General features: G+C 72.0%; 52 protein-coding genes and 1 pseudogene (1 of these 53 only partly in view). 36 read left to right on the forward strand and 17 right to left on the reverse strand.

Going from position 1 to position 56,279, the window contains the following annotated elements; all coding sequences use genetic code 11:
• Window positions 1–600 precede the first annotated feature (600 nt).
• The 3 genes from hemW to ACYVOO_RS11945 all read right to left on the reverse strand — a co-directional run bounded on the left by hemW (window position 601) and on the right by ACYVOO_RS11945 (window position 3,712).
• Window positions 601–1,839, reverse strand: coding sequence for a radical SAM family heme chaperone HemW (gene hemW / locus ACYVOO_RS11935; protein WP_461015621.1), 1,239 nt, complete (start codon window positions 1,837–1,839; stop codon window positions 601–603).
• 111 nt (window positions 1,840–1,950) lie between these two features.
• Window positions 1,951–2,853, reverse strand: a complete 903-nt coding sequence (locus tag ACYVOO_RS11940) for a DUF3097 domain-containing protein (protein WP_461015622.1) — start codon at window positions 2,851–2,853, stop codon at window positions 1,951–1,953.
• Window positions 2,854–2,902: 49 nt separating this feature from the next.
• Window positions 2,903–3,712: an MBL fold metallo-hydrolase gene (locus ACYVOO_RS11945; protein WP_461015623.1), complete on the reverse strand. Its 810-nt coding sequence runs from the start codon at window positions 3,710–3,712 to the stop codon at window positions 2,903–2,905.
• A 224-nt stretch (window positions 3,713–3,936) separates the two neighbouring features.
• Here ACYVOO_RS11945 and hrcA point away from each other — a divergent pair, with 224 nt between their 5' ends.
• The 4 genes from hrcA to ACYVOO_RS11965 all read left to right on the forward strand — a co-directional run bounded on the left by hrcA (window position 3,937) and on the right by ACYVOO_RS11965 (window position 8,164).
• Entirely contained in the window at window positions 3,937–4,953 is a 1,017-nt protein-coding gene (gene hrcA, locus ACYVOO_RS11950) for a heat-inducible transcriptional repressor HrcA (RefSeq protein WP_453348688.1), read from the forward strand.
• Window positions 4,954–6,087 carry a molecular chaperone DnaJ gene (gene dnaJ / locus ACYVOO_RS11955; RefSeq protein ID WP_461015624.1) on the forward strand — a complete coding sequence of 378 codons (1,134 nt, stop codon included), beginning with the start codon at window positions 4,954–4,956 and terminating at the stop codon, window positions 6,085–6,087.
• A gap of 224 nt (window positions 6,088–6,311) precedes the next feature.
• Window positions 6,312–7,412, forward strand: a complete 1,101-nt coding sequence (locus ACYVOO_RS11960) for a nitronate monooxygenase (protein WP_461015625.1) — start codon at window positions 6,312–6,314, stop codon at window positions 7,410–7,412.
• Entirely contained in the window at window positions 7,409–8,164 is a 756-nt protein-coding gene (locus ACYVOO_RS11965) for a 16S rRNA (uracil(1498)-N(3))-methyltransferase (protein ID WP_461015626.1), read from the forward strand. Before ACYVOO_RS11960 ends, ACYVOO_RS11965 begins: the two co-directional genes overlap by 4 nt.
• 57 nt (window positions 8,165–8,221) lie before the next feature.
• Here ACYVOO_RS11965 and ACYVOO_RS11970 read toward each other — a convergent pair whose 3' ends face one another.
• Window positions 8,222–10,120: a phospholipid carrier-dependent glycosyltransferase gene (locus ACYVOO_RS11970; RefSeq protein WP_461015627.1), complete on the reverse strand. Its 1,899-nt coding sequence runs from the start codon at window positions 10,118–10,120 to the stop codon at window positions 8,222–8,224.
• A gap of 318 nt (window positions 10,121–10,438) precedes the next feature.
• Here ACYVOO_RS11970 and ACYVOO_RS11975 point away from each other — a divergent pair, with 318 nt between their 5' ends.
• From ACYVOO_RS11975 to ACYVOO_RS12015, 9 genes are all read left to right on the forward strand, one after another.
• Complete coding sequence (locus tag ACYVOO_RS11975) at window positions 10,439–11,125, forward strand: hypothetical protein (protein ID WP_461015628.1); 687 nt, start codon at window positions 10,439–10,441, stop codon at window positions 11,123–11,125.
• Between the two features lie 96 nt (window positions 11,126–11,221).
• Entirely contained in the window at window positions 11,222–11,599 is a 378-nt protein-coding gene (locus tag ACYVOO_RS11980) for a histidine triad nucleotide-binding protein (RefSeq protein ID WP_461015629.1), read from the forward strand.
• A 16-nt stretch (window positions 11,600–11,615) separates the two neighbouring features.
• Entirely contained in the window at window positions 11,616–12,599 is a 984-nt protein-coding gene (locus tag ACYVOO_RS11985; protein WP_461015630.1) for a ribonuclease Z, read from the forward strand.
• 277 nt (window positions 12,600–12,876) lie between these two features.
• On the forward strand, window positions 12,877–13,170 hold the full coding sequence (locus ACYVOO_RS11990; RefSeq protein WP_461015631.1) for an IS110 family transposase: 294 nt from the start codon (window positions 12,877–12,879) through the stop codon (window positions 13,168–13,170).
• Window positions 13,171–13,380: 210 nt separating this feature from the next.
• Window positions 13,381–14,658 (forward strand): RNA-guided endonuclease InsQ/TnpB family protein, encoded by a 1,278-nt coding sequence (locus tag ACYVOO_RS11995; protein WP_461015632.1) that lies wholly within the window; start codon window positions 13,381–13,383, stop codon window positions 14,656–14,658.
• Between the two features lie 12 nt (window positions 14,659–14,670).
• Window positions 14,671–15,372, forward strand: coding sequence for a TetR/AcrR family transcriptional regulator (locus ACYVOO_RS12000; RefSeq protein WP_461015633.1), 702 nt, complete (start codon window positions 14,671–14,673; stop codon window positions 15,370–15,372).
• A gap of 216 nt (window positions 15,373–15,588) precedes the next feature.
• The gene (locus ACYVOO_RS12005; RefSeq protein ID WP_461015634.1) at window positions 15,589–16,821 is read left to right on the forward strand and encodes a cytochrome P450; all 1,233 of its coding nucleotides are present in this window, start codon (window positions 15,589–15,591) and stop codon (window positions 16,819–16,821) included.
• A 44-nt stretch (window positions 16,822–16,865) separates the two neighbouring features.
• Entirely contained in the window at window positions 16,866–17,060 is a 195-nt protein-coding gene (locus tag ACYVOO_RS12010) for a ferredoxin (protein ID WP_453348702.1), read from the forward strand.
• Window positions 17,057–18,352, forward strand: coding sequence for an NAD(P)/FAD-dependent oxidoreductase (locus ACYVOO_RS12015; RefSeq protein ID WP_461015635.1), 1,296 nt, complete (start codon window positions 17,057–17,059; stop codon window positions 18,350–18,352). Before ACYVOO_RS12010 ends, ACYVOO_RS12015 begins: the two co-directional genes overlap by 4 nt.
• 74 nt (window positions 18,353–18,426) lie before the next feature.
• On the opposite strand, the gene ACYVOO_RS12020 is transcribed toward ACYVOO_RS12015, so the two are convergent.
• Both ACYVOO_RS12020 and ACYVOO_RS12025 read right to left on the reverse strand, forming a co-directional pair.
• A complete protein-coding gene (locus ACYVOO_RS12020) occupies window positions 18,427–19,446 on the reverse strand; it encodes a pyridoxal-phosphate dependent enzyme (RefSeq protein WP_461015636.1) in 1,020 nt (339 codons plus the stop codon).
• A gap of 102 nt (window positions 19,447–19,548) precedes the next feature.
• Window positions 19,549–20,793 (reverse strand): RNA-guided endonuclease InsQ/TnpB family protein, encoded by a 1,245-nt coding sequence (locus tag ACYVOO_RS12025; RefSeq protein WP_461015637.1) that lies wholly within the window; start codon window positions 20,791–20,793, stop codon window positions 19,549–19,551.
• 75 nt (window positions 20,794–20,868) lie between these two features.
• Here ACYVOO_RS12025 and ACYVOO_RS12030 point away from each other — a divergent pair.
• A pseudogene (locus ACYVOO_RS12030) lies at window positions 20,869–20,946 on the forward strand (IS200/IS605 family transposase); the annotation flags it as partial.
• A gap of 159 nt (window positions 20,947–21,105) precedes the next feature.
• Here the strand turns inward: ACYVOO_RS12030 and ACYVOO_RS12035 are convergent.
• Window positions 21,106–21,900, reverse strand: a complete 795-nt coding sequence (locus tag ACYVOO_RS12035; RefSeq protein ID WP_453348707.1) for an IclR family transcriptional regulator — start codon at window positions 21,898–21,900, stop codon at window positions 21,106–21,108.
• Window positions 21,901–22,046: 146 nt separating this feature from the next.
• Between ACYVOO_RS12035 and ACYVOO_RS12040 the strand changes: the two genes are divergently transcribed.
• The 11 genes from ACYVOO_RS12040 to era all read left to right on the forward strand — a co-directional run bounded on the left by ACYVOO_RS12040 (window position 22,047) and on the right by era (window position 35,402).
• Complete coding sequence (locus tag ACYVOO_RS12040) at window positions 22,047–23,024, forward strand: 5-dehydro-4-deoxyglucarate dehydratase (RefSeq protein ID WP_461015638.1); 978 nt, start codon at window positions 22,047–22,049, stop codon at window positions 23,022–23,024.
• The gene (locus ACYVOO_RS12045) at window positions 23,021–24,343 is read left to right on the forward strand and encodes a glucarate dehydratase family protein (RefSeq protein ID WP_461015639.1); all 1,323 of its coding nucleotides are present in this window, start codon (window positions 23,021–23,023) and stop codon (window positions 24,341–24,343) included. Before ACYVOO_RS12040 ends, ACYVOO_RS12045 begins: the two co-directional genes overlap by 4 nt.
• A 248-nt stretch (window positions 24,344–24,591) precedes the next feature.
• Entirely contained in the window at window positions 24,592–25,824 is a 1,233-nt protein-coding gene (locus tag ACYVOO_RS12050) for an MFS transporter (protein WP_461015692.1), read from the forward strand.
• A 1,178-nt stretch (window positions 25,825–27,002) separates the two neighbouring features.
• Entirely contained in the window at window positions 27,003–28,214 is a 1,212-nt protein-coding gene (locus tag ACYVOO_RS12055; protein WP_461015640.1) for a carbohydrate kinase family protein, read from the forward strand.
• A 115-nt stretch (window positions 28,215–28,329) separates the two neighbouring features.
• The gene (locus ACYVOO_RS12060) at window positions 28,330–30,513 is read left to right on the forward strand and encodes a PhoH family protein (RefSeq protein ID WP_461015641.1); all 2,184 of its coding nucleotides are present in this window, start codon (window positions 28,330–28,332) and stop codon (window positions 30,511–30,513) included.
• Window positions 30,514–30,525: 12 nt separating this feature from the next.
• A complete protein-coding gene (ybeY, locus tag ACYVOO_RS12065) occupies window positions 30,526–31,026 on the forward strand; it encodes an rRNA maturation RNase YbeY (protein WP_461015642.1) in 501 nt (166 codons plus the stop codon).
• Window positions 31,023–32,405 (forward strand): hemolysin family protein, encoded by a 1,383-nt coding sequence (locus ACYVOO_RS12070; protein WP_461015643.1) that lies wholly within the window; start codon window positions 31,023–31,025, stop codon window positions 32,403–32,405. The genes ybeY and ACYVOO_RS12070 overlap by 4 nt, the downstream gene beginning before the upstream one ends.
• A 2-nt stretch (window positions 32,406–32,407) precedes the next feature.
• Window positions 32,408–32,770 carry an MmcQ/YjbR family DNA-binding protein gene (locus tag ACYVOO_RS12075; RefSeq protein ID WP_453348553.1) on the forward strand — a complete coding sequence of 121 codons (363 nt, stop codon included), beginning with the start codon at window positions 32,408–32,410 and terminating at the stop codon, window positions 32,768–32,770.
• 280 nt (window positions 32,771–33,050) lie between these two features.
• On the forward strand, window positions 33,051–33,893 hold the full coding sequence (locus ACYVOO_RS12080) for a DUF3152 domain-containing protein (protein ID WP_461015644.1): 843 nt from the start codon (window positions 33,051–33,053) through the stop codon (window positions 33,891–33,893).
• A gap of 49 nt (window positions 33,894–33,942) precedes the next feature.
• Window positions 33,943–34,311 (forward strand): cytidine deaminase, encoded by a 369-nt coding sequence (locus ACYVOO_RS12085; protein ID WP_461015645.1) that lies wholly within the window; start codon window positions 33,943–33,945, stop codon window positions 34,309–34,311.
• Window positions 34,312–34,439: 128 nt separating this feature from the next.
• Entirely contained in the window at window positions 34,440–35,402 is a 963-nt protein-coding gene (era, locus tag ACYVOO_RS12090; protein ID WP_461015646.1) for a GTPase Era, read from the forward strand.
• A 54-nt stretch (window positions 35,403–35,456) separates the two neighbouring features.
• Here the strand turns inward: era and ACYVOO_RS12095 are convergent, their stop codons facing one another.
• Complete coding sequence (locus tag ACYVOO_RS12095) at window positions 35,457–35,729, reverse strand: protealysin inhibitor emfourin (protein WP_461015647.1); 273 nt, start codon at window positions 35,727–35,729, stop codon at window positions 35,457–35,459.
• Between the two features lie 58 nt (window positions 35,730–35,787).
• Window positions 35,788–36,873, reverse strand: coding sequence for a M4 family metallopeptidase (locus tag ACYVOO_RS12100; RefSeq protein ID WP_461015648.1), 1,086 nt, complete (start codon window positions 36,871–36,873; stop codon window positions 35,788–35,790).
• A 413-nt stretch (window positions 36,874–37,286) separates the two neighbouring features.
• Between ACYVOO_RS12100 and leuA the strand changes: the two genes are divergently transcribed.
• From leuA to ACYVOO_RS12120, 4 genes are all read left to right on the forward strand, one after another.
• The gene (gene leuA / locus ACYVOO_RS12105; RefSeq protein ID WP_461015649.1) at window positions 37,287–39,056 is read left to right on the forward strand and encodes a 2-isopropylmalate synthase; all 1,770 of its coding nucleotides are present in this window, start codon (window positions 37,287–37,289) and stop codon (window positions 39,054–39,056) included.
• 338 nt (window positions 39,057–39,394) lie between these two features.
• Window positions 39,395–40,090 carry a TerB family tellurite resistance protein gene (locus ACYVOO_RS12110; protein ID WP_461015650.1) on the forward strand — a complete coding sequence of 232 codons (696 nt, stop codon included), beginning with the start codon at window positions 39,395–39,397 and terminating at the stop codon, window positions 40,088–40,090.
• A 78-nt stretch (window positions 40,091–40,168) separates the two neighbouring features.
• Entirely contained in the window at window positions 40,169–41,557 is a 1,389-nt protein-coding gene (locus ACYVOO_RS12115) for a GH1 family beta-glucosidase (protein WP_461015651.1), read from the forward strand.
• A gap of 77 nt (window positions 41,558–41,634) precedes the next feature.
• The gene (locus ACYVOO_RS12120) at window positions 41,635–42,867 is read left to right on the forward strand and encodes an MFS transporter (RefSeq protein ID WP_461015652.1); all 1,233 of its coding nucleotides are present in this window, start codon (window positions 41,635–41,637) and stop codon (window positions 42,865–42,867) included.
• A 48-nt stretch (window positions 42,868–42,915) separates the two neighbouring features.
• Here ACYVOO_RS12120 and ACYVOO_RS12125 read toward each other — a convergent pair whose 3' ends face one another.
• Window positions 42,916–43,527, reverse strand: a complete 612-nt coding sequence (locus tag ACYVOO_RS12125) for a hypothetical protein (RefSeq protein WP_461015653.1) — start codon at window positions 43,525–43,527, stop codon at window positions 42,916–42,918.
• A 146-nt stretch (window positions 43,528–43,673) separates the two neighbouring features.
• Here ACYVOO_RS12125 and recO point away from each other — a divergent pair, with 146 nt between their 5' ends.
• Both recO and ACYVOO_RS12135 read left to right on the forward strand, forming a co-directional pair.
• Complete coding sequence (recO, locus tag ACYVOO_RS12130; protein WP_461015654.1) at window positions 43,674–44,531, forward strand: DNA repair protein RecO; 858 nt, start codon at window positions 43,674–43,676, stop codon at window positions 44,529–44,531.
• A 73-nt stretch (window positions 44,532–44,604) separates the two neighbouring features.
• Window positions 44,605–45,408, forward strand: a complete 804-nt coding sequence (locus tag ACYVOO_RS12135; RefSeq protein WP_461015655.1) for an isoprenyl transferase — start codon at window positions 44,605–44,607, stop codon at window positions 45,406–45,408.
• Window positions 45,409–45,508: 100 nt separating this feature from the next.
• On the opposite strand, the gene ACYVOO_RS12140 is transcribed toward ACYVOO_RS12135, so the two are convergent.
• From ACYVOO_RS12140 to ACYVOO_RS12155, 4 genes are all read right to left on the reverse strand, one after another.
• Window positions 45,509–45,922, reverse strand: coding sequence for a Fur family transcriptional regulator (locus tag ACYVOO_RS12140; protein ID WP_453348476.1), 414 nt, complete (start codon window positions 45,920–45,922; stop codon window positions 45,509–45,511).
• Between the two features lie 73 nt (window positions 45,923–45,995).
• Complete coding sequence (locus tag ACYVOO_RS12145) at window positions 45,996–46,880, reverse strand: metal ABC transporter permease (protein WP_461015656.1); 885 nt, start codon at window positions 46,878–46,880, stop codon at window positions 45,996–45,998.
• Window positions 46,877–47,638, reverse strand: coding sequence for a metal ABC transporter ATP-binding protein (locus ACYVOO_RS12150; RefSeq protein WP_461015657.1), 762 nt, complete (start codon window positions 47,636–47,638; stop codon window positions 46,877–46,879). The genes ACYVOO_RS12145 and ACYVOO_RS12150 overlap by 4 nt, the downstream gene beginning before the upstream one ends.
• 84 nt (window positions 47,639–47,722) lie before the next feature.
• Complete coding sequence (locus tag ACYVOO_RS12155; protein WP_461015658.1) at window positions 47,723–48,748, reverse strand: metal ABC transporter substrate-binding protein; 1,026 nt, start codon at window positions 48,746–48,748, stop codon at window positions 47,723–47,725.
• 164 nt (window positions 48,749–48,912) lie between these two features.
• Here ACYVOO_RS12155 and ACYVOO_RS12160 point away from each other — a divergent pair, with 164 nt between their 5' ends.
• The 3 genes from ACYVOO_RS12160 to ACYVOO_RS12170 all read left to right on the forward strand — a co-directional run bounded on the left by ACYVOO_RS12160 (window position 48,913) and on the right by ACYVOO_RS12170 (window position 51,541).
• Entirely contained in the window at window positions 48,913–50,295 is a 1,383-nt protein-coding gene (locus ACYVOO_RS12160) for a glycine--tRNA ligase (RefSeq protein WP_453348480.1), read from the forward strand.
• 195 nt (window positions 50,296–50,490) lie between these two features.
• Window positions 50,491–51,021, forward strand: a complete 531-nt coding sequence (locus ACYVOO_RS12165; protein ID WP_461015659.1) for a choice-of-anchor K domain-containing protein — start codon at window positions 50,491–50,493, stop codon at window positions 51,019–51,021.
• A gap of 31 nt (window positions 51,022–51,052) precedes the next feature.
• Window positions 51,053–51,541, forward strand: a complete 489-nt coding sequence (locus ACYVOO_RS12170) for a hypothetical protein (protein WP_461015660.1) — start codon at window positions 51,053–51,055, stop codon at window positions 51,539–51,541.
• A gap of 13 nt (window positions 51,542–51,554) precedes the next feature.
• On the opposite strand, the gene ACYVOO_RS12175 is transcribed toward ACYVOO_RS12170, so the two are convergent.
• The 3 genes from ACYVOO_RS12175 to ACYVOO_RS12185 form a co-directional block, all read right to left on the reverse strand.
• Entirely contained in the window at window positions 51,555–53,126 is a 1,572-nt protein-coding gene (locus ACYVOO_RS12175) for a carboxylesterase/lipase family protein (RefSeq protein WP_461015661.1), read from the reverse strand.
• A gap of 126 nt (window positions 53,127–53,252) precedes the next feature.
• Complete coding sequence (locus ACYVOO_RS12180) at window positions 53,253–53,855, reverse strand: Uma2 family endonuclease (RefSeq protein WP_461015662.1); 603 nt, start codon at window positions 53,853–53,855, stop codon at window positions 53,253–53,255.
• Window positions 53,856–53,959: 104 nt separating this feature from the next.
• On the reverse strand, window positions 53,960–54,640 hold the full coding sequence (locus ACYVOO_RS12185; RefSeq protein WP_461015663.1) for a GntR family transcriptional regulator: 681 nt from the start codon (window positions 54,638–54,640) through the stop codon (window positions 53,960–53,962).
• Window positions 54,641–54,766: 126 nt separating this feature from the next.
• Between ACYVOO_RS12185 and ACYVOO_RS12190 the strand changes: the two genes are divergently transcribed.
• Both ACYVOO_RS12190 and ACYVOO_RS12195 read left to right on the forward strand, forming a co-directional pair.
• Entirely contained in the window at window positions 54,767–55,303 is a 537-nt protein-coding gene (locus ACYVOO_RS12190) for a YbhB/YbcL family Raf kinase inhibitor-like protein (RefSeq protein WP_461015664.1), read from the forward strand.
• Window positions 55,304–55,432: 129 nt separating this feature from the next.
• Window positions 55,433–56,279, forward strand: the 5' portion of a protein-coding gene (locus ACYVOO_RS12195; RefSeq protein WP_461015665.1) for an SCO6745 family protein. It continues 35 nt past the right edge of the window; 847 of the gene's 882 nt are visible here — the first part of the coding sequence; its start codon is at window positions 55,433–55,435; the stop codon falls past the right edge of the window.

The raw sequence follows: 56,279 nt of genomic DNA on the forward strand, positions 1-56,279 counted from the left end.
GAACGAAACCCCAAAGGGGCAACCGGGTAGGCGCACCCCTGCCAAGGGGGTGTTGCGCGGGACGGTCGGCCCGTGAAGTGGGGACCGTAGGTCCCGCGCTGGATGCGTGCCGCCGCACGCCAAGGAGCCGACCCCAGCCGACCCGGGGTGGAGGTGGGCCACCGGCGGGACGGGGACGGGGTGGGGTGTCCCCGCAGGTCGAGAAAGTCACCGGCCGTAAGTCGAAAGCGAGACCTTCACGCCGAGGAGACACCCCACCCCGGCACCGGACACCCCGCACCCACGCGCCCACAACCACGGTGGAAACCCGGAATCACGCGGCGCCAGCCGCGTACTACCGCAACCACACGCCGCGCCGAAGCCACCGGCCCGCACCCGAAAACGGCGCCCCGCCACACGCGCAGCGCCCCCGTGCTGCGGCGCAAAAATCAGCGCGGGACCCTACAGCGCGCACCACACGGGCCAACCGTCCCGCGCAACACCCCCGTGAAGGGGGCAACCCCCCGTTTCCTTCCGCACCCCGCGAAGGGGACCCGTCTCGCGCAACACCCCCGACGAACGGGGCACCCCCGTTTCCTTCCGCACCCCGCGAAGGGGCCGTCAGTCGACCAGGTCGCGGACCACCGCGTCGGCCAGGAGGCGGCCTCGCAGGGTCAGGACCGCGCGGCCCTTCTCGTAGGGGCCACGTTGCAGGAGGCCGTCCGACAGGGCGCGGTCCGCCGCGCGGGCGCCCTCGGGCGCGAGGAGGGAGAGGGGGCAGCCGTCGGAGAGGCGGAGTTCCAGCAGGATGCGTTCCACGCGCCGGTCCTCCGCGGACAGGAGTTCCCGGCCCGCGCCGGGCGAGCGCCCCTCGGTCAGTGCCTGCGCATACGCCCCGGGATGCTTGACGTTCCACCACCGCACCCCGCCCACATGACTGTGCGCCCCGGGCCCGGCCCCCCACCAGTCGGCACCGGTCCAGTACAGCTCGTTGTGCCGGCAGCGCGCCGACGCGTCGCCGTCCGTCGCCCAGTTGGAGACCTCGTACCAGGTCAGCCCGGCCGAGGAGAGGATCTCGTCGGCGATGAGGTAGCGGTCGGCGTGCACGTCGTCGTCCGTCATGGGCACCTCGCCGCGACGGATGCGGCGGGCGAGCTGGGTGCCCTCCTCGACGATGAGGGCGTAGGCGGACACGTGGTCGGGCCTGGCCTCCAGGGCGGCGTGGAGGGAGGCCCGCCAGTCGTCGTTGGACTCGCCGGGGGTGCCGTAGATCAGGTCGAGGTTGATGTGCTCGAATCCGGCGGCGCGTGCCTCGGCGGCGGCTTCCTCGGGCCGCCCCGGGGTGTGCGCCCGGTCCAGGACGCGCAGCACGTGCTGCCGGGCGCTCTGCATGCCGAAGGAGACGCGGTTGAAGCCCGCCTCGCGCAGCCGCTCCAGGGAGCCGGGGGTGACGGACTCCGGGTTGGCCTCGGTGGTGATCTCCGCGTCCGGCGCGAGGCCGAACTCGTCGCGGATCGCCGACAGCATCAGCCCGAGGTCCTCGGGCGGCAGCAGGGTGGGCGTGCCGCCGCCGACGAACACCGTGTCCACCTGCCGGGGGTCGTCGCCGAGGACCTTGCGCGCGAGGCGGACCTCCTCGGCGATGTGCGCGGCGTAGTTGTCCCGCGAGGCGAGCGCGCCGCCGGAACCGCGCAGCTCACTGGCGGTGTAGGTGTTGAAGTCGCAGTAGCCGCAGCGGGTGGCGCAGTACGGGACGTGGAGGTAGAAGCCGAGGGGTGCTGCGGGCTCGGCGGCGAGGGCGCTCGCGGGCAGCGAGCCGTCGTCGGGCATGGGCTCGCCATCGGGCAGTGCGGAGGGCATACGTCCATTGTCCGGTACGGGCCGCCCTTCCGCCGCGCCCGCACCCGTGCCGGACGCCGAAGCGGAACCCGCTGGTGAGGTGTCCGGGGCCCGCGCCGGGACCCGGGCCCCTCAAGCGGAGGCGGGGCCGCCCACCGTCACATGGTCGATGAGGTGCTCGACGCGCCCCAGCAGATCGGGTTCCAGATCGCGGTAGCTGTGGACGTGGCCCAGGATGCGCCGCCAGGCGGCACCCGTGTTCTCAGGCCAGCCCAGTGCGCGGCACACGCCGGTCTTCCAGTCCTGCCCCTTCGGCACCCGGGGCCAGGCTTCGATGCCCACGGAGGCGGGCTTCACGGCCTCCCAGATGTCGATGTACGGGTGGCCCACGACCAGCACGTCCTCGCCCGTGACCCGCTCCGCGATGCGGGACTCCTTCGAGCCGGGCACGAGGTGGTCGACCAGTACGCCGAGGCGTGCCTCGGGGGAGGGGCCGAAGGCTTCCACGATCGCGGGGAGGTCGTCGACGCCCTCCAGGTACTCCACGACGACGCCCTCGATGCGCAGGTCGTCGCCCCAGACCTTCTCGACCAGCTCCGCGTCGTGCCGTCCCTCCACATAGATCCGTCCCGCGCGTGCCACCCGGGCCCGCGCGCCCGGCACCGCCAGCGAACCGGAAGCCGTCAGCCTGCGCCCCGTCGGCCCGGAGGCGCCCCCGGGCCCGGAAGCGGAGCCGCCGGATGCGGGGGAGGCGGCAGAGGTGGCGGCCGTGGGCCGTACCAGCGTCACCGGCTTCCCCTCCAGCAGGAAGCCGCGCGGCTCCATGGGGAAGACGCGGTGCTTGCCGAAGCGGTCCTCAAGGGTGACCGTCGGGCCCTCCGCCGTCTTCTCGCACCGGATCACCGCGCCGCAGAAGCCGGTGGTGACCTCCTCGACCACGAGGTCGGGCTCAGCCGGAACCTCAGGGACGGGCCGCCGCTGCTTCCACGGCGGCGTCAGATCGGGGCTGTATCGCTTGCTCGGACCGCTGCGCATGCGCTCATTCTTCACGGCCTCTTCAGCCGTCCGCGAACCGGCGTGCCGCTCAGCCGTCCGCGAACCGCTGTGCCAGCCGCTCGCGTTGGGCGCGTACGAAGTCCGCGCCGACGACGGCGCCGTGCCCCGGCACATAGCGCGCGTCCTCGCCGCCCAGCGCCAGCAGCCGGTCCAGCGCCTGCGGCCAGTGGCCCGGCTGGGCGTCGCGCCCGGCCTGGGGTTCGCCCGACTCCTCCACCAGATCGCCGCAGAAGACGACCTCACGGGCCTCCTCAGCGCCCGTCGAACCCGTCGTCCCCGCCGAACCCCCGGCGCCCGGCACCAGCACCGCCAGATCGTGCCCCGTGTGCCCGGGCCCGACGTTCGCGAGCAGCACCTGCCGGTTCCCGAAGGTGAGGGTGAGTTCGCCGGAGACGGGGTGGTGCGGGCGCACGAGGACGTCCACCGCCTCGGTCGCAGCGTCCGGGGCGAGACCGTGCGCGACGGCGTCGTCGCGCAGCGCCTCGCGCGCTCGCGGGCGCGCCAGCAGCTCGTCCACGCCGACGGCGCCGTAGACCTGCACACCGGCGAACGCGGCCGTGCCCAGCACATGGTCGAAGTGGGGGTGGGTGAGGGCGATGTGCGTCACGGGCAGGCCGAACAGTTCCCGCAGCTCGGAGCGGATGCGTGCCCCCTCGCGCAGGGACGATCCGGTGTCGACGACGAGTACGCCCTCGTCGCTCGCCACGGCGCCCACGGTGGCGTCCCAGCCGGGAAGCCTGCGCCGTACGACGCCGGGCGCCAGCCGCTCCCAGACCGTGTCCGCGCCCGTGTCCGCCGTAGGTCCGTCGTCCGCTCCCTCTTCCCAATGACCCGTCATACGACGACGCTAACGGCAGCCCTCTCCCCGCGCCCGGCCGGCGACTGCCTCACGGGTGCGACGGAAGGGCCGCGATACCGTCAGGTCCGGCCACCCTTGCCCCGGCCATGGTGACCGGCCGTACACTGGCCCGGGGAAAGCTGGCACTCATCCGGTGAGAGTGCCAGGGAATGCCAGGAAGCGGCAGAGAATCCAGACCTACGGCCGGGCGGGAGGTGTGCGCGATGCTCAGTGAACGCAGACTCGAAGTGCTGCGCGCCATCGTCCAGGACTACGTGGGCACCGAGGAGCCCGTGGGTTCCAAGGCGCTCACGGAGCGGCACAACCTGCGGGTGTCCCCGGCCACCGTGCGTAACGACATGGCGGCGCTGGAGGACGAGGGGTACATCGCCCAGCCGCACACCAGCGCCGGGCGCATCCCGACGGACAAGGGGTACCGCCTCTTCGTCGACAAGCTCGCCGGGGTGAAGCCGCTGTCCTCGCCGGAGCGCCGGGCCATCCAGAACTTCCTGGACGGCGCCGTCGATCTGGACGATGTGGTGGGCCGCACGGTGCGGCTGCTCGCGCAGCTCACCCGGCAGGTCGCCGTGGTGCAGTACCCCTCGCTGACGCGCTCGACGGTGCGGCACGTGGAACTGCTCTCGCTGGCGCCCGCGCGGCTGATGCTCGTGCTCATCACGGACACGGGCCGTGTCGAACAGCGCATGATCGATACTCCTGGGCCCATCGGAGAGGCCACCCTGGCCGATCTGCGGGCCCGGCTCAACAGCCGGGTCGTGGGCGAGCGGTTCACGGAGGTCCCGTCCCTCGTGCAGGACCTGCCCGAGGCGTTCGACGCGGACGACCGCGGCTCGATCTCGGCGGTCCTGGCGACGCTCCTGGAGACCCTGGTCGAGGAGACCGAGGAGCGGCTGATGATCGGCGGCACCTCGAACCTCACCCGCTTCGGGCACGACTTCCCCCTGACCATCCGGCCGGTGCTGGAGGCCCTGGAGGAGCAGGTCGTGCTGCTCAAGCTGCTCGGGGAGGCCAAGGACCCGGGCATGACGGTACGAATCGGGCATGAGAATGCCCACGAGGGCCTGAGTTCCACATCGGTCGTATCGGTCGGCTACGGTTCGGGCGACGAAGCAGTCGCCAAGCTCGGCGTGGTCGGACCGACCCGCATGGACTACCCCGGAACGATGGGAGCGGTACGCGCAGTGGCACGTTACGTCGGACAGATCCTCGCGGAGTCGTAAGTGGCGACGGACTACTACGCGGTCCTCGGCGTGCAGCGCGACGCCTCGCAGGACGAGATCAAGAAGGCTTTCCGCCGCCTGGCCCGCGAGCTGCATCCGGACGTCAATCCGGACCCGAAGACCCAGGAGCGGTTCAAGGAGATCAACACCGCTTACGAGGTGCTGTCGGACCCGCAGAAGAAGCAGGTCTACGACCTCGGCGGCGACCCGGCCTCGGGTGCCGCGGGCGGTGGGCCCGGCGGCTTCGGCGCGGGCTTCGGGAACTTCTCGGACATCATGGACGCGTTCTTCGGCACCGCGTCGCAGCGCGGGCCCCGGTCCCGCACGCGGCGGGGCCAGGACGCCATGATCCGGCTGGACATCGATCTGGACGAGGCGGCCTTCGGGACCACCAAGGAGATCCAGGTCGACACCGCCGTCGTCTGCACCACGTGCAGCGGCGAGGGCGCGGCCCCTGGCACCTCGGCGCAGACGTGTGACATGTGCCGGGGCCGTGGTGAGGTCTCCCAGGTCACGCGCTCCTTCCTGGGCCAGGTCATGACGTCGCGCCCCTGCCCGCAGTGCCAGGGCTTCGGCACCGTCGTGCCCACCCCGTGCCCCGAGTGCGCCGGTGACGGCCGCATCCGCTCGCGGCGCAGCCTCACCGTCAAGATCCCCGCAGGCGTCGACAACGGCACCCGCATCCAGCTCGCGGGCGAGGGCGAGGTCGGCCCCGGCGGCGGTCCGGCGGGCGATCTCTACGTCGAGATCCACGAGAACGCGCACCCCGTCTTCCAGCGCAGGGGCGACGATCTGCACTGCACGGTCACCATCCCGATGACGGCCGCCTCGCTCGGCACGAAGGTGCCGCTGGAGACGCTCGACGGGATGGAGGAGGTCGACATCCGGCCGGGCACGCAGTCCGGGCAGTCGATCCCGCTGCACGACCGCGGCATCACGCATCTGCGGGGCGGCGGCCGTGGCCAGCTCATCGTCCACGTCGAGGTGACCACCCCGACGAAGCTGGAGCCCGAGCAGGAGGAGCTGATGCGGCGCCTCGCGAAGCTGCGCGGCGAGGAGCGGCCCACGGGCACGTTCCAGCCGGGTCAGCAGGGCCTGTTCTCGCGGCTCAAGGACGCGTTCAACGGCCGGTGAGGCGCACTAGCGGCGGGCCCGCGAGGGGCCGCCGCGGCGGGTACGTGACGGGTGAGGGCGCGTGGGGGAGCGACACCTCCCAAGACGCCCACTGGCGCCCTCGGACGAGCCGGTCCAGCCCTGTCACCAGCGCGGACACGCACGTCCGCGCTGGTGCCCCGGGGGCCCTCCGCAACGGGCACCTTGCCCGACAGATGACACACGGCGCGTGACAGGATGTAGCCATGCCCTCCGCTGTGACCACGTTGTCCGAGCTGACCGAACACCCGATCGTGCAGGCCCCCATGGCGGGCGGCGTCTCAGGGCCCGAGCTGGCCGCCGCCGTCAGCGAGGCGGGCGGCCTGGGCTCCCTCGCGGCGGGCTACAAGACGCCGGAGGCCATGTACGAGGAGATCAAACAGGTCCGGCGGCTCACCGACCGCGCCTTCAACGTGAACCTCTTCATGCCCCAGCCCCCGACCAGCGACCCCGCCGCCATCGAGGTGTACCGGGACCAGCTCGCGGGTGAGGCGGCCTGGTACGAGACCGCGCTCGGTGACACGGACCGGGGCAGCGACGACGCGTACGAGGGCAAGCTGGCCATACTCTTCGACGACCCCGTCCCCGTCGTCTCCTTCCACTTCGGCTGCCCCACGCGCAGTGTGCTGGAGCGCTTCGCGAAGGTGGGCACCTTCACCGTCGCCACCGTCACCTCGGCCGCCGAGGCCGAGACGGCGCAGTGGTCGGGCATCGACGCGGTGATCGTCCAGGGCGTCGAGGCGGGCGGCCACCAGGGCACGCACCGCGACGACCCGCAGATCGACGGCGCCAGCTCGGGCATCGGGCTGCTGTCGCTCGTGACGCAGGTCAAGGAGGCCGTGCAGGTGCCGATCATCGCCGCGGGCGGGCTGATGCGCGGCGGCCAGATCGCGGCCGTGCTGGCGGCGGGCGCGAGCGCGGCGCAACTGGGCACGGCGTTCGTCGTCTGCCCCGAGTCGGGCGCCAGCGAGGTCCACAAGCAGGCGATGACGAACCCCCTCTTCGTCCGTACGGAGCTGACCCGCGCCTTCTCGGGACGCCCGGCGCGCGGCCTGGTGAACCGCTTCATCCGCGAGCACGGCCCGTACGCGCCCGCCGCCTACCCGCAGATCCACTACCTGACGGCCGGTCTGCGCAAGGCGGCGGCCAAGGCGGGCGACCCGCAGGGCATGGCGCTGTGGGCGGGCCAGGGCCACCGGCTGGCGCGCGCGCTGCCGGCGGCGCAGCTCGTGGAGGTCCTGGCGGCCGAGCTGTCCGTGGCCCGCGAGGGCATGGCGGTACGCGGCGGTGCGGGCGGCCTCGCTTGAGCGCCCCGGTCTTCCTCGCCGAAGCGGCCGGGCTGGCCGTCGGCACGGTGGTACTGGAGGGGCCCGAGGGGCGGCACGCCGTCTCCGTACGGCGGCTGCGCGCGGGCGAGGAGATCGTCCTGACGGACGGCGCGGGCACCGGCGCCTACGGCACCGTGGCCGGGGTCGAGGGCAAGGACCGGCTGACGGTGACGGTCACGGACGTGCGGACCGAGCCCGAACCCCGGCCCCGCATCACCGTCGTCCAGGCGCTGCCCAAGGGCGACCGCGGCGAACTGGCCGTCGAGACCATGACCGAGACCGGCGTGGACGTGATCGTCCCGTGGGCGGCGGCGCGCTGCGTGACGCAGTGGAAGGGCGAGCGCGGGCTCAAGTCGCTCGCCAAGTGGCGTGCCACGGCGCGCGAGGCGGGCAAGCAGGCGCGAAGGCTGCGCTTCCCCGAGGTCGCGGACCTGGCCACCACCAAGCAGGTCGGCGCGCTGCTCTCCGGCGCGGCGCTGGGCGCGGTGCTGCACGAGGAGGGCAGCGCGCCACTGGCCACGGCCGCGCTTCCGGGCGACGTGGACGGCGCGGGGGACGGGGGCATCGTGCTCGTCGTCGGGCCCGAGGGCGGGGTCTCGACCGAGGAACTGGCCGCGTTCGCCGAGGCGGGTGCGAAGCCCTGCCGGCTCGGCCCGACCGTGCTGCGCACCTCTACCGCGGGCACGGCTGCCGCGGCTCTGTTGCTGGCCCGTACCGGGCGCTGGGGCTGATGCCGGGCGTCTTCCGCGTGCCTTGCGCCTGTGTGCCTGCCGGTGCTCGGCGCGTCTCTATTGCGGGCAGGGTTGCCGCGGCTCTGTTGCTGGCCCGTACCGGGCGCTGGGGCTGATGCCGGGCGTCTTCCGCGTGCCCTGCCCCTGGGAGCCCGCCGGTACCCAGCGGACCTCGACCCTGGCCGCGCCCTCGCCGAACGAGGCCAGCCGCTCGGAGTGCGCGAGGGCACGGCGCGTCATCGGGAGGCGGGGCGCCTCGCGGCGCAGCAGCGGCGTCGAGACGACGTAGTCCAGATCGCGCCAGCCGCGCGGGAGTGCGGCGGCGACGGCGGGGTCGTGCGCGGCCGTATGGGACCAGACGGCGCCCGTGCGCGGCCGGAACCCGCTGTGCACGAGGCCGAGCCAGAGCGTGCCGTCGCTGAGGACGCGGTCCGACTCGGGGCGTGCGACGGAGGCGCGTAGCCAGGAAAGGGCCTGCCGCTGCGGGGCGTTGGCCTCCGCTGTGAGGACCGCGCGGTCCCCCTCGTACCAGCGCGGTACGGTCCCGAGCAGTGCGGCGGCGGCCAGGAGCCACACCAGCGTCCAGCGGCAGATGCTCAGGAGCAGGTGCTCCGTACGGGGTTCGTCGCCCCTTACGGCATGCTCGTCGTCCTGTACGGAGTGCTCGTCGTCCCGTGCGGCGCGTCCGCCGTGCAGGACGCGGGAGGTGAGCGCGGCGGCGAGCGCGGCGAGGGAGAGGGCGAGGAACGGCAGCGCCTGCACGGCGTACGTCGAGGCGCCGGGGTGGCCGCCCGTGCCGGAGGGACACAGCGCCGCGAAGGCGGCCGTCAGGAGAACGGCGAGCGCGGGCCCGGCCGACGCCCTCGCCGTACGGGACCAGCGCGCGCCCTCGACCAGCAGCAGCGCGGCCAGCAGCCCCGCTACGGGCAGCACCAGGTCGCAGGAGAGCCAGCCCCCGATCATGCGGCGTGCGGCGGATCCTGGCGTGAACACGGAGCCGGAACCGGCGTCGGCCAGCCGTTCGCGGAGCGCCCCGAGCAGCGAGGCGCCGGGCCGGGACGTGCCCGGAGGCGGCAGCAGCCCGCCGCGCAGGAAGGCGAGGAGCACCCAGGCCAGCAGGGGGAGCAGGAAGCCGCAGGCGGCGGTGAGTGCCGCCCGGCCGCGCGCGCCGCGCGTCGTCTCGTGCGGGCTGTGCGGGGTGTGCGGGGTGTGCGTCCACAGCGTCAGCAGCAGCGCGGGCAGCGCCACGAACGCCGTCTCCTCGGTGAGCACCGCGACGGCGGCGGCCAGCCCGGCCGCGAACGGGCGCCAGGCAGTGTGGAGTTGTGGGTGTGGGTGCGGGGGCACGGCGAGGACGAAGGCGCACAGGAGCCAGGGCAGTGCGAGGCCGTCGGAGGAGACGGCCCGCAGTGTGACGACGGACAGCGGCGAGAGCCCGTACAGCGCCACCGCCGCACCCGCAGCCCACCGGGGCAGCCGCAGGCGGCGCGCCAGCACGTACAGCAGCACCGCGCTCATGGCACTCGCCGCCAGCGCGACGGCCCGCACCGGCGCCACGGTCAGCGCCTCGGGCGAGAGCAGCGCGGGAAGCCAGGTGAGGAGGGCGAGTTGGAGGGGTGCGAGTGGCGGCTGGTCCCAGCGGTAGGTGGTGAGCGCGAGCCCTTCGCCGTGCTGGACGGCCCAGGCGTCGGCGAGCAGGGCGGCCTCGCACTCGGAGACGAGGGGGTAGTGGGTGACGTTCCAGCCCTGCACGAGCAGCACGGCCGCGAGCAGCGCGCAGCACAGCAGTACGTCGGCGCGCGAGCGGCGCCAGGGCCGTACGGCCGGGGACGGCGCGGGGGCCGCCGAACCGGGCTGCGGCGGCGGGGGAGCGGGGTCGGTGGGGTCGGTGGGGGCGTGCTCGGGATCGGGGTCGGGGCCGTGCGGTGACGCCGTCGGCGTGACGAGGGCGGTCACAGCGCGGCCCCCTTCCGGAGGGCGGTGGACAGCGACGACGCGGGGCGCGGTGGCCGGACGGGAGAGAGGCAGGAAGGCACGGCCCGATCCTCGCGCCCTGCCACGGGGTGCGGTTCTGTGCGGCGGGCGAATCACCCGTACGTAGTCATGGGGCGTACGGGAGGCGACGCGTCCACGCGCCGCCGCCTCGGTTCCGGGACGTGGCCGAGGCGTTGCCGTACCGAGGCGGGAACGGGGCTGTGCGCGGGGGCGGCGCGGTGGGAAGCTGCGTGTATGGGGGCATTACGGCGTCAGCGGACGAGTGGATCATCTCGGTCGGTGCGCGGGCCGCTGCGGGTGGCCGGTGCCGTGGGTGCCGTGGGGGTACTGGTCGGCGGGGTGGTCGCCTGCGAACCGGTCCCGGGCGGTCTGAACTCCGCCGCCGTCGCCCTCACCACCGACCAGGCGGGTACCCGGTCACTGGAGAGCGCCGGTGTCGACGTCCAGTGGATGAGCTGTACCGCGACCGTCGGGCAGCGCGGCGGCTCCGCTTCCGCTTCCACGTCCGCGTCGTCGAGCGCGAAGGCGCGGCGGCAGGTCGCGAAGGTGGACTGCCAGGGGGAGACCAAGAGCGGCGCGGAGATCACCGTCAGGGGCAAGGTGACGGAGGAGCACGACGGCCGGTGCGTACGGGGCGACCTGACGGCGAAGGTCGGGAAGCGCACCGTCTTCCGCGCCGAGGTGCTGGGCAACTGCGCGGCGCCGTCCGCCTCCGCCTCCGCCTCGTCCTCGCAGAGCGGCTCGGAGCCGCCGGAGGAGACGGGGACGGGGACGCCGGAGCCGACGGTGACCGAGACGGTGACCCCCACCGGCACCACCTCGCCGACGGCTCCGCCGGAGACCCCGCCGGTCACGGTGACGGTGACGGCTTCCCCCGACCCGCCGCCGTCCGACCCCTCGCCCGATCCGCCGCCGCCCTGCGAGTGCGAGACGCCCGGCCAGCGGGACGCGGGTACGGGGCACTGAGGCGAGGGGGCGGCCGAGGCGCCCGCGCGGGCGCCCGTCCAACCCGGGGCCCCGCCGTCCGCCCTCGCGCGCGGGTGTCCCGGTAGCATCCCGTGCATGGCTGGAGAACCTCAGGCCGACTGCCTGTTCTGCAAGATCGTCGCGGGTGACGTCCCCGCGACCGTCGTCCGGGAGACGGACACGACGGTCGCCTTCCGGGACATCAACCCCCAGGCGCCGACGCACGTCCTGGTGATCCCCAAGGCGCACTACCCCGACGCCGCTTCCCTGGCGACGGGCGCGCCGCAGCTCGCGGCCGACGTGCTGCGCGAGGCGGGGCGGGTGGCCGAGGAGGAGAAGATCGCGGCGGCCGACGGCGGCCCCGGCACCGGCTACCGCGTCGTGTTCAACACCGGCGCAGGCGCGGGCCAGACCGTCTTCCACGCGCACGCCCATGTGCTCGGCGGGCGCGGTCTCGAATGGCCTCCCGGGTAGGGATCGGTAACTCCCCTTGTCCTTGAGAGAGTTGGTCGTCCTCGGCACCGCCAGCCAGGTCCCGACCCGGCACCGCAACCACAACGGCTACGCCCTGCTCTGGGACGGCCAGGGCATCCTCTTCGACCCGGGCGAGGGCACGCAGCGCCAGATGGTGCGCGCCGGTGTCGCCGCGCACGACCTGACCCGGATCTGTGTGACGCACTTCCACGGGGACCACTCGCTGGGTCTCGCGGGCGTCATCCAGCGCATCAACCTGGACCGGGTGCCGCACCCGGTGACGGCGCACTTCCCCGCGAGCGGCGCCCGCTTCTTCGAGCGGCTGCGCTACGCGACGGCCTACCGCGAGACGGTGGTGCTGCGCGAGGCGCCGGTCACCGGCCCCGGCGTGCTGGCCTCCCCGGAGGCGGACGCGGACGCCGCCCAGGGGCGCTCCGGCCGCCCCGGCTGGGATTCCGGCGAGGGCGCGGCGCGGGTGCCGTTCACGCTGTACGCCGAGAAGCTGTCGCACCCCGTCGAGGCGTACGGCTACGGTCTCGTCGAGCCCGACTCCCGGCGCATGCTGCCCGAGCGCCTTGCCGCGCACGGCATCGCGGGCCCCGACGTAGGCCGTCTCCAGAGGGAGGGCGAGCTGCGGGGCGTGCGCCTGGAAGACGTCAGCGAGCCGCGCAGGGGTCAGCGCTTCGCCTTCGTGATGGACACCCGGCTGTGCGACGGCGTGTACGCGCTGGCCGAGGGCTGCGACATGCTGGTCATCGAGTCGACGTTCTTGGACGAGGACGCGGAACTGGCCCGCGAGTACGGCCACTTGACGTCGGGTCAGGCAGGCCGCGTGGCGGCCGAGTCCGGGGTGCGCAGCCTCGTGCTCACCCACTTCTCGCAGCGCTACAGCGACCCCTCGGCCTTCGCGCGCGAGGCGCGGGCCGCCGGTTTCGAGGGCGAGCTGACGGTGGCGGAGGACCTGATGCGCGTTCCGGTACCGAAGCGTCGCGGGGGCTGACGGGGCGGGGCGGGGCGCGGTGCGACCTTCGGTTCCCCGGCCGCCCTGGCCCGGGCCGGTGCCGGGCAGATCACCCAGGTCATGCTCCAGACCGCCCCGCGCATGCGCACCGCCCGCTGGTCGAGCGGACCGTCACGGTCCCCGGCAGCGACTCGGTGGGGGAGATCGTCTCCGGCCTGGCCGAGTCCCTCACGGTCCTGTTCAAACGCCGGGAGATCCTGGAGGCCCGTATCGCCGCCCTGCTGGGGCCCACCCTCTCGCGAAGGTCCCCACCTCCATGCCCAGAGTCGTGGTCAGGATCGGCGCCCGCATCCTGGCCGAGGTCGGCGACGGGTCCGCGTTCCCCACCGCCGCCCACCTGGCCTCCTACGCGGGAGTGACCCCCACCACCCACCGTTCCGGGTCCTCCATCCGGGGCGAAGCCCCGCCCCACGCCGGCAACAAGCTGCTCAAACGGGCCCTGTTCCTCGCCTCGTTCGCCTCCCTGTCCAGCCTCGAACCGAGGGCGTACTACGACAGGAAGCCCACAACCTTTGACCGAACAGATAGAAGCGCCCCCCTCCGGTGCTGACGCTGACGCGCATCGGCGGCCGTGCGGTCATGTACACGAGCCGCGTGGCTCGTGGAGTTCCCCGAGGCGGGGCACTGGATCCACGACGATGACTCCGCGCCGGTAGGTTGTCACGAAGACCATGTGCGCGTGCATCGGCGAAACGACATGCCTGCCATGCTCGTGGTCGTTTTATCCGCTCTTGAGGTCAATCGTCGTAGGGTTACCGGTATGCAGCTTCGTTACAACTACCGGGCCTATCCGGACGCCGCCCAGTGCCGTGCGCTGGCGAAGGCGTTTGGGTGTGCTCGTGTGGTGTGGAACGACTGTCTGCGTGACCGGAGGGAAGCGCACGCGGCGGGGCTGCCGTATGTGACGTCGGCAGAGTTGTCGCGGCTGCGTATCACCCAGGCCAAGCGCACCGGGGAACGTGCCTGGCTCGCCGAGGTCTCGGCAGTTGTCCTGCAACAGTCCCTGCGGGACCTGGATGCGGCCTACAAGAACTTCTTCGACTCGCTGAAGGGCAAGCGGTCCGGCCGTAAGGTCGGCCCTCCCCGCTACAAGTCGAAGAAAGACACCCGTCAATCGATCCGCTTCACCGGCAGCGCCTTCTCCCTCTCCGGCGACGACAGGGTGTATGTGGCCAAGGTCGGCCATCTCAAGGTCAGGTGGTCGCGTCGGCTTCCGGCGGCCCCGACTTCTGTGACCGTCACCAGGGACGGCGCGGGCCGGTACTTCCTCAGTTTCGTCGTGGAGACCGAGCCCGACATCCTCCCCGAGGTGGAAGCGGAGGCCGGTATCGACTTGGGTCTGTCCGTCTTCGCCGTCCTGTCCGACGGCTCCAGGATCGCCAGCCCCCGTTTCCTGCGCCGGGCGGAGAAGAAGCTCAAGCGTCTTCAGCGGGAGCTGTCCCGCAAGGCGAAGGGGTCGAAGAACCGGGCCAAGGCCCGGAGCAAGGTCGCGCGCCAGCACGCCAGGGTGGCGGACCGGCGCCGGGACTGGCACCACAAGGCATCCACACGGATCATCCGCGAGAACCAAGCGGTGTATGTGGAAGACCTCGCGGTGTCCGGTCTCGCCCGTACCCGGCTGGCCAAGTCCGTGCACGACGCGGGATGGTCTTCGTTCACTGGGATGCTGGAGTACAAGGCGGCCAAGCACGGCCGCACCTTCGCCAGGGTGGACCGGGCCTTCCCCTCCTCCCAGGTCTGCTCGGCCTGCGGAGTGCGGGACGGCCCCAAGCCCCTGCACGTGCGGGAGTGGATGTGCGGGGCGTGCGGCATCGTGCATGAGCGTGACCACAACGCGGCCCGCAATGTCCTCGTCGAGGGACGCCGTATCGTCGCCGCCGGACGGGCGGAGACACCAAACGCCTGTGGAGCGCCGGTAAGACGAGCACACGTGCCCGCACAGCGCCGTGAAGCAGGAAGCCCCCGGAAGGGCCACACGGCCCAGACCGGAATCCCTGAGCCTCAGGCCGGGGAGCACGTCAATGTGGGTGGCCGGTGAGGAGGTGACGAGGTGACCGAGCGTACGGGCACGAAGAGCGCGGTCGGCGCCGGAGCGGCGAAGGCCGGGAAGTCCGCGAAGTCCGCAGGGGCGGCGCGGGGAACCGCTGGCGGGCGGCCCCGTAACCCCAGGGGCCAGGGCGAGCGGCTGCGCGAGGAGATCCTTCAGGCCACCGAACGGCTGCTGGAGCAGGTCGGCAGCGAGGACGCGCTGTCGCTGCGCGCCGTGGCCCGCGAGGTCGGCATCGCCGCGCCCAGCATCTACCGCCACTTCACCGACAAGACCGAGCTGGTGTGGGCCACCCTCGCCCAGAACTTCGACCGCCTCGGCGAGGACATGGGCGAGGCCGACGCCGCCGCGCCCCAGGACGAGCCGGTGGAGCGGCTGCGCGCGCAGTTGCGCGCGTACTGCCACTACGCGGTGACGCACCCCGCCAAGTACCGCCTGATGTACGAGACGTGGCAGACGCCCGTCGAGAACGAGCGGCTCACCGCGCACCCCGCGCGTGTGGTCGTCGGCGGCTGGGACGAGGCGCTGAAGCGCTGCGAGGCGGCGGGCTGGCGGGTGCGGGGCACGCGCGCCGAGGCGCCGTACGTGCTGTGGTCGGGCGTGCACGGACGGGTCACGCTGTGGCAGGTCATGCCGCGGCGCAAGGACCCGAAGCGGCTGGAGAACTTCGTCGACGAGCTGCTGGGGCTGCTGCTGGAGCGGTGAGCCCCCTCCCGCCTCACCGCTCACTTCCCGGGCTCCGCCCGTCCTTGCCCGGACCCTGCCCGAACCCCGTCCGAACCCCGCCCTGATCTCCCCTTTCCCTTTTCCTGGGCGCTGCTTGGCGTGCCCTTGACGCGGCGCGCCCCGGATTTCGCGCGGTAGGGATACATGCGTAAGCTAACGCCTGTTACCTCATCTTCGGTACGCAAGGAGCGCGGCATGACCCCCACCGCACCCGCACCCGCCCCGGCACGCCTCCCCACGGAGCCCCCGCCGGGCTGCCCGTTCGACCCGCCCGCCGGACTGGACCGGCTGCGCGTCGAGGAGCCGCTGTCCAAGGTCTCGCTGCCGGACGGCACCTGGGCCTGGCTGGCCACGCGCTACGCGGACGTCCGCGCGATCCTCGGCGACCAGCGCTTCAGCTCGGACACCACGCGCCCCGGCTACCCCCTCAGCGGCATGACGGGCGGCGCCCCGGTCGACGGCGCGGCCCGCGGCTTCATCCGCATGGACCCGCCGGACCACACCCGGCTGCGCCGCATGGTCACGCGTGACTTCATGGTCAAGCGCGTCGAGGCGCTGCGCCCCACGCTCCAGAAGATCACCGACGAGCTGTGCGACGCGATGGAGCAGACCGACCGCGCCGAGCACCCCGTCGACCTCGTCCAGGCGCTGGCCCTGCCGCTGCCCTCGCTGGCGATCAGCCTGCTGCTGGGCGTGCCGTACGACGACCACGAGAAGTTCCAGCACCTGACAGGCCAGTTGCTCTCGCGCGAGCTGCCCGAGGAGGAGCGCGCGACGGCCCGCAAGGAGCTGCTCGTCTACCTCAACGGCCTGGTGGCGGCCAAGGAGGCCGAGCCCGGCGAGGACATCCTCAGCAGGCTGCTGACCGAGCAGTACGCGCAGGGCGAGCTGACCCGCGAGGACGTCGTCGCCTTCGCCGCGCTGCTGCTGATCGCCGGGCACGAGACGACGGCCAACATGATCGGCCTCAGCGCCCTCTCCCTCATGCTCGACCACGAGACCGCGGACCAGTTGCGCGAGGACCCCTCGCTCATCCGCGGCGCCGTCGAGGAGCTGCTGCGCTTCCACAGCATCATCCGCAACGGGCCGCGCCGCGCCGCGACCGAGGACGTCGAGATCGACGGGCACCTCATCCGCGCGGGCGAGGGCGTCATCGTCGCCGTGCCAGCCGCCAACCGCGACGAGGCGACCTTCCCCGAGCCCGACCGGCTCGACGTGTGCCGCCCCAACTCGCAGCACCACGTGGCCTTCGGCTACGGCATCCACCAGTGCCTCGGGCAGGCACTCGCCCGCGCCGAACTCCAGGTCGTCATCGGCACGCTGCTGCACCGCTTCCCCGGGATGCGCCCTGCGGGCCCGGTGGACGAGGTGCCGTTCCGCACGGACATGGCCATCTACGGCTGCCACGAGCTGCCCGTCACCTGGTGACACCCCTCCGCACCCCGCACATTCACCCCGCAAGGAGCCCCCTGATGCAGATCACCCTCGACGTCGACAAATGCTGCGCCGCAGGTCAGTGCGTGCTCGTCGCGCCCGAGGTCTTCGACCAGCGTGACGAGGACGGCATCGTCGAGCTGCTGGACGCGAACCCGCCAGCCGAGCAGCACGCCGCCGTCCACGAGGCCGCCACCATCTGCCCCGCCGCCGCGATACAGGTGCACGAATGAGTCCCAGCCCCGCCCCGTACCCCGCGCGCATCGCGGTCGTCGGCGCCTCGGCGGCCGGGCTCGCCGCCGTCGAGGCGCTGCGCCGCGCGGGCTGGGACGGCGCGCTGACGCTCGTCGGAGAGGAGGAGCACCTCCCGTACGACAGGCCGCCGCTGTCCAAGCAGCTCCTCTCCGGGGACTGGGAGCCCGAGCGCACCGCGCTGCGCGCCGCCGCGCAGTTGGACGCCCTTGACCTGGACCTGCGCCGTGGTACACGCGCCACCGGGCTCGACCCGGCGGCGCGCCGCGTCACCCTGGACGACGGCACGGTGCTGGACTGCGCGGGCGTCATCGTCGCGACGGGCGTGCGCGCACGCACGCTGCCCGGCACGGAGGGCGTGGCGGGCGTCCACGAACTGCGCACCCTCGACGACGCGCTGCGCCTGCGTGAGCGCCTGGCCACGCCGGGGCGTCGGCTCGTCGTTGTGGGCATGGGCGTGCTCGGCGCCGAGGCGGCGGCCGTGGCACGGAAGCTGGGCCACGAGGTCACCCTCGTCGGCCCGGGGGACGCGCCGATGGTGCGTCCGCTGGGCGCCGGGGTCGGCGAACTCCTCGCGCGGGTGCACCGGGACAACGGCGTCGAACTGCTCACCGGGCGCCGCGTGGCCGGGGTCGAGGCCGACGGGGAAGGCAGGGCGACGGGCGTACGCCTCGCTGACGGCACGCACGTGCCCGCCGACACCGTGCTCGTGGCCATCGGCTCGGACCCGGCCGTCGAGTGGATCGCGGGCCCGGACGGCACGGCCGGCGGGCTCGACCTCACCGACGGGCTCGGCTGCGACGCGTACTGCGCCGCGGCCCCCGGCATCTACGCGGCCGGTGACGTCGCCCGCTGGCACCACCCCGTGCTGGAGCGCGGCCTGCGCGTCGAGCACCGGATGAACGCCACCGAGCAGGGCCTGCTCGCGGCCCGCAACCTGCTGGCCGAGCTGGACGGCGAACGCTTCGGGGAGCGGCGGACGTTCGCGCCGGTGCCGTACTTCTGGTCCGACCAGTACGAACTGAAGCTCCAGGCGTACGGGGACCTCGACGCGACGGACCACGTCGAACTGCTCCACCTCGCCGAGGACCCGGACGCGGCCCCGCGCCGGGCCGCCGCGCTCTACGGGCGCGCCGGGCTGGCCACAGGCGTCCTCGCCGTAGGGCTGCCGCCCCGCCAGGTGCGCGGCCTGCGCGCGCTGGTCGCCACCCCGTCGCCCTGGAACGAGGCGCTGGCACGGCTGCGGGAGAGCGTGGCGGGCGCCGCGGCCTGAGACCCGGGCCCGGTGTGCGGACGGGGGTTGGCCGCCCGCACACCGGGCCAGGGCACAGGGGGCCCGGCGGGTGCCTACGCTTCCCCCCGGCCCCCCATGAGCTCCACGAAGCGCTCCAGGCCGATGTTGCCGCCCGAGATGACGACGCCGACGCGGCGCGGCAGCGGGCCGATCTTCCCGGTGAGCAGCGCGGCCAGGCCCGTCGCGCCGCTGGGCTCGGTCACGATCTTGAGCCGTTCGAAGGCGAACCGCATCGCGGCGCGGATCTCGTCGTCGCCGACCAGCACGACGTCCTCCAGCAGCCGCTGGTTGACGGAGAACGTCAGCTCGCCCGGGGTCACGGCGCCCTGTCCGTCGGCGATGGTCCTGGGCACGCCGTCGAGGGCGACCCGGTGCCCCGCGTCCAGCGAGCGCTTGGTGTCGTCGCCCGCCTCGGGCTCGACGCCGATCATGCGGATGCCCGGGTACAGGCCCGTCGCCGCCGTGGCCGAGCCCGCCATCAGCCCGCCCCCGCCGATGGGCGTCACGACGGCGTCCAGCTCGCCGGTCTCCGTCAGCAGTTCGAGCACGGCCGTGCCCTGGCCCGCGATGACGTGGGGGTGCTCGTAGGGCGGCACGACGGGCAGGCCGCGCTCCGCCGCGATGCGCCCGCCGATCTCCTCGCGGCTCTCGGTCCAGCGGTCGTAGGTGACGATCTCGGCGCCGTACCCCGCCGTCGCCTCCAGCTTGGCGCGCGGCGCGTCCTCGGGCATCACGATGACGGCCGGGCAGCCCAGTTCGCGCGCGGCGAGGGCGACGGCCTGCGCGTGGTTGCCTGACGAGTAGGCGACGACGCCGCGCTCCCGTCGCGCCTGATCCAGCCGGGAGACGGCGTTGTAGGCGCCACGGAACTTGAAGGCGCCGACGCGCTGGTAGTTCTCGCACTTCAGGAAGACCTCGGCGCCCACGAGCCGGTCGAGCGTCCGCGAGCGCAGCACCGGCGTCCGGTGCGCCACCCCCTCCAGCCGCGCCGCCGCCTCGCGCACGTCCTCCAGGGTGACGGGCGCGGTTCCGGTTCCGGTTCCGGTGCCGGTTCCGCTTCCGGTGCTGCTCATGCGCGGGGTGCTCCTGCCGTCGTCGTGCGGGGCGCCGGGGCGGGCACGGGGCCTGTCCCGGCGCCGGGTGGGCCGACTACGGAAGTTGACGTGCTCCCTGGCTTAAAGTCCAGGGTTTCCGGCCTGGGTCGTGTGGCCCTTCCGGGGGCTTCCTGTTTCACGGCGCTGTGCGGGCACGGGTGCTCGTCTTACCGGCGCTCCACAGGCGTTTGGTGTCTCCGCCCGTCCGGCGGCGACGATACGGCGTCCCTCGACGAGGACGTTGCGGGCCGCGTTGTGGTCACGCTCGTGCACTGTGCCGCACGCCCCGCACATCCACTCCCGCACATGCAGGGGCTTGGGGCCGTCCCGCACTCCGCAGACCGAGCAGAGCTGGGAGGAGGGGAAGGCGCGGCCCACCCTGGTGAAGGTGCGGCCGTGCTGGGCCGTCTTGTACTCCAGCATGCCCACGAATGCGGACCATCCCGCGTCGTGCACGGACTTGGCCAGCCGGGTACGGGCGAGACCGGACACCGCGAGGTCTTCCACATACACCGCTTGGTTCTCGCGGATGATCCGTGTGGATGCCTTGTGGTGCCAGTCCCGGCGCCGGTCCGCCGCCCTGGCGTGCTGACGGGCCACTCGGATGCGGGCCTTGGCCCGGTTCTTCGACCCCTTCGCCTTGCGGGACAGCTCCCGCTGAAGACGCTTGAGCTTCTTCTCCGCCCGGCGCAGGAAACGCGGACTGGCGATCCTGGAGCCGTCGGAGAGGACGGCGAAGACGGACAGGCCCAGGTCGATACCGGCCTCTGTCCCCAGCGCGGGGAGGATGTCCGGCTCGGTCTCCACGACGAAGCTGAGGAAGTACCGGCCCGCGCTGTCTTTGGTGACGGTCAGGGACGTAGGCGCGGCCGGAAGCCGACGGGACCACTTGACCTTGAGGTGGCCGACCTTGGCCACATACACCCTGCCGTCACCGGGGAGGGAGAAGGCGTTGGCGTTGAGGCGGACCGACTGCCGGGCATCCTTCTTCGACTTGTACCGAGGCGGGCCGACCTTACGGCCGGGCCGCTTGCCCTTCAGCGAGTCGAAGAAGTTCCTGTATGCCGCGTCCAGATCCCGCAGGGACTGTTGCAGGACAACTGCCGAGACCTCGGCGAGCCAGGCACGTTCCCCGGTTCGCTTGGCCTGGGTGATACGCCGCCGTGACAACTCTGCCGCCGTCACATACGGCAGCCCCGCCGCATGCGCTTCCCTCCGGTCACGCAGACAGTCGTTCCACACCACACGAGCACACCCGAACGCACGCGCCAGCGCACGGCGCTGGGAGGCGTCCGGGTAGGCCCGGTAGTTGTAACGAAGCTGCATGCGCCAGATCCTATGACGATCGACATCATGGACAGATAAAGCACTTAAAGGTATGGCAGGCATGTTTTTTCGGCGATGCATGTGCACTTGGTCTTCGTGACGAAGTACCGGCGCGGGGTGTTCCACGACGAGAAGCTGGCGCTGCTCGCCGAGGCCGTCGGGCTGCGGGAGGGGCAGCGGCATCTCGACCTCGCCTGTGGCAAGGGGGAGCTGCTGGCGCGCTGGGCCGTCGGCACCGGAACCCGGGGGGCGCTGTTGGAGTCCGTCGGCGCTGGACCCGTCCGCGCCGGAACCCGTCAGCGCCGGAACCCGTCAGCGCCAGGCCGGGGCGCCCGGTTCCGTCGCGTGGGGGGTCGTCGCCTCGATCTTGTCGCGGATCTCGCGCATCACCGCGACGACCCGCGCCTCGTGCTCGCCGGTGAGCCGTGCGACGGGCACCGAGCAACTGACCGCGTCCGTCGCGGGGGAGTCGTAGCGCAGCGCGAAGCCGAAGCCCGCGATGCCGGTGACGCCCTCCTCGCGGTCGATCGCGTAGCCGCGCTCGCGCACCTCGGCGAGGTCGGCCACGAGCGCGGCGCGGTCGGGGTGGGTGCGGGGCGTGTGCCGCTCCAGCTCCCCGTCGGGTACGGGGAGTTCGCCGTCCGGCCGCTCGGCGAGGAGCGCCTTGCCGAGGGCGCCGACGTGCGCGGGCAGGCGCCGCCCGACGCGGCTGAGGGTGCGCAGGTACTCGTGGGACTCGCGGGTCGCGAGATACACCACGTCGCCCCGGTCCAGGCGGCCCAGGTGGATGGTCTCGCCGAGCGCCTCGGACGCCTCCTCCATGAAGGGGCGCACGGCCCGTACGCGCGGGTCGCTGTCGAGGTAGCTGGTGCCGGTGAGCAGGGCGCGGATGCCGATCCCGTAGAGGGAGCCCGTCGCGTCCGTACGGACCCAGCCGCGCTCGATCAGGGTCTGGAGCAGCGCGTACATGCTGCTGCGCGGGACACCGAGTTCCTCGGCCAGCTCGCGCAGCCGGGCCGGGCGGTCCCCGCGCGCCGCCAGCACTTCCAGCAGGTCCACGGTGCGGGAAGCCGATTTCACGGCGCGTACGCCACCCGTCTCTGACATGGGCCGATCGTAATCGCTCACATCCGTGCACCGAACTATTCACCGTTGCCGGGGTATTGACCGGCGCCTGTTCACCTCCCTAATCTCCATCTCCATACGTAGACGTCATCTACATACGGAGACAACTTGAATCCGGTGATCACCCCATGACGGCGCGCACGGCGAGCACGACGCGCACGGCGGACACAGCGCGCGTGGCACGCGTGGCGGCGCGGCTGCGCGACGGCATGGCGCAGGGAGTCCTCTCCTTCCCCCTCACCAGCTTCGGCCGCGACGGGGAACTGGACCTGCCCGGCTACCGCGACTACCTCGCCGCCCAGCTCGCCACCCGCCCCGGCGCGCTCTTCCCCGCCTGCGGCACCGGCGAGTTCTTCTCGCTGGACGAGGACGAGTACCGCCAGGTCGTCGCCGCCGCCGTCGCCGAGGCAGACGGCGCGCTGCCCGTCGTCGCGGGCGTCGGCTACGGCTGGGCGCAGGCGGCCCGCTTCGCGCGGATCGCCGAGGAGGCGGGCGCCGACGCCGCGCTCGTCATGCCGCACTACCTCGTCAAGGCGCCGCAGGACGGCCTCGTCGCGCAACTGCGGCACCTCGCCGCGCGCACCCGCCTGCCGCTGATCGCCTACCAGCGCGGCCAGGTCACCTACGGCAGGGACGCGCTCGCGGAGATCGCCGCCGTCCCTGGCGTCATCGGGCTCAAGGACGGCCACGGCGACCTCGACCGGCTCCAGCGGCTCACCCTCGCCGCGCCGGACGGCTTCCTCTTCTTCAACGGCGCCGCCACGGCCGAGGTCCAGGCCAGGGCGTACGCGACCGTCGGCGTCCCCGCCTACTCCTCCGCCGTGCACGCCTTCGCGCCCGAGATCGCCGACGCCTTCTACGCCGCGCTGCGCGCCCGCGACGACGACCGCGTCGAGACGCTGCTGCGCGACTTCTACGTGCCGCTCGTCGAACTGCGCGACCGCGTGCCCGGCTACGCCGTCTCGCTGGTGAAGGCCGCCGCCCGGCTGCGCGGGCGCCCCGTGGGCCCCGTAAGGGCGCCGCTCACCGACCCGGAACCCCAGGACCTCGCCCGACTCGACAAGCTGCTGGCCACCGGCCTCGACCTCGTAGGAGCCGCCGCATGAGCATCGCCGACACCCCCGTCCCCGCCCCCGTCGATCTGACCATCGCCGAGGTGCGGCTCACCCCGATCCTCGTCGCCGACCCCCCGCTGCTCAACACCCAGGGCGTGCACCAGCCGTACACGCCCCGCCTGATCATCGAGGTCGTCACGGCCGACGGCGTCACCGGCGTCGGCGAGACCTACGGGGACACCAAGTACCTCGACCTGGCACGCGCGCTGGCGAAGCGCCTGGAGGGCCACCGGGTCGACGGGCTGAACGCGCTCTTCGCGCTCGCCGACGAGGTCCACGTGGACGCGGCCCGCGTCGAGAACTCCGTCGACGTCGGCGGACTGCGCGGCGTGCAGACGGCGGACAAGCTGCGGCTCTCCGTCGTCTCCGGCTTCGAGGTCGCCTGCCTCGACGCGCTCGGCAAGGCCACAGGGCTCCCCGTCCACGCCCTCCTGGGCGGCAAGGTCCGCGACCGCGTCGACTACAGCGCCTACCTCTTCTACCGCTGGGCCGAGCACCCCGACGGCGCCGGAGAACCCGACGACTGGAGCGCGGCCACCGACCCCCAGGGCGTCGTCGAACAGGCCCTCCGCTTCGTCCGCGACTACGGCTTCCGCTCCTTCAAGCTCAAGGGCGGCGTCTACGAGCCCGAGCGGGAGATCGCCGCGATCCGCGCCCTCGCCGAGGCCCTCCCCGGCAAGCCGCTGCGCCTCGACCCCAACGGCGCCTGGTCCGTGCCGACCTCGCTGAAGGTCGCCGAGGAACTGCGCGACGTACTGGAGTACCTGGAGGACCCCACCAGCGGCACCGCCAACATGGCCGAGGTCGCCGCCGCCGTTGACGGGCTGCCGCTCGCCACCAACATGTGCGTGACCACGTTCCAGGAGATACCGGAGGCGTTCACCAAGGGCGCCGTCCAGGTGGTGCTCAGCGACCACCACTACTGGGGCGGCCTGCACCGCACCCGCGAACTCGCCGCCGTCTGCCGCACCTTCGGCGTCGGCGTCTCCATGCACTCCAACACCCACCTGGGCATCAGCCTCGCCGCGATGACGCACGTCGCGGCCACCGTCCCCCAGCTCGACCACGCCTGCGACAGCCACTACCCGTGGCAGACCGAGGACGTCATCACCGAACGCCTCGCCTTCCGCGACGGCGCCGTCGCCGTCTCCGACGCGCCAGGGCTGGGCGTCACGCTCGACCGCGACAAGCTGGCAGCCCTGCACCAGCGCTGGCTGGACGACGACGGCACGATGCGCGACCGCGACGACGCGGCGGCCATGCGCAAGGCCGAGCCCGGCTGGACGGCTCCGGCCGTGCCGCGCTGGTGACGTGGCGCGCGTGCGCGCGCGCCTGAGTGTCACCGCCTGTCGCCCGTGCCCCGGCGAGGACGCGCCGGGGCACGCGCCCCCACCAGCCCCCACCAAGTCCCCCCTCCGGCTGCCCAATGGCGGGCAGCCCCGAAGAGACGGAGCCGCACGTGGCCGCAGACCTCTCCGCGCACGTCGCCCCGCAGGACCCGGCGGTACGGACCGCCGTCAGCAAGATCTTCAAGCGGGTCGTCCCGCTCTTCTTCGTGATGTTCGTCGCGAACTACATCGACCGCGTCAACATCGGCTTCGCGCAGGACCAGTTGCGCGCCGACGTCGGCATCTCCGCCTCCGCGTTCGGCCTGGGCGCCGGGCTCTTCTTCGTCGCCTACGCGATCTTCGAGGTGCCCAGCAACATGCTGCTGGAGCGGTTCGGCGCCAAGATCTGGCTCACCCGGATCATGGTCACCTGGGGTCTCGTCGCCACCGGCATGGCCTTCGTCACCAGCGTCGAGATGTTCTACGTGCTCCGCTTCCTCCTCGGCGTCGCCGAGGCGGGCTTCTTCCCCGCCGTCATCTACTACTTCACCCGCTGGCTGCCCGACGCGGACCGGGGCCGCGCCACCGCGATCTTCCTCATGGGCTCCGGCACCGCCTCCGTGATCGCCGGGCCCCTCTCCGGGGCGCTGCTGGAGATGCACGGCATCTGGGGGCACAGCGGGTGGCAGTGGATGTTCTTCATCGAGGGCATCGCCTCCGTCGTCCTCGGCGTGGTGGCCTACCGCTTCCTCGACAACAAGGTCGAGGACGCGACGTGGCTCACCGACGCGGAGAAGAACGGCCTGGCGCGGATGGTGGAGGACGAGCAGCGCGCGCGTGACGCGCGCCGCGACACGTCCAGGATCTCCCGCTGGAAGCTGTTCACCGACCCGCAGATGCTGCTCTTCTGCTGGATCTACTTCGCGATATCCCTCGCGCTCTACGCCGTCACCTTCTGGCTGCCCAGCATCGTGGACGACATCGGCGGCCTCTCCGAGTTCGAGGTCGGCCTGCTGGTCGCGGTGCCCTGGCTGTGCGCGCTCGTCGCGGTGTACCTGACGGGACGTGCCTCCGACCGCACGGGCAGGCGCCGCCCCTTCCTCGTCGGCGCGCTCCTCGCGGGGGCCGTGGGGACGACGCTCGCGACGCTCGTCTCGCCCTGGTGGGGGCTGGCGGCGCTGTGCGTGGCGGCGATGGGGTTCAAGACCTCCTCGCCGGTCTTCTGGACGATTCCGCAGAGCTACCTGGATGCGCGGGTCGCGGCGCCGGCGATCGCGCTGGTCAACTCGTTGGGGAACCTGGGCGGGTTCGTCTCGCCGACCGCGTTCGGCATCCTGGAGGACGCGACGGGCTCCACCGAGGGCGGCCTGATCGGCCTCTCCGTGGTGGGCGTCCTCTGCGCCCTGTCCGTCCGCTTCCTCCACGGCGGCGGCCCCAACGACCCCCTTCGCGGGGGGCGGTAGGCAACGGGGGGTTGCCGCTTCACGGGGGTGTTGCGCGGGACGGGTCCCCTTCGCGGGGTGCGGAAGGAAACGGTGGGTTCTGGTTGTCCGGGGGTGTTGCGCGGGACGGTTGGCCCGTGAGGTGGGTGCCGTAGGGTCCCGCGCTGATTTTTGCGCCGCAGCACGGGGCGCTGCGCTGGGCTGGGCGCCGTTTCCGGGTGCGGCTGTGTGGCTACGGCGCGGCGTGTGGACCGGTTGTTCGCGGCTGGCGCCGCGTGATTCTTGGTGTCCGACGGTGGCCGTGTGCGGTGTGTGGGTGGTGGGTGTCCGGTGCCGGGGTGGGGTGTCTCCTCGGCGTGAAGGTCTCGTTGTCGGCTTTCCGCCGGTGACTTTCTCGACCTGCGGGGACACCCCACCCCGTCCCCGTCCCGCCGGTGGCCCGCTGCTCCTCCGGGTCGGCTGGGGTCGGCTCCATGGCGTGCGGCGGCACAACAGCAAGCGCGGGACCTACGGTCCCCACTCCCCGGGCCAACCGTCCCGCGCAACACCCCCTGTGCAGGGGTGCGCCTAGCCGATTGCCCCCTCGGGGTCTCGTTCGCGTGCTGCGGGCCGGTGGCACGGGTTGTGCCCACCCTCCCCCAGCTACTGCTGGGAGGTGCCCCCTCGCCGAGCGGGACGCTTGCCCACAACAATTGGAGCGGGCGTGCAGTCGGCCGCGACCGGGAGGGGACGTGGTGGGGTGTCCCCGCAAGTGGTGGCGACGAGTATGTGCAGGCAGCCGAAAAGCCGACCCGCACTTGTCGCCAACCCCACACGACCACCGGCACAAGCCATGAATCACGCGGCGCCAGCCGCGTACTACCGGTCCATAGGCCGCGCCGAAGCCACCGGCCCGCACTTGGCGACGAAACCTCAAGGGGCGCCCCCGCCAGGCGACGGCACGCCAAAAAGTTGTGGGCAATCGTCCCGCTGGCGGGACGGGTGGGCACAACCCGTGCCACCGGCCCGCCACACGCGAACGAACCCCCCAAGGGGCACCCACAGAGCGCACCCTTGCGAGAAACGGGCACCCCGTGTGACCTTCACCCCGCCCCCCCCGTGAAGGGGCACACCAACATGCAGGGGCAACCCTGTGTTTCCGCGCCGCTGAGGCACACTGGCATCGCCGTACCCACAGCCGACGGTGAGGAGAACGCACGGTGAGCACGGGCACGGGCACGGGCAGGGACACGGGCGTCGAGGGAACGACGGACAGGGACGCCCCACACAGCACCCCGCGCCCGCCATCGCGGTTCGACCCCCTCGCCGCACTCCGCGACGAGGACGCGGACCGGACGGACTGGGACGTCTACCTCACGGGCACCGTCTTCCTGGACATCGTCTTCACGGGCCTGGACTCGGCCCCGGTCCGGGGCACGGAGTCGTGGGCCCGGGGCATGGGCTCCAGCCCCGGCGGCGTCGCCAACATGGCGACGGCGCTGTCGCGCCTCGGCCTCCGCACCTCCCTCGCCGCCGCCTTCGGCGACGACATGTACGGCGACTACTGCCGCGAGGCCCTGGAACACGGCGAGGGCATCGACCTCGCCCTGTCGCACACCGTCCCGGGCTGGCACAGCCCGGTGACCGTCTCCATGGCGTACGAGGGCGAGCGCACGATGGTCTCGCACGGCCACGAGGCCCCGCCCAAGGACGCGGCGACGGCCTACGACCCGCAGGCACCGGAGTGCCCGCCGCCCGCGCGTGCGTGTGTGACCTCGCTGGTGCCGGGCGGCTCCCAGGAGTGGATCGCGACGGCGGCCCGCCGGGGCAGCCGTATCTTCGCCGACGTCGGCTGGGACGACACGGGCCGCTGGGACCTCGCCGCGCTCCCTGACCTGGCGCACTGCGAGGCGTTCCTGCCGAACGCGGCCGAGGCGATGCGCTACACCCGTACGGACTGCCCCCGCGCCGCGGCCCGCGCGCTCAGCGAACATGTGCCGCTGGCCGTCGTCACGCTCGGCCCCGAGGGCGCCTGCGCCGTGGACGGCCGTACGGGCGAGAGCGCGGACGTGCCCGCCATCGCCGTGGAGGCGCTGGACACGACGGGCGCGGGGGACGTGTTCGTCGCCGGGTTCGTCATGGGGAGCCTCGCCGAGTGGCCCCTCGCGGACCGCCTCGCCTTCGCGGGGCTGACGGCGGCGCTGTCGGTGCAGGAGTTCGGGGGCTCGCTCTCGGCGCCGGGCTGGGCCGAGATCGCCGCCTGGTGGCAGCACACGCGCCGGTACGCGGACCAGGACGCCGCTGCCCTGCGCCGTTACGCCTTCCTGGACGCGCTGCTCATGGGCTGTGGCCGTCAGTGGCCGCTGCGCAGGGCGGTGCCGACGATCGGCTTCCGCAGGGGGCCTGCCGCGGGGTCGGGTAAGCAGGGGTGAGCGAGGCGTAACCGAGACCGTAAATGCGTTCTTGCCTGTCAGTGGCGCGTCGTACTCTTGATAACCCAGGAGCCGGACAGTACAGAGAGGGATGAGCAGGCCCCAGAGGCCGCCCATGACGCAGACAACCACGAACCAGGCCGGGCAGGATCAGGCCACCGCCCGTTTCTCCGTCCCAGCCAAGCACCCGATGGTGACCGTGCTGGGCTCTGGCGATTCCCTCCTGCGTGTCATCGAGAAGGCGTTCCCGCACACGGACATCCACGTCCGCGGGAACGAGATCAGCGCGACGGGCGATGCCGCCGAAGTCGCCCTCGTCCAGCGCCTTTTCGACGAGATGATGCTGGTGCTCCGCACGGGCCAGCCGATGACGGAGGACGCGGTCGAGCGCTCCATCGCGATGCTGCGCGATCAGGAGAGCGGTGCCGGGACGGGGAGCGAGACCCCGGCCGAGGTGCTGACGCAGAACATCCTGTCCAACCGGGGGCGGACGATCCGCCCCAAGACGCTCAACCAGAAGCGCTATGTCGACGCGATCGACCAGCACACCATCGTCTTCGGCATCGGCCCCGCCGGCACGGGCAAGACCTATCTCGCCATGGCCAAGGCGGTGCAGGCGCTCCAGGCCAAGCAGGTCACGCGGATCATCCTGACCCGCCCGGCCGTCGAGGCGGGGGAGCGGCTCGGCTTCCTGCCCGGCACGCTCTACGAGAAGATCGACCCGTATCTGCGCCCGCTCTACGACGCGCTGCACGACATGCTGGACCCGGACTCGATCCCCCGTCTGATGGCGGCGGGCACGATCGAGGTCGCGCCGCTGGCGTACATGCGGGGAAGGGCACAGCCGACCTTCACCAAGGTCCTCACCCCCGACGGCTGGCGCCCCATCGGCGACCTCCAGGTCGGTGACCTGGTGATCGGCTCCAACGGCGAGCCGACCCCCGTGCTGGGTGTCTATCCGCAGGGGGAGAAGGACGTCTACCGGGTCACGTCCCAGGACGGCGCCTGGACGCTGGCCTGCGGTGAGCACCTGTGGACGGTCCGTACGGCCTCGGACAAGCGGCGCGGCAAGCCGTGGCGGGTCATGGAGACCCAGGAGATGATCGGCAATCTGCGCGCCGCTCACGCCCGGCGGTACGAGCTGCCGATGCTGACGGCGCCGGTCAGCTTCCCCGGGCGTGAGGTCCCCATGGACCCGTACGCGCTGGGGCTGCTCCTCGGGGACGGCTGCATCACCGGTAAGACCACCCCGTCGTTCTCCACCGCGGATCCGGAACTGGCCACCGCTTTGGCGGGCTCGTTCCCCGGCGTCACCGCACGGCAGAAGACCCGCGTCGATTACGTGCTGAACCGGGTACGGCAGCCCGGCGACTCCATGCGCTCCGAGAACCCGGTCACCGGCGCGCTGCGCACACTCGACCTGCTGGGCGCGCGGTCGCACACCAAGCACGTGCCGGAGGAGTACCTCCACAACTCCACGGACGTCCGACTGGCGCTTCTCCAAGGGCTGCTGGACTCGGACGGCGGCCCGGTCACCCAGGCGGACCGCACCTGCCGGATTCAGTACACGACCACCTCGATCCTCCTCCGGGACGACGTCATCGCACTCGTCCAGTCGCTGGGCGGAACGGCGTACGCGCGGCGGCGCGCGGCAGAGGGTCGCAGGCCGGGACGCGTGAACGGCCGGGATGTCCCCTATCGCCGGGACGCCCACGTCATCGACATCCGCCTGCCCGAAGACATAGAGCCCTTCCGTCTTGCCCGCAAGCGGGAGAAGTACCACGCGGCCGGAGGCGGTGGGCGCCCGATGCGGTTCATCGACTCCATCGAACCCGCCGGGCGCGAGGAGTGTGTATGCATCCAGGTGGCCGCCGAGGACTCGCTGTACGTCACGCAGGATCATCTGCTGACGCACAACACCCTCAACGACGCGTTCATCATCCTGGACGAGGCGCAGAACACGAACCCCGAGCAGATGAAGATGTTCCTCACCCGGCTCGGCTTCGAATCCAAGATCGTGATCACCGGTGATGTCACGCAGGTCGATCTCCCCGGCGGCACGAAGAGCGGGCTGCGCCAGGTCCAGGAGATCCTGGACGGCGTGGACGATGTGCACTTCTCGCAGCTCGACAGCTCCGATGTCGTCAGGCACAAGCTCGTCGGCCGCATCGTCGACGCGTATCAGCGCTTCGACGACCGCAACGGCACCATGAACGGCGGCAACGGCGCCAACGGACACGGCAACAGCACCGGTAACAGCACCGGTAACGGCAACGGCACCAGCAACAGAAAGCGCTGAGTAACCCGCACCATGGCGATCGACGTCAACAACGAGTCCGGCACGGCAGTGGACGAGGAATCCCTCCTCGACATCGCCCGCTACGCGCTGGGCCGGATGCGCATCCACCCGCTGTCCGAGCTGTCCGTGATCGTCGTCGACGCCGACGCCATGGAGCAGCTCCACATCCAGTGGATGGACCTGCCGGGCCCCACGGACGTGATGTCCTTCCCGATGGACGAGCTGCGCCCACCCGTCAGGGACGAGGACGAGCCGCCGCAGGGCCTCCTCGGGGACATCGTGCTGTGCCCCGAGGTCGCCGAGAAGCAGGGTGCCGACGCGCCGACGCAGCACTCCATGGACGAGGAGCTGCAACTGCTCACCGTCCACGGGGCGCTGCACCTGCTGGGCTATGACCACGAGGAACCCAGGGAGAAGGCGGAGATGTTCGGTCTCCAGTCAGCGATCCTCGACGGCTGGCGCGCTGAGCGCGGCATGGAAGGCCCGTCCCCGGCGCCGACCACCACGTCGTGACCGCGCAACTGATCGCGGCGGCCGTCCTGCTGGTCGTCGTCGCCTGGCTGGCGGCCTGCGCCGAGGCGGGCCTGGCGCGCACGACGAGCTACCGCGCCGAGGAGGCCGTGCGCCAGGGGCGGCGCGGCGCCGACCGCCTCGCGCTCGTCGCCGCCGATCCCACGCGCTATCTCAACCTCGCGCTGCTGCTGCGCGTCGCCTGCGAGGTGGCCTCGGGCGCGCTCGTCACGTACGCGTGCCTGCGGGCCTTCGACGCGACGTGGGAGTCCCTGACGGTGGCCATCGCGGTGATGGTGCTCGTCTCGTACGTCGCGATCGGCGTCTCGCCCCGCACCATCGGCCGCCAGCACCCGCTGAACACGGCCACGGCGGCCTCGTACGTGCTGGTCCCGCTCGCCCGCATCCTCGGCCCCGTGCCGCAGTTGCTGATCCTGCTGGGCAACGCGCTCACGCCGGGCAAGGGCTTCCGCAAGGGCCCGTTCGCGAGCGAGGCGGAGCTGCGCGCGATGGTGGACCTCGCCGAGCGGGAGTCGCTCATCGAGGCCGAGGAGCGGAAGATGGTGCACTCCGTCTTCCAGCTCGGCGACCGCATCGTGCGCGAGGTGATGGTCCCGCGCACGGACCTGATCACCATCGAACGCTTCAAGACGATCCGCCAGGCGCTGACCCTCGCGCTCCGCTCCGGCTTCTCCCGCATCCCGGTGGTGGGGGAGAGCGAGGACGACATCGTCGGCATCGTCTATCTCAAGGATCTGGCCCGTAAGGTCCACATCAGCCGCGAGGCCGAGTCCGAGCTGGTCTCGACGGCGATGCGGCCCGCGTTCTTCGTGCCCGACACCAAGAACGCGGGCGACCTGCTGCGCGAGATGCAGCAGGACCGCACGCACGTCGCGGTGGTCGTCGACGAGTACGGCGGCACGGCCGGGATCGTCACCATCGAGGACATCCTGGAGGAGATCGTCGGCGAGATCACCGACGAGTACGACCGCGAACTCCCGCCCGTCGAGGACCTCGGCGAGGGCCGCTACCGCGTCACCTCCCGCCTGGACATCGGCGATCTCGGCGAGCTGTACGGGCTGGTCGGGCTGGACGACGAGGACGTGGAGACCGTCGGCGGCCTGCTGGCCAAGGCGCTGGGCCGCGTCCCGATCGCGGGCGCGACGGCGACGATCGACGTCACCGAGGACCGCTCCGACCCTGGGCTGCACGCCCTGCGCCTGACGGCTGAGGCCCCCGCGGGCCGCCGCAACCGCATCGTCACGGTGCTGGTCGAACCCGTGCGTCCCACGGCCGAAGCGCCGCGGGCCCCGCAAGAGGAGACCACCGGCGCCGAGGACGGGCCGGTGACGGCGGCCGGGAGCGAGGAGCGGCAGGCGTGACCCTGACCCCTGACGCGCTGCGTGACTTCTGCCTGGAGATGAACGGCGCCTTCGAGGACTACCCGTTCCCGGGCAACCCGGAGCTGGCCACGTTCAAGGTGGGTGGCAAGATCTTCGTGTTCAGCTCGCTGGACGACGAGCCGCTTCGGGTGACCCTCAAGTGCGAACCGGAGGCGGCGGTGCGGCTGAGGGCGGCGCACGCGGCGATCCTCCCCGGCTACCACCTGAACAAGCGGCACTGGAACACCGTCGTCCTCGACGGCTCACTGCCCGAGCGGATGGTGCGGGAGCTGATCGAGGACTCCTACGACCTGGTCGTCGCCAAGCTCCCCCGCGCGCAGCGGCTGCTGCTCGACCGCGCCTGAGCGGGGCCGGGGGCCGGGCGCCGCGACGGCCTGGCGCGGTCTTCCGTGAACTTTTGCCGGGGTGCGCGCATCTGATCTCCCGCAGGAGACCGAAGCGCCCTCCGCGGATGGGACAGAGCACTATGGACGAGCAGTACGGCAGCGCTGGCGCCGACCCTCGCACGGCGAACGTCGGGTTCGCCGGATGAGCAGAGGGCGGTCCGACGGGCGGTCGCGGATATCCCACGCCCCGGCGGGACGGGGCAGACGGCGGCGTCGGCGCCGCTCGCGGTCACGCTCCGTGGTGCTGGCGGTATGCGCGCTCGCGGTGGTCGCCGCCGCCGCGCTCCTGGGCGGTTTCCTGGTCCCGGACAGCCAGGAGCGGGCCGACGGGGAGACGGCCACGGCATCCTCCGGCGCTTCGGACGAGGCGACGGCCGGCCCTTCGCCCTCGGAGAGCCCGAAGCCGAGCCCTTCCCCGTCGAAGAAGTCGGCCAAGCCGAAGACCTCGAAGTCCCCGAGCGGCTCCTCGTCCCCCAGCGGCGACGCCGTGGACCCGAACGCGACGTACCCGGCCGACGGTCCCGGCGAGTTCCGCACGGCGACGGTCGCGGGGGAGCGGATCGGCAGCACGGGCAGGCTCTTCCGCTACAAGGTCAAGGTGGAGGAGAACCTGGCGCAGACCCCGAACGCGGTCTCGGCCGAGGTGCGCAGGGTCTTCGACGACCCCCGTGGCTGGACGGCCGGTGGCAAGGCGTCCTTCCAGCAGGTCACCGACGGCGGCGAGGCGCACGACTTCACCATCGTCGTCGCCACGCCGGGCACCGTGGACCGCATGTGCGGGCAGGGCGGCCTGGAGACCGGCGGCGAGGTCAACTGCCGCGTCGGCAAGAACGTGATCGTCAACATCAAGCGCTGGCTGCTGGCCTCCCCGTACTACCAGCACAGCCTCTCCGACTACCACGCGCTGACGGTCAACCACGAGGTCGGCCACTTCCTCGGGTACGGGCACGAGGGGTGCCCGGGGCCAGGCAAGCCCGCTCCGGCAATGATGCAGCAGATCAAGGGGCTCGACGGCTGCAAGGCGAACCCCTGGCCGTACGACAGCGACGGCAACTATCTGTCGGGCCCAGCGGTCCCCTGACCTGGCGTCGAAGCGGCGCCGCGTGCGCGGCTCCCAGGCCGGAGCGCATATGCTCGCCCGTATGAGTGAGAGTGCGCAGACGCTGGACCCCGAGGACCGCAAGATCGTCACGCTGGCCCGCACGACCCGGGCCCGCAACGCCGTGCCCGAGGGCGCGGCCGTGCGCGACGAGACAGGGCGTACCTACGTCGCGGGCTCCGTCGCCCTCGCCTCGCTCCAGCTCAGCGCGCTCCAGACCGCCGTCGCGATGGCCGTGGCCTCCGGCGCCAAGTCGCTGGAGGCCGCCGCCGTGGTCTCCGAGGCCGAGGAGCTGGCCGTCGCCGATCTCGCCGCCGTGCACGACCTCGGCGGCCCCGCCACCCCCGTGCTGCTCGCGGGCCCCGACGGCACCGTGCACACCACGACGACCGCGGGCTGAGCCGTCGGCGGTGCGGGCCCGCACTGGACCCGTACCCGGCCCTCGCCGGACCCGTACCCGTCCCGCCCCCGTCCCGTACCCGGCCCCCACAGGCCCGACGGGACCGGCGGCCCGCCCGATCGGGGACAATGGTCGCCATGAGCGCACCTTCCCCCGCCCCCGAGGCCACCGATGCCCCTCCGCACCGTTCCGGCTTCGCGTGCTTCGTCGGCCGCCCGAACGCGGGCAAGTCGACCCTGACCAACGCCCTGGTGGGCACGAAGGTCGCGATCACCTCCAACCGCCCGCAGACCACGCGGCACACGGTGCGCGGCATCGTGCACCGCCCGGAGGCCCAGCTCGTGCTGGTGGACACCCCCGGCCTGCACAAGCCGCGCACCCTGCTCGGCGAGCGGCTGAACGACGTGGTCCGTACGACGTGGGCCGAGGTCGACGTCATCGGCTTCTGCCTGCCCGCCGACCAGAAGCTCGGCCCCGGTGACCGCTTCATCGCGGCCGAGCTGGCGGCCATGAAGAAGAAGTCCAAGGTCGCCGTCGTCACCAAGACGGACCTGGTGGACTCCGAGACCCTCGCCAAGCAGCTCCTCGCCGTGGACAGGCTCGCCCAGGACCTCGGCTTCGAGTGGACCGAGATCGTCCCCGTGTCGGCCGTCGGCGATCAGCAGGTGCGGCTCCTCGCCGATCTGCTGGTGCCGCTGCTCCCCGAGGGCCCGCCCCTTTACCCGGACGGCGATCTGACCGACGAGCCCGAGCAGGTCATGGTCGCGGAGCTGATCAGGGAGGCGGCGCTGGAGGGCGTGCGGGACGAGCTGCCGCACTCCATCGCCGTGGTCGTCGAGGAGATGATCCCCCGCGAGGGCCGCCCGGCGGACAAGCCCCTGCTGGACATCCACGCCAACGTCTTCCTGGAGCGCCCCAGCCAGAAGGGCATCGTGATCGGCCCCCAGGGCAAGCGGCTCAAGGAGGTCGGGACGAAGTCGCGCAAGCACATCGAGGCGCTGCTCGGTACCCCGGTCTATCTCGATCTGCACGTCAAGGTCGCCAAGGACTGGCAGCGCGACCCGAAGGCCCTGCGCAGGCTCGGGTTCTGAGCCGGTTCCGACGGCGGCGGCGTGACCGGGACACGCGTGACCGGAACACCACGGCTACTTCGTGTCGCCTTCCTTGAGCACCAGGCTGATGAGGGCCGACATGTTCTCGCTCAGGCGGGGGTCGGCGCCGTACGCGACGTCGCCGTCCACGTCGATCTCGTAGTGGAACCCGTCGGGCACCCCCGTCGGGCGCTGCTCCCGGCCCTCGGCGAGGGCGCTGCGGGCGAGCGAGGCGAGTTCGTCGGCGTCCGGGCGGCCGGCGGTCTCCAGCGTGGCCCTGCGAGTGAGCCCACCGAAGCCGCCTGTGCGGATGACGGAAATACGCATGGGCTCATCCTCGCGTCCGGCCGCCCGGAACATAAGGGGCTACACCACCCGGAGAGCCCTAATTCTCCGTGGGAGTGACACCTACCTGGGACCAGGACTTCACCACCGCCCCGTGCTCCGCACTGGTGTCGCCGTAGCGCTCGGCCGCCTTCGCGAGGGTGACAGCGGCGAACGCGGAGAAGTCGCAGTCCGGCTTCAGATCACCCGAGGTCAGCGTGTCGTACCAGATCTGTCCCGCGCGCTCCCAGGCGTGGCCGCCCAGTTCCGTCGCGAGTACGTAGAAGGCGTGATTCGGGATCCCCGAGTTGATGTGGACGCCGCCGTTGTCCGAGCCGGTGTGGACGTAGTCGTCCATGGTGGCGGGCTGCGGGTCCTTGCCGAGCACGTCGTCGTCGTACGCCGTCCCCGGTGCCTTCATGGAGCGCAGCGCGACGCCCTCGACCCGGTCCGTCAGCAGCTCGGCGCCGATCAGCCAGTCGGCCTGATCGGCGGTCTGGCCGAGGCCGTACTGCTTGATGAGGGAGCCGAAGACGTCCGAGACGGACTCGTTGAGCGCGCCCGACTGGCTGAAGTACTCCAGGTTGGCGGTGTACTGCGTGACGCCGTGCGTCAGCTCGTGGCCGATGACGTCGACGGGCAGCGTGAAGTCGCGGAACAGCTCGCCGTCCCCGTCGCCGAAGACCATCCGCTCGCCGTCCCAGAAGGCGTTGCCGTACTGCTCGCCGTAGTGGACGGTCGCATTCAGGGGCAGGCCCGCGTTGTCGATGGAGTAGCGGTCGTAGGCCGAGAGGTACAGCTCGAAGGTGGCGCCGAGGCCGGTGTAGGCGCGGTTGACGCTGGCGTCCTTGGACGGCTTGCTGCCCTCCGTCCGGACCTTCTTGCCGGGCAGTTCCTCCTTGGTCTTGGCATCGTAGATGGTGCGCTCGGGCTTCTTGTCCGCGTCGTCCGCCACCGAGGGAGGCGCCGCAGCCAGCGGCATCCGCACGGTGGTGATCCGGCGCCGGGTGCGCTGCGAGGCGTCCCGTTCCAGGGTGCGCCGGGCGGGGTCGGCCAGCGCCGCGTCCGCGTTCCGGGAGATCCGGTCCAGGACGTGGGGCGGCACGATGGTGCAGAAAACTGGGATGTGAGAGGAGTGTGCGTTCATACTGCGCAATGTGGCACTGGGTCACTCTCCTGTCACCGCCTGCTGCCATGATTCGTACGAAGGAATGCCTGGAACGTCCTGAAGCCGACTCCCTGGCCAAAGTCTGGTAACGCCCCCCACCGCGCCCCGGCGCCGCCCCTCGCCCCTTCTCTGTCACCCTTCTCCGTCACCCCCTCGGCCGCTTTACGGTTCGCTGATACGCCATCCCGCATGGTGATACGCCCCCTGAGCAACACGGCCGCCTCGGTTAGGCTGTCGCCATCATGCGTTTCGGGCTGCTTCTCCTTAGCTGCCGCGGCGAGGGTCTGTAGTCGTACGGCCGACCCCCTCCCCGCGGAGTCTGGTGCTGCCACCGCAGTCGGTCCTCGAAGCCCACTCACGCGGAACCCTCCGCGATCAGGAGCCCACGCATCATGACTTCCTCCGATCCCCGCATCGGCCGCCCCACGCCCATCACCGCGGCGACCGTCGGGCAGAAGCCCTCCGGGATGCCGTTCCACAAGTACGGCGAGTACGAGGCCGTGGACATCCCCGACCGCACCTGGCCGGGCAACCGCATCACCAAGGCACCCCGCTGGCTGTCGACGGACCTGCGCGACGGCAACCAGGCGCTGATCGACCCCATGTCGCCCGTCCGCAAGCGCGCGATGTTCGACCTGCTGGTGAAGATGGGCTACAAGGAGATCGAGGTCGGGTTCCCCTCGTCGGGCCAGACCGACTTCGACTTCGTGCGCTCCATCATCGAGGAGGACGCGATCCCCGAGGACGTGACGATCTCCGTCCTCACCCAGGCCCGCGAAGAGCTGATCGAGCGCACCGTGGAGTCCCTGAAGGGCGCACACCGGGCCACCGTCCACCTGTACAACGCCACGGCGCCCGTCTTCCGCGAGGTCGTCTTCCGCGGCACCCGTGACCAGGTCAAGCAGATCGCGGTCGACGGCACCCGGCTGGTGATGGAGTACGCGGAGAAGCTGCTCGACGACCGCACGGCGTTCGGCTACCAGTACAGCCCCGAGATCTTCACGGACACCGAGTTGGACTTCGCGCTGGAGGTCTGCGAGGGCGTCATGGACGTCTGGCAGCCCGAGGAGGGCCGCGAGATCATCCTGAATCTGCCCGCCACCGTGGAGCGCTCCACGCCCTCCACCCACGCGGACCGCTTCGAGTGGATGTCCCGCAACCTGTCGCGGCGCGAGAACGTATGCCTGTCGGTACACCCCCACAACGACCGCGGTACCGCGGTCGCGGCGGCCGAGCTGGCCGTCATGGCCGGGGCCGACCGCGTCGAGGGCTGCCTGTTCGGGCAGGGCGAGCGCACCGGCAACGTGGACCTGGTGACGCTGGGCATGAACCTCTTCAGCCAGGGCGTCGACCCGATGATCGACTTCTCGGACATCGACGAGGTCCGCCGCACCGCCGAATACTGCAACCAGATGGAGATCCACCCCCGCCACCCGTACGCGGGCGACCTCGTCTACACCGCCTTCTCCGGCTCCCACCAGGACGCCATCAAGAAGGGCTTCGAGGCGATGGAGAACCGCGCGGCCCAGCAGGGCAAGACGGTGGACGACCTGGAGTGGGCGGTGCCGTACCTGCCCATCGACCCCAAGGACGTCGGCCGCTCCTACGAGGCCGTCATCCGCGTCAACTCGCAGTCCGGCAAGGGCGGCATCGCCTACGTGCTGAAGGGCGAGCACAGCCTCGACCTGCCGCGCCGCATGCAGGTCGAGTTCTCGAAGATCATCCAGGAGCTGACCGACACCGAGGGCGGCGAGGTCACCCCGGCCGCCATCTGGGACGTCTTCCAGGACGAGTACCTGCCCACCCCGGAGAAGAGCTGGGGCCGCATCGCGCTGCGCAGCGCCCAGGCGTCCACGACCAGCGAGGGCCACGACGCGCTGACGGTCGAGGCCACCGTGGACGGCGAGGACACGGTGCTGACGGGCACGGGCAACGGCCCGCTGGCCGCCTTCTTCGACGCGCTGCACGCCGTCGACGTGGACGTGCGCCTCCTGGACTACGTCGAGCACACGATGAGTGAGGGCGCGGGCTCGCAGGCCGCCGCCTATATCGAGTGCGCCATCGACGGCAAGGTCCTGTGGGGCGTCGGCATCGACGCGAACATCGTGCGGGCCTCCATCAAGGCCGTCGTCTCCGCCGTGAACCGCGCGGCGCGGCGCTGAGGCACTGAGTTCGCCCGCTGAGGCGGCCCGCTGAAACGGGTCGCCGGGCCGGTGGGCGGCGGTCGTCCGCCGAGCGGTCCTGGGCGGTGGCGGCGGCCGTCGCCCGTGCCGCCCGCCGGGCTGCCCTTCCGCCGTCAACGCGACGGCTCACCAGCGGTCCTTCGCACGTCAGCGCCATCGGGGCCTGCCGCGACGGCGGGCCCCGACGGCGCCGTACGGCCCTCTCCTCGGCGGCCGGATGCCGAAAGGTGCGGGCGGGGTGCTGACGCCGCATCATGGCTGTGGTTAACATCACGTTCACTGACGGCAGCGTTGCCGAATCGTGACGGAGGTGCGGCGTGAGGCGTTCCCGTGATCCGCGAGCCCGTACGGCGCGCGCGGAGCGTGCCAACGGCACAGGACGTGTACGCGTCGCCGGTGTCCGCACCGTCTGGCACACCGTCGACGACGGCGACTTCTTCTGCCCCGGCTGCGGCGGCGACCGCAGCTACCGCCGCCGCACCGGACACCGCCGCTTCGTGCTGCTGGGCGTCCCGCTGGTGCCGCGCGGCAGCGCGGGCCCCGTCCTCGAATGCGCCGCCTGCCGCGCCCACTTCGGCGCCGAGGCCCTCGACCACCCCACCACCACCCGCCTCGCGGCGATGCTGCGGGACGCCGTGCACGCGGTCGCCCTCGCCGTTCTCGCCGCGGGCGGCACAGAGGCCCGTGCGGCCCGTGAGACGGCCGTGGAGACGGTCCGGGCCGCCGGGTACCCGGAGTGCTCCGAGGAGCAGTTGACGGCGCTCCTCGCGGCGCTCGGCGCGGACAGCGTGCCCGTCGAGATCGAGCTGCACGAGGCCCTGGCGCCCCTCGGGCCCCATCTGGCCCCCGCAGGGCGCGAGAGCCTGCTGCTCCAGGGCGCGCGCATCGCCCTGGCCGACGGCCTCTACCGGGCCGGGGAGCGCGACGTGCTGGCGGCGGTCGGCGCCGCCCTGTGCATGGACGCCGACGACATCGAGCGGCTGCTCGCCGAGGCGGCGCGTACGCCGTCCTGAGCCGTACGTCCTCCTGGGGCGCGCGATGCCAACTCCCGCACTTCCCGCACTTCCCGTACTCGGTAAGGGAGCCGGGGCATGACGAGCCCGCGAGCACCGCTGCCGCTGCCCGCCTTTCCCGCCGCCTTCCTGTGGGGCGTGTCCACCTCGGCCCACCAGATCGAGGGTGCCGCCGACGAGGACGGGCGGGGCCCTTCCACCTGGGACGCGTTCGCCGCCGAGCCGGGCCGGATCAGGGACGGGAGCACGGCCGCCGTCGCCACAGGGCACTACCACCGTTACCGCGAGGACGTCGCGCTGCTCAAGGAGCTGGGAGTGGGCGCGTACCGCTTCTCGGTCGCCTGGCCGCGCGTGCTGCCCGACGGCTCGGGTCCCGTGAACGCCGCCGGGCTCGGCTTCTACGACCGCCTCGTCGACGAGCTGTGCGCCGCGGGCATACGCGCCGTGCCGACGCTCTACCACTGGGACACCCCGCTCCCCCTGGAGACGGGTGGCGGCTGGCTCTCCCGCGAAACGGCGTACCTCTTCGCGGACTACGTGGACACGGTGGCCGCGCGCCTCGGTGACCGCGTCGAGCAGTGGATCACCCTCAACGAGCCCGCCGAACTCACCCTCCTCGGCTACGGGCTGGGCGAGCACGCGCCCGGCAGACGGCTCCTGTTCGACGCGCTGCCCGCCGCGCACCACCAACTCCTGGGCCACGGGCTGGCCGTGGCGGCGCTGCGCGCTCGCGGGGCGCGCTCCGTGGGCATCGCCAACTCGCACGGTCCGGTCAGGCCCGCCTCGGACAGCGCGGCGGACACCGGCGCCGCCGAACTGTACGACCTGCTCACCAACTGGCTGTTCGCCGACCCGCTGCTGCTCGGCCGCTACCCGGACGAGGGACTGGCCGCCGCGCTGCCAGGACCCGTGGACGAGGACCTGGAGACGATCGCCGCACCGCTGGACTTCTACGGCGTGAACTATTACCAGCCCACACTGGTGGGAGCGCCCGTGCCGGGTGAGGGCGACGGCGGGTTCGCCGGGGTCGGGCTGCCCGCCGGGCTCCCCTTCGCGCCGCGCGAGATCCCTGGGCAGCCCCGTACGGGCTTCGGCTGGGCCGTCGTCCCCGAAGGCCTTCGCGAGCTGCTGCACGGCCTGCGGGAGCGCTACGGGGAGCGGCTGCCGCCCATCGTCATCACCGAGAACGGGTGCGCGTACGAGGACCGTGTCGCGGACGACCGCCGCGTCGACTACCTGGACGCGCACCTGCGGGAGCTGCACCGCGCGATGACCGAAGGGGCCGACGTGCGTGGCTACTTCGTCTGGTCGCTGCTGGACAACTTCGAGTGGGCCGAGGGATACACGCAGCGCTTTGGCCTGGTGCACGTGGACTACGACACCCTGGAGCGCACCCCCAAGGACTCCTACCGCTGGTTCCGCGAGGAACTGCGGGCCCAGCGGGCCCAGCGTGCGGCGCGCCCGTGAGAGGGCCGCCGGGGGACGGGGGAGCGGCGGGCGAGGGGGGTTCGCGGGGGCCGGGCCCGCCCGGACCGCGTGGCCCCGTGGGCGCGCTCGCCGAGCCCGTCGACCGCGTCCCCGCGCGCTGGACGGCCTCGCTCGCGCTGGCGGGCAGCGCGGTGTGGGTCGGCTGGTACGGGCCCATCCAGGTGCTGCTGGCGCTCCAGGCCGTCGACCTGGCGCCGCCCGGCTGGAGGAAGGAGAGCGTGCTGGCCTGGGTGACCGGTGTCGGCGCGGCCGTCTCCCTCGTCGCCAATCCCGTCTTCGGGGCGCTCTCGGACCGTACGGTCTCGCGCTTCGGGCGCCGCAGGCCCTGGGTCGTGGCCGGGGTGGTGGGCGGCGGCGCCGGGCTCGCCGTGCTGTCGGGCGCGCGGGACGTCGGCACGATGATGCTGGGCTGGTGCCTGGTACAGCTCGCGCTGAACGCCACGTTCGCGGCCGTCGTGGCCGCCGTCCCCGACCGGGTGCCCACGCGCCAGCGCGGCTCCGTCGGCGGCTGGCTGGGCGTCGCGCAGACGCTGGGCATCGTCTGCGGGACCGGGCTCGCCACCGTCGCGGGCGGTGTCACGGCGGGCTATCTCGCCTGCGCGGGCTTCGCGCTGCTCGCCGTCGTCCCGTACGTGCTGCTGGGCCGGGACACGCCGCTGCCGCGTGCCGCGCGGCCTCCCCGGCGCGCGGGGGAGTTCCTGCGGGGATTCTGGATCGACCCGCGCCGCCACCCCGACTTCGGCTGGGCCTGGCTGACCCGGTTCCTGATCAACCTGGGCAACGCCATCGCCCTCCTCTACCTGCTCTTCTTCCTCCGCGACGCGCTCGGCCTCGCGGAACCCGAGGAGGGGGTACTGGTCCTCACGGCGGTGAACGGGGTGCTGCTGCTGGCGACGGTCGTGGTGGGCGGGGTCTGGTCGGACCGGGCCGGGCGGCGCAAGCCGTTCGTGCGGTGGGCCGGGGTACTGATGGCGGTGGCCACCGCGCTCCTCGCGGGGTGGCAGACGTGGCCGGGCGCGCTCGTGGCCGCCGCGCTGCTGGGGGTCGGCTTCGGCGTCTTCACATCGGTGGACTTCGCGCTGATGGCCGACGTGCTGCCCGCCGCCGCGCACCGGGGCAAGGACCTGGGCATCATCAACATCGCCAACTCGCTACCCCAGGTGGCGGCCCCCGCCGTGGCCGCGCCCCTGGTCACCCACCTGGGCGGCTACCCGACGCTGTACCTGACGGCCGCCGCTGTCGTCCTCCTCGGCGCGCTCCTGGTGGAGCGGATCAGGGGCGTGGACTGAGCGGTGAGGGAGCGAGCGGCGGGGCCGGTGCGGCCCCGCCGCCGTGGTTCAGCGGCCGGAGGTCCTGCCACTGGAGCGGTGCGTGTGCGAATCGCGGGGCCGTGAGGGTGCGGAGGGGTCCCCCTGGGGTCGAGAGGTGCTGGAGTGGTGGCGGGACGTGCTGTGCCCCTGGGTGCCGGGCTGCATGCCGGCGTAACCGGCACGCCCCTGCGCGGCGAGGGCCTGCGGGTCGAACGGCGCGGGGTGCCCGCCGCGACCGCCGAGCGCCCCGAGCGCGCCGGAGATGGCGGGGTCGTACTGGTACGTCGGCTGCTGGTGCGACTGGTACGACGGCGCCGCGGAACCGTGGCTCGCCGACACACGGGACGGCGGCGACTGGTAGGTCGGCGCCGGGGTGCCCTGGGCGCTCGGGGCGGCCGGGGGGTACGCGTTGTAGGCGGGGAGGTTCTCCTGGTAGCCGTCGGGCCCGACGATGGTCTCGTCCGCGCCCCGCCGACCGGAGGTGTTGTAGCCGTTCTGAGCGGGGCCGGTGGAGCCGGTGGGGCTGGTGGGGCTTATGCCGAGGCCTGACTGGTCGTACTGGGAGTACGGGTTGCTCGGCCCGCTGAAGCCGTTGCTCTGCAACGGCTGGTTATAGGGATAGGTGGGGCGCTGTGACATATCCGGTTTTCCTCTCCGCATGTGCTCTGAGGCATTGGAGCCCCTTGAGACAGACCACGTGCGGCCGAGGCAAAGGGTTCACAGCGGGAGGTTCCCGCCCCATGGCCTGCCCCGTCCCCCTCCGGGCCGTACGCGACAATGGGCCCATGAGTCTGTTCCGCGACGACGGCATCGTGCTGCGCACCCAGAAGCTGGGGGAGGCGGACCGGATCATCACGGTGCTCACCCGGGGTCACGGGCGGGTACGCGCCGTAGCGCGCGGGGTGCGGCGGACGAAGTCGAAGTTCGGGGCCCGGCTGGAGCCGTTCAGCCATGTCGACGTGCAGTTCTTCTCCCGCGGCAGCGAGCTGATCGGGCGCGGGCTGCCCCTGTGCACGCAGACGGAGACGATCGCGGCGTACGGCCAGGGCATCGTCAGCGACTACGCCCGCTACACCGCGGGCACCGCCATGCTGGAGACCGCCGAGCGCTTCACGGACCATGAGGGCGAGCCGAACGTGCAGCAGTACCTGCTGCTCGTCGGCGGGCTGCGCACGCTCGCCTCGGGCGAGCACGCCTCGGGGCTCGTCCTGGACGCCTTCCTGCTGCGCTCGCTCGCCGTCGGCGGCTACGCGCCCAGCTTCGGGGACTGCGCGAAGTGCGGGATGCCGGGCCCGAACCGGTTCTTCTCCGTCGGCTCCGGCGGCGTCGTCTGCGGGGAGTGCCGCGTCCCCGGCAGCGTCGTCCCCTCGCCCGAGGCGCTGCGGCTCCTGGGGGCGCTGCTCACGGGCGACTGGGCGACGGCCGACGCCGCCGAGTCCCGGCACGCGCGCGAGGGCACGGGCCTGGTCTCGGCCTATCTGCACTGGCACCTGGAGCGCGGGCTGCGCTCGTTGCGCTACGTGGACAGGACCGACAAGGTGGCCCCTCCCCGGGCCTCTCCCCAGGCCCCTCCCCGGGCTTCTCCCGGGGCTCCTCCCGGCCCGGTCGAGGGCCCCCGCCCCGCGCAGCCCGAACCGTCGTGACCGGCTACCCTCGCCCCTACCGGTCCCGCACCCGAACCCGGTCCCCGGAACCCACCCCTGGAGCTGAACACCCATGGCACGTCGCGGAATGCTGTCCCGGCAGCGTCGCGAGTACGTCACGCCCGAGCCGCACCCCTCGGGCGCCCGCCCGCCGAAGATCCCGGGCGAGCTGATCCCGAACCACGTGGCGGTCGTCATGGACGGCAACGGCCGCTGGGCCAAGGAGCGGGGCCTGCCGCGCACGGAGGGCCACAAGGTCGGCGAGGGCGTCGTCATGGACGTGCTCAAGGGCTGCCTGGAGATGGGCGTCAAGAACCTCTCCCTGTACGCCTTCTCCACGGAGAACTGGAAGCGCTCGCCCGAGGAGGTGCGCTTCCTGATGAACTTCAACCGCGACGTCATCCGCCGCCGCCGCGACGAGATGGACGAGCTGGGCATCCGCATCCGCTGGGTCGGCCGGATGCCCAAGCTGTGGAAGTCCGTCGTCCAGGAGCTCCAGGTCGCGCAGGAGCAGACCGAGCGGAACGACGCGATGACGCTCTACTTCTGCGTCAACTACGGCGGCCGTGCCGAGATCGCGGACGCGGCACAGGCCCTCGCCAAGGATGTGAAGGCGGGCAAGCTGGACCCGTCGAAGGTCACCGAGAAGACCCTCGCGAAGTACCTGTACTACCCGGACATGCCCGACGTGGATCTCTTCCTGCGCCCGTCCGGCGAGCAGCGCACGTCGAACTATCTGATCTGGCAGAGCGCCTACGCCGAGATGGTCTACCAGGACGTGCTGTGGCCCGACTTCGATCGCCGCGACCTGTGGCGGGCCTGCCTGGAGTACGCGCAGCGCGACCGGCGCTTCGGCGGCGCGCCCCCCGCCAAGTAGCGCGAGACACGAGGCACCACGAAAGGGTGCGGGCCCGTACGCCTCGGCGTACGGGCCCGCACCCTTTCCGTCTGGTGCCCTCCGGTGTCCGGTCAGGGACTCACGTGCGCGACGCGCAGTCCCCGCACGTGCCGAAGATCTCGATCGTGTGGCCGACGTCCACGAAGCCGTGCTCCGCGGCGATCGACTCGGCCCATTTCTCCACGGCCGGGCCTTCGACCTCGACCGCCTTGCCGCAGTGGCGGCAGACCAGGTGGTGGTGGTGATCGTCGCTGTGACAGCGGCGGTAGACCGCCTCGCCCTCGTCCGTACGCAGCACATCGACCTCGCCCGCGTCGGCGAGGGACTGGAGGGTGCGGTAGACCGTGGTCAGCCCGACCGAGTCCCCGCGGTGCTTGAGCATGTCGTGCAGTTCCTGCGCGCTCCGGAACTCCTCGACCTCGGCAAGGGCCGCTGACACGGCGGCGCGCTGCCGGGTCGACCGGCCGCGGACAGGGGGACCTGCGGTGGCCACGCTGTCTCCTTCGTTCGTCGTGCTCCTGGGTCCTTTCCGCCTCATTGTGCCAGGCGCAGCCCAGGAGCGGTTGTTACACCTTGAGGGCCTCCTCGCTCTTCTCCTCCAGGGTGCCGCTTCCGTCCCGTCGAGCGACAGCCCTCGCCCTGCGCCGGGCCAGCGGCGCCGCGAGCGCGGTCACGACGATGAACAGCGCGATGGTGAGGACGACGATGCTGGCGCCGGGCGGTACGTCCGCGTAGTACGAGGTCGCAGTGCCGGAGAGGGTCACCAGCACCCCGAAGCCCATCGAGACGAACAGGGTGGTCGCGAAGCCCCGTGTGGCCTGCTGCGCCGCGGCGACCGGGATCACCATCAGCGCGCTCACCAGCAGCAGCCCCACGACGCGCATGGCCACCGTCACCGTCACGGCGGCTGTGACGGCCAGCAGCAGGTTCAGCACCCGCACCGGCAGCCCCGTCACGCGCGCGAACTCCTCGTCCTGGCAGACGGCGAACAACTGCCGCCGCAGCCCCAGCGAGACCGCCAGCACGAAGGCCGACAGGCACACGATGGCGATCACGTCGGAGTTCGAGACGGTCGTGATGGAGCCGAAGAGGTAGGTGGTGAGGTTGGCGTTGGAGCCGTTCGGCGAGAGGTTGATGATCATGACGCCGCCCGCCATGCCGCCGTAGAAGAGCATCGCGAGCGCGAGATCGCCGCGCGCCTTCCCGTACCAGCGGATCAGCTCCATCGCGACGGCGCCCAGTGACGCCACGAGCACGGCCATCCACACCGGGTTGGTGTTCAGCAGGAAGCCGAGCGCGACGCCGGTGAGGGCGACGTGGCCGATGCCGTCGCCCATGATCGCCTGACGGCGCTGGACGAGGTAGATCCCGACGGCGGGCGCTGCTATGCCGACCAGCAGGGCGGCGAGCAGCGCGCGCTGCATGAAGGCGTAGTCCAGCAGCTCGGTCATGTCAGCAGTCCGGTCTCGATCTTCGAGGCGGTGTCGGCCTCGGGTGTGTCGTGCGGGTGGCAGGCCAGGTCGTGCAGCCGCTCGGGGTGGTCGACGCGCTCGACCTGCCCGTCGCGCAGCACCACGGCGCGGTCGATCAGCGGGGCGAGCGGGCCCAGCTCGTGCAGCACCAGCAGCACGGAGCTGCCGCCCGCCACCTGCTCGCGCAGCGCGTCGGCGAGCACCCGCTGGCTGGCGAGGTCCACCCCGGCCAGCGGCTCGTCCATCAGCAGCAGCTCCGGCTCTCCGGCGAGCGCGCGGGCGATGAGCACCCGCTGGTGCTGGCCGCCGGACAGGGCGCTCACGGAGTCCCTGGCGCGCTCCCGCATGCCCACCAGCTCCAGGGCGCGGTCCACGGCGGCGCGGTCGGCGCGGCCGAGGGGGCGCAGCCGCGTGCGGGCCAGGCGCCCCGAGGAGACGATCTCGCGGACCGTCGCCGGCACGCCCCCGGCCGCCGTGGAGCGCTGCGGTACGTAGCCCAGGCGCCGCCACTCGCGGAAGCGGGCCAGGGGCGTGCCGAACAGTTCCAGGCTGCCGCCGGTGAGCGGCACCTGCCCGATGACGGCCCGCACGGTGGTGGACTTGCCGGAGCCGTTGGCCCCGAGCAGCGCGACGACCTCGCCACGCCCTACGGTCAGGTCGATGCCGCGCAGCACCGGGCGCGCGCCGAGCGTGGCCGTCGCGTCACGCAGGGATATGACGGTCTCCGGTGGGGCCATGGCAGGTCGCCTTCCTCGGTCCTCGGGGTGGTTCCTCGGGGGTGCTTGTGGTGCTCGGGTGCTCAGGAGTCGGACGGTGACACGTCAGGAACCGGAGCCCGCGTTCAGCGCCGTGCGCAGCGCCGACAGGTTCTCGCGCATGACCGAGAAGTAGTCCTGCTTCTTCTCGTTCTTGACGCTCTCCAGAGGGCTGAGGACGCCGGTCTTGAGCTTGAGGTCGCCCGCGAGGGCCTTGGCGGTCTTGTCGCTCGCGTTGTCTTCAAAGAAGACGGTGCTGACCTTGTCCTCCTTGGCGACGGTGTGCAGCTCCTTCATGCGCGCCGCGCTCGGCTCGGACTCGGGGTCGATACCGGAGACGGCCTCCTCGTGCAGCCCGTAGCGCTCGGCGAAGTAGCCGAAGGCGGCGTGGGTGGTGACGAAGGTGTCGGTCTTGCGCTTCTCCAGGCCCTTCTCGAACTCCTCGTTGAGGGATTCGAGGCGCTTCACGAGGGAGGCGGTGTTCTTCTCGTAGGTGGCCTTGTGGTCGGGGTCGGCCTTGGCCAGCTCCTTGCCGACGCCCTTGGCGACCTCGGCGTAGCGCACCGGGTCGAGCCAGATGTGGGGGTCCTCGCCGCTCTCGGTCTCGTGGCTGTGGCCCTCGTGCTCCTCGTGCCCCTCGTGGCCCTCTTCCCCGCCGTGGTCGTGGCCCTCCTCGCCGTGCACGTCGTCGCCGTGGGATTCGAGGGAGGTGTACGAGGTGGCCTCGGCGACGTTCTTCACGCCGGACTGGCCCACGGCCTCGTCGACGGCGGGCTGGAGGCCCTTGAGGTAGACGACGAGATCGGCTTCGCTGAGCTGCCCGGTCTGCTGCGGGCTGAGTTCGAGGTCGTGCGGTTCGACGCCCGGCTTGGTCAGGCTGTCGACGCTGACGTACTTGCCGCCGATCTCCTGGGCGAGGAACTTCATGGGGTAGAACGACGCGACGACGTTGACCTTGCCGTCGTCACCGGCCGCCGAATCGTTGCCGCAGGCGGCGAGGGTGAGGGCGCCGAGGCCGAGAGCGGTGGCCGCGGCCGTGGTCCGTATGAGTCGCCGTGAAGGCAGTCGTCGTCGAGCGTTCATGACACTCATTTTCAACCTACATGGAAACGATTGTCAAATGATGTGGAGGCGGTGAAACCGCCTGCGGGCGGGCAGGCGCCCCGCCGGGAGTCCGGGACCCGAACCGATTTGATTCGGGCCCCTCATGGCTCGGTAATCTGAGGTATTCCGTCGTCGTTGATGAAGAGAGCACCGTGGCCGCCGACAAGATCGACACCATCGTCAGCCTGAGCAAGCGCCGTGGCTTTGTGTACCCGTGCAGTGAGATCTACGGTGGTCAGCGCGCCGCCTGGGACTACGGGCCGCTCGGCGTCGAACTCAAGGAGAACATCAAGCGCCAGTGGTGGCGCTCCATGGTCACTTCGCGCGATGACGTGGTCGGTCTCGACTCGTCCGTGATCCTGGCCCCCCAGGTCTGGGAGGCGTCGGGGCACGTCGCCACCTTCACGGACCCGCTCACCGAGTGCACCTCGTGCCACAAGCGTTTCCGCGCGGACCACCTGGAAGAGGCGTACGAGGCCAAGCACGGCCACCTGCCCCCGAACGGCATGGCCGACATCAACTGCCCCCACTGCGGCAACAAGGGCGGCTTCACCGAGCCCAAGCAGTTCTCCGGTCTGCTCTCGACGCACCTCGGCCCGACGCAGGACTCCGGTTCGGTCAGCTATCTGCGCCCCGAGACGGCCCAGGGCATCTTCACCAACTTTGCCAACGTGCAGCAGACGTCGCGCAAGAAGCCGCCGTTCGGCATCGCACAGACCGGCAAGTCCTTCCGGAACGAGATCACTCCGGGCAACTTCATCTTCCGCACCCGCGAGTTCGAGCAGATGGAGATGGAGTTCTTCGTCAAGCCGGGCGAGGACGAGGAGTGGCACGAGTACTGGATGGAGCAGCGCTGGAACTGGTACCGCGACCTCGGCATCCGCGAGGAGAACATCCGCTGGTACGAGCACCCGGCCGAGAAGCTCTCCCACTACTCGAAGCGCACGGCCGACATCGAGTACCGCTTCAACTTCGGCGGCACCGAGTTCTCCGAGCTGGAGGGCGTCGCCAACCGCACGGACTTCGACCTCGGCGCCCACTCCAAGGCGTCGGGCCACGACCTCTCCTACTTCGACCAGGAGGCGGGCGAGCGCTGGATCCCGTACGTCATCGAGCCGGCGGCCGGTGTCAACCGCGCGATGCTCGCGTTCATGCTCGACGCGTACATCGAGGACGAGGCCCCGAACGCCAAGGGCAAGATGGAAAAGCGCACCGTCATGCGCCTCGACCCGCGCCTCTCCCCGGTCAAGGTGGCCGTGCTGCCGCTGTCCCGCAACGAGAAGCTGTCGCCCAAGGCGCGCGGCCTCGCCGAGACGCTGCGCAAGCACTGGAACATCGAGTTCGACGACGCGGGCGCCATCGGCCGCCGCTACCGCCGCCAGGACGAGATCGGCACGCCGTTCTGCATCACCGTCGACTTCGACACCCTCGACGACAACGCCGTCACGGTGCGTGAGCGCGACACGATGAAGCAGGACCGCGTCTCGCTGGACCAGATCGAGAGCTACCTGGGCGGTCGCCTGCTGGGCTGCTGAGCTGTGGCCCGAACAGGCTGAGCGGGTCTGAAAGCGGAAAGGTCCCGCATCCCCATTCCGGGGGTGCGGGACCTTTTCTTTCCCCGCTTCCTTTTCTGGCTCATTTTCCCATCCAGATCCCGCTGTCCCGCCATTTACGGTGCTTCGGGGCCGCATTCCCGCTCGCCCCTCAGCCTCGCGGAGGGAGCGCCCGGCATGGTCAACGTCCTCACCAAGGGTGTCTGGACAGGCGTCGATGTGGACGCGTCGCAGTTCAGTGGTTTGCAGACCAACCGTCTCGCGTGGGGCGCCGTCGATGACGCGGTGAAGAGCGCCTACGTCTTCGAGGGCTCCTCCACCCAGGTGGCACTCGACGGCACCCCGAGCATGATCGGCTCCTTCAAGCACTACAACCATGTGATCCCCATGCCGCCGCACCCGGTCTTCACCGCGGAGCTGACCATCACCGTGGCCTTCGGGGACAAGGACAGGCGCACGGTCGGCCCGCTGAAGTTCCAGCACAACGAGACGCCCAATGTGGGCCCGGCGCCGGAGGACACGGTCGAACTCGAACCGGTCAAGTTCGACCGTGTCGTGCAGGTCGACGGCAACTGGTACGACATGCACATCGAGGGCTTTCTGCAATACGGGGAGATCAGCAAGCACTTCACCAGCCAGGAGGACGCCGAGAAGCCCAACACCGCCGAACTCAGGGCGTCGTTCACCCCCTACAAGGGCCAGGGGTAACCCCCGCGCGACCGTACGGAGGAGACCCGGCATGGCAGAGCAGATCAAGCGGGTGACCGTCACGTTCCAGACGAGCACGCAGGACGTGGGTGAGAAGATCATCTACCGGACGACCGAGACCCTGCCGGACAGCCGGGTCTTTCTCGGCCTCGCGGGACGTGAGTTCCGGTGTGCGACGGGCTCGGCGGACGAGCAGCGGAAGCTGCTGGCGGGTTCGATCGAGACGTTCGTCTTCGGCAGCGATTCCAACGTCAGGTCCGTCGCGGCCAACGACCCCACGCACCGCACGATGGAGAACGTCCGCGCCTACCCCGTCTACATCCGCTTCGAGCCCCAGCCCAACGCGAGCGACCCGCAAGAGGACGACTGGTGCCTGGAGCATGTGCGGGTCGGCATCGAGGGGGCGGCGGGCGGCAGGGTCGATCTCGAAGCGCTGGAGGGGGAGGAGCGGATCTTTCTGGGCAGCGACGGAGGACACGTCCTGTATCTCCAGCCCGGCGCGGCTCAGACCTGGGGGTAGGGCTCCTCGGGCGTCAGCGTGTCAGTGCGAGCGCGGGAAAGGTGTGGTCCCGCCAGATGAGGCGCGAGGTCTCTTCGGGGTAGGGCGCGACGGTCGGGGTGCCGTTCTGGGCGTCCTGGCCGTCGAGGAGCCGGGTGAGGCGCCGACCGGTGTCGTACGCGGGCCACCCGGGGTCGCCGTGTGCGGCGAACCCGGTCCACGCGGCCCGCATCCGGGCGGACAGCGCCTCCGCCTCGTCATAGCCGGGGGACGGGGCTTCGCCGATCAGCGCGGCGGGCTGGCCGCGGTCCAGGTTGCCGAAGACGAGCGGCACGTCGAGGCCGTGGCAGGCGCCGAGGATCCCGTCCATGCCCGGCGCCTCCCAGGTCAGCTCGTAGACGTGGGTCCGGCCTCCGGCTGTCGCGTGGGCCTCGGCGAGGTGGAGGGACGGCATGCGGAACAGGCAGTCGGAGCGGACCAGCTCGTACAGCTCGTCGGGGCCCGCGTCGGGGAAGCCGTCGCGGTAGCGGCGGCGGTCCCCGGCCCCGGCCTCGTCGGGGGCGAAGGCGCGCAGGGCGCCCTCGGCCTGCTCGCGGGCCACCTGGCCGAGCAGTCCTTCGAGCGCGGTGAGCAGCCGCTGTTCGTGACGGGTGTGGCCGACGAGGAGTTCGACGTCGGCCGCCGTGCCCTCGGCCAGCGCCCGCCACGGGGTGACCGGCAGGGTGTCGCCGTCTACGACGGGGGAGTACGGGATCGGCCCGTGCGCGGCCAGCCCCCAGCGCGGCGCCCACCGGTCCATCGCGGCGCTGACCGCGTCACCTGCGGCGGACAGTTGGGCCGGGGCCACCGTGGACAGGTCGGACGCGGTGGGCTTGCGCCCCAGCTCGGCGGCGCAGACGCGCGTGATGTCGGCGGCCAGCTCCGGCGAGAAGAACGTGCCCTGCACGCTCTGCGCGACGGCCCGGCGGAAGAGCCCCGCCGCGCGCGGCATCGCCAGCAGCGCGGCGACCGACCCGGCGCCCGCCGACTGGCCGAAGACCGTGACCCGGTCCGGGTCGCCGCCGAAGGCGCGGACGGAGTCCCGCACCCACTCCAGCGCTGCGATCTGGTCGAGCAGCCCCCGGTTGGCGGGCGCACCGTCGAACTGGCCGAAACCCTCAAGTCCCACGCGGTAGTTGAACGTCACCACGACGACCTCGCCGTCGCGGGCCAGGCGGGCGCCGTCGTACTCGGGAAGGCAGGACATCCCGACCGTGTAGGCCCCGCCCTGGATCCACACCATGACGGGGAGCGCGGCGCCCGGGTCCGGAGCGGGCGTCCAGACGTTGACCGTCAGCCAGTCGTCACCCGTCGCGTACTGTGCCAGCGCGTGCATGCCGAGCGCTCCGCCCTGGGGAGGGGGCGGCCCGTACGAGACCGCGGGGCGCGTCCCGTCCCAGCCTTGTGCGGGGTGCGGTGCTGCGAACCGCAGTGCGCCGACGGGCGGTTCGGCGTACGGGATGCCCCGGAAGACGGCCACTCCTGCTTCGCGGGTGCCGCGCAGGGCTCCGGCAGGGGTGCGGACTTCGGGCGATGGCCCGGCTGGTTCCGGTGCGCCGGTGGTCATCACGGTCCCCTCCTGACGTCCTGACGGGCGGCTCCTGGCTTCGGAGCATCCCGCTGAGGGGAGGGGGCGCGCCAGCGAATTAGGGGCGGGCGGGGAGGGCGGGGTGGATGGGGCTCCTGTGAGCGGTCACTCGTCCTCGTCGCTGTCCCCGTTGTCGGGGTGGGCGTCAAAACCGGTGGTGTCGAGGACGCAGTCGAAGGGCGCGGGCACGGTGACCTTCTCACCGAAGGGAACGGTCAGCCGGGCCGCGTAACCCCGCGACGAGGGGTTCCAGAACACGGTCACGGCGCCCTCCTGCATGTCCAGCAGCAGATACACGGGCACGCCGCTCCTGCCGTAGACCGGCGCCTTGTCGTCCCAGTCCGTGTCACGCGTGGAGGGCGAGGTCAGCTCGGCGACGAGGGACAGGGCTTCCCCGTCCACGTAACGGCCCCGGCGCTGAAGGGCCCGCTCGGCGACGACGTACACGTCTGGCCCGTAGGCGCGCTCCTCACTGGGAAACGTGAACAGGAAGGGGGCGCTGTCGGCGATGTGACCCTCGGGCGCGTGCGGTTCCAGTTGGCGGCGGAGGGAACGCATGAGGGGCAGGTAGAACGGCTGCGACCACGGCGACATGACGATGTGCCCCGCGATGATCTCCGCCCGGCGCCCTTCCGGTACGTCCAAGTTCAGCAGGGTGCGGCAGAGCGCCTGGAAGCGTGTTGAACCGCCGGGGCTGACGTCTGTCATCACCGTTGGACCGTCCCTTCGCGACGACGATGTTGAGGCGCCGAGTATGCCCGTGCGGTGCGGGCGGCGTGGTTGACGTGGTGTCAAATGCCGGACGTCAGGCGTCAGTCGCCGGTCAGGGCGGTTGCCGTCAGGGTGAGGTGCTGGGTCAGGACCTCGGCCGCCGTGTCGGCGTCGCGGGACAGTGCGGCTTCCTCCAGTCGGCGGTGTTCGTCGGCGCCGTCGCGGCCGGGGTTGCGGAGCGTCGACCAGCGGCGGGTCAGTTCGCTCGACGTCCACAGCCGGTCGAAGGTCTCCAGCAGGACGGGGTTGCCGCAGCCCTCCAGCAGCGTCCGGTGGAAGACCCGGTGGGCCTCGGCCCAGGCTTCGCTGTAGTGCTTGGTCTCCTCCGGGGTGTGCACGGGGGTGCGGGTCAGCCGGTGGTGCGCTGCCCGTACGCGGGCCTCCCAGTCGACGTCGCCGCGTTCGACGGACATGCGCAGCAGGACCGGTTCGATGGTGCGCCGTGCCTCGGCGATCTCCTGCCAGCGCTGGTCGGAGAAGGCGGGGACGGCGAAGCCGCGGTTGTGCAGCCGGTCGGCGAGGCCGTCGCCGACTGCCCGTACCAGCGCCTCGCGTACGACGGCCAGGCTCACGCCCTGCTCTCTGGCGAGGTCCTGCGGCTTGAGCGCTTCACCAGGGGCGTAGTCCCCGCGCATGATCGCGTCCCGCAGTCGGCCGTAGACCTGCTCGGAGAGCATCTGTTTTCCGGGGGTGGGGGAGGAGGAGGCGGCTGGTGGTGTCATGGGGTCAGCATAGACGATCGCTTGGATAATCGATTATTAGTGTTATGGTCGATGAAGAGTCGACGGGGCACGGCCATCCGGCACGCGACACCGCGACCCCCCGAGACACGTCGAAAGGAACGACGCATGAGCGCCAACGACCCCTTCGCCCGCCTCCCCGAGGCGGCCACCTTCACGGTCACCAGCACCACCGTTGCCGACGGCGCCGCCTGGTCGGCCGAGCAGTTCGCCGCCGGTGTCCCCGGCGGCAAGGACGTCTCCCCGCAGCTCTCCTGGAACGGCGCCCCCGAGGGCACCAAGAGCTACGCCGTGACGGTCTACGACCCGGACGCGCCCACCGGCTCCGGCTTCTGGCACTGGGCCGTCGCCGACATCCCCGCCACCGTCACCGAGCTGCCCGAGGGCGCGGGCGACGACACCGGCTCCGGCCTGCCCGAGGGCGCCTTCCAGCTCCCCAACGACGCCCGCGCCGCCCGCTTCATGGGCGCGGCCCCGCCCGCGGGGCACGGCCCGCACCGCTACTTCGTCGTGGTGCACGCCCTCGACGTCGCGTCCATCGGCGTCCCGGCCGACGCCACCCCGGCCTTCCTCGGCTTCAATATCGCCGGACACATCCTCGGCCGCGCCGTCCTGACCGCCACCGCCGAAACCCCCGCCGCCTGACGGCTGCCGCTCCGCGGCATCCTCCGCCCGTCCGGACCGGAGGATGCCGCCCGGCCGTCGCCGCCCCGCCGCCCGGCGGCGACCGACGCAGGTCCGACGCACTCGACCTCCCAGGAGGAGAAAACCGCGATGTCTGCCACCACCCCCTCCGGCCACGCCGCACACCCGGACGGCCGACGCACGGACCTGAACGCCGTCCGCGAGGTCAGCCTTGCCCTCAACACCGCCCACACGTTCATCTACTTCGTCCCCGAGGCCGCGGAGGAGGCCGCCAAGTTCGGTGTGACCGAGCGCGGACCCGCGTACTTCGCGTACAGGTCGGCCGCGATGGGCGCGGTTCCATGGCAGGTCACGCTCGCGACCTTCTACAACTTCAGCCCGCGCGCGGTGCGGCCCATGGAGAGCGTGTGGGACGCCGCGTCGCCGGAGCGGTGGCAGGCCGCGCGCTTCGTGTCCGCCGAGCGCGCGTTCCGGCGCGTCGCCCCGAAGCTGACGGGCGACGAGGTCGCCGAGGCACGGTCGCTGATCGACCCCGTCGTCTCCGGTGCCGACTACGCGGGCAAGACACTGGCCGCCGCGAACGCGTCCGTCCCGCTTCCGTCGGACCCGCTCGTCGCGCTGTGGCAGCAGATCACGGTGCTGCGCGAGTGGCGCGGCGACGCGCATCTCGTCGTCCTCGCGCACAACGGCCTCGGCCCGTGCGACTGCAACGTCCTCCAGTCCGCGACGGGCCGCTTCCCGGTGGGGCTCGCGCGCGCGACCCGTCAGTGGGACGACGAGGAGTGGGCCGCGGCGTCCGCCCGTCTCGTCGCACGCGGCTGGCTCGACGCCGACGGCACCGTCACCGAAGCGGGCACCGCGGCACGCGAGCGGATAGAGACGGAGACCGACGAGCACTGCGCGGCGCTGTGGGAGGGGGGCGGCGACGCGGGCGCGCGCCGCCTCGCCGCGCTCGTCAAGCCGGTCAAGGAGGCGT

The sequence above is a fragment of the Streptomyces daliensis genome (genome assembly GCF_054782395.1).

Coding starts and splice junctions, on each gene's coding strand:
- hemW (WP_461015621.1), bottom strand. CDS start 1,839: ATGCCCTCCGCACTGCCCGATGGCGAGCCCATGCCCGACGACGGCTCG.
- ACYVOO_RS11940 (WP_461015622.1), bottom strand. CDS start 2,853: ATGCGCAGCGGTCCGAGCAAGCGATACAGCCCCGATCTGACGCCGCCG.
- ACYVOO_RS11945 (WP_461015623.1), bottom strand. CDS start 3,712: ATGACGGGTCATTGGGAAGAGGGAGCGGACGACGGACCTACGGCGGAC.
- hrcA (WP_453348688.1), top strand. CDS start 3,937: ATGCTCAGTGAACGCAGACTCGAAGTGCTGCGCGCCATCGTCCAGGAC.
- ACYVOO_RS11960 (WP_461015625.1), top strand. CDS start 6,312: ATGCCCTCCGCTGTGACCACGTTGTCCGAGCTGACCGAACACCCGATC.
- ACYVOO_RS11980 (WP_461015629.1), top strand. CDS start 11,222: ATGGCTGGAGAACCTCAGGCCGACTGCCTGTTCTGCAAGATCGTCGCG.
- ACYVOO_RS11990 (WP_461015631.1), top strand. CDS start 12,877: ATGCCCAGAGTCGTGGTCAGGATCGGCGCCCGCATCCTGGCCGAGGTC.
- ACYVOO_RS11995 (WP_461015632.1), top strand. CDS start 13,381: ATGCAGCTTCGTTACAACTACCGGGCCTATCCGGACGCCGCCCAGTGC.
- ACYVOO_RS12005 (WP_461015634.1), top strand. CDS start 15,589: ATGACCCCCACCGCACCCGCACCCGCCCCGGCACGCCTCCCCACGGAG.
- ACYVOO_RS12010 (WP_453348702.1), top strand. CDS start 16,866: ATGCAGATCACCCTCGACGTCGACAAATGCTGCGCCGCAGGTCAGTGC.
- ACYVOO_RS12015 (WP_461015635.1), top strand. CDS start 17,057: ATGAGTCCCAGCCCCGCCCCGTACCCCGCGCGCATCGCGGTCGTCGGC.
- ACYVOO_RS12020 (WP_461015636.1), bottom strand. CDS start 19,446: ATGAGCAGCACCGGAAGCGGAACCGGCACCGGAACCGGAACCGGAACC.
- ACYVOO_RS12025 (WP_461015637.1), bottom strand. CDS start 20,793: ATGCAGCTTCGTTACAACTACCGGGCCTACCCGGACGCCTCCCAGCGC.
- ACYVOO_RS12035 (WP_453348707.1), bottom strand. CDS start 21,900: ATGTCAGAGACGGGTGGCGTACGCGCCGTGAAATCGGCTTCCCGCACC.
- ACYVOO_RS12040 (WP_461015638.1), top strand. CDS start 22,047: ATGACGGCGCGCACGGCGAGCACGACGCGCACGGCGGACACAGCGCGC.
- ACYVOO_RS12045 (WP_461015639.1), top strand. CDS start 23,021: ATGAGCATCGCCGACACCCCCGTCCCCGCCCCCGTCGATCTGACCATC.
- ACYVOO_RS12050 (WP_461015692.1), top strand. CDS start 24,592: ATGTTCGTCGCGAACTACATCGACCGCGTCAACATCGGCTTCGCGCAG.
- ACYVOO_RS12060 (WP_461015641.1), top strand. CDS start 28,330: ATGACGCAGACAACCACGAACCAGGCCGGGCAGGATCAGGCCACCGCC.
- ybeY (WP_461015642.1), top strand. CDS start 30,526: ATGGCGATCGACGTCAACAACGAGTCCGGCACGGCAGTGGACGAGGAA.
- ACYVOO_RS12085 (WP_461015645.1), top strand. CDS start 33,943: ATGCTCGCCCGTATGAGTGAGAGTGCGCAGACGCTGGACCCCGAGGAC.
- era (WP_461015646.1), top strand. CDS start 34,440: ATGGTCGCCATGAGCGCACCTTCCCCCGCCCCCGAGGCCACCGATGCC.
- ACYVOO_RS12095 (WP_461015647.1), bottom strand. CDS start 35,729: ATGCGTATTTCCGTCATCCGCACAGGCGGCTTCGGTGGGCTCACTCGC.
- ACYVOO_RS12100 (WP_461015648.1), bottom strand. CDS start 36,873: ATGAACGCACACTCCTCTCACATCCCAGTTTTCTGCACCATCGTGCCG.
- leuA (WP_461015649.1), top strand. CDS start 37,287: ATGACTTCCTCCGATCCCCGCATCGGCCGCCCCACGCCCATCACCGCG.
- ACYVOO_RS12115 (WP_461015651.1), top strand. CDS start 40,169: ATGACGAGCCCGCGAGCACCGCTGCCGCTGCCCGCCTTTCCCGCCGCC.
- ACYVOO_RS12125 (WP_461015653.1), bottom strand. CDS start 43,527: ATGTCACAGCGCCCCACCTATCCCTATAACCAGCCGTTGCAGAGCAAC.
- recO (WP_461015654.1), top strand. CDS start 43,674: ATGAGTCTGTTCCGCGACGACGGCATCGTGCTGCGCACCCAGAAGCTG.
- ACYVOO_RS12135 (WP_461015655.1), top strand. CDS start 44,605: ATGGCACGTCGCGGAATGCTGTCCCGGCAGCGTCGCGAGTACGTCACG.
- ACYVOO_RS12145 (WP_461015656.1), bottom strand. CDS start 46,880: ATGACCGAGCTGCTGGACTACGCCTTCATGCAGCGCGCGCTGCTCGCC.
- ACYVOO_RS12150 (WP_461015657.1), bottom strand. CDS start 47,638: ATGGCCCCACCGGAGACCGTCATATCCCTGCGTGACGCGACGGCCACG.
- ACYVOO_RS12155 (WP_461015658.1), bottom strand. CDS start 48,748: ATGAGTGTCATGAACGCTCGACGACGACTGCCTTCACGGCGACTCATA.
- ACYVOO_RS12165 (WP_461015659.1), top strand. CDS start 50,491: ATGGTCAACGTCCTCACCAAGGGTGTCTGGACAGGCGTCGATGTGGAC.
- ACYVOO_RS12170 (WP_461015660.1), top strand. CDS start 51,053: ATGGCAGAGCAGATCAAGCGGGTGACCGTCACGTTCCAGACGAGCACG.
- ACYVOO_RS12175 (WP_461015661.1), bottom strand. CDS start 53,126: ATGACCACCGGCGCACCGGAACCAGCCGGGCCATCGCCCGAAGTCCGC.
- ACYVOO_RS12180 (WP_461015662.1), bottom strand. CDS start 53,855: ATGACAGACGTCAGCCCCGGCGGTTCAACACGCTTCCAGGCGCTCTGC.
- ACYVOO_RS12185 (WP_461015663.1), bottom strand. CDS start 54,640: ATGACACCACCAGCCGCCTCCTCCTCCCCCACCCCCGGAAAACAGATG.
- ACYVOO_RS12190 (WP_461015664.1), top strand. CDS start 54,767: ATGAGCGCCAACGACCCCTTCGCCCGCCTCCCCGAGGCGGCCACCTTC.